Annotated in this window: 56 protein-coding genes and 1 pseudogene (1 of these 57 only partly in view); 26 read left to right on the top strand and 31 right to left on the bottom strand. The window is 70.9% G+C overall.

Translation table 11 applies throughout. From position 1 onward, the window contains the following. The 3 genes from DI276_RS14760 to DI276_RS14750 form a co-directional block, all read right to left on the bottom strand. A protein-coding gene (locus DI276_RS14760) for an APC family permease (RefSeq protein ID WP_112263915.1) crosses the window boundary here: on the bottom strand, positions 1 to 455 show its start. 1,018 nt of this gene lie to the left of the window's left edge; the window shows 455 of its 1,473 coding nt (coding positions 1-455); the start codon lies at positions 453 to 455; its stop codon lies off the left edge, out of view. 167 nt (positions 456 to 622) lie between these two features. Further along, complete coding sequence (locus tag DI276_RS14755) at positions 623 to 1,300, bottom strand: response regulator (protein ID WP_112263914.1); 678 nt, start codon at positions 1,298 to 1,300, stop codon at positions 623 to 625. After that, entirely contained in the window at positions 1,297 to 2,472 is a 1,176-nt protein-coding gene (locus DI276_RS14750; RefSeq protein WP_157984712.1) for a sensor histidine kinase, read from the bottom strand. The genes DI276_RS14755 and DI276_RS14750 overlap by 4 nt, the downstream gene beginning before the upstream one ends. Before the next feature lie 164 nt (positions 2,473 to 2,636). On the opposite strand from DI276_RS14750, the gene DI276_RS14745 reads away from it, so the two are divergent. The 5 genes from DI276_RS14745 to DI276_RS14725 all read left to right on the top strand — a co-directional run bounded on the left by DI276_RS14745 (position 2,637) and on the right by DI276_RS14725 (position 10,338). Beyond that, positions 2,637 to 5,774: an efflux RND transporter permease subunit gene (locus DI276_RS14745; RefSeq protein ID WP_112263912.1), complete on the top strand. Its 3,138-nt coding sequence runs from the start codon at positions 2,637 to 2,639 to the stop codon at positions 5,772 to 5,774. 69 nt (positions 5,775 to 5,843) lie between these two features. Then, positions 5,844 to 6,782: an acyltransferase domain-containing protein gene (locus DI276_RS14740; RefSeq protein WP_112263911.1), complete on the top strand. Its 939-nt coding sequence runs from the start codon at positions 5,844 to 5,846 to the stop codon at positions 6,780 to 6,782. Between the two features lie 305 nt (positions 6,783 to 7,087). Then, the gene (locus DI276_RS14735) at positions 7,088 to 8,416 is read left to right on the top strand and encodes an AbfB domain-containing protein (protein ID WP_112263910.1); all 1,329 of its coding nucleotides are present in this window, start codon (positions 7,088 to 7,090) and stop codon (positions 8,414 to 8,416) included. 11 nt (positions 8,417 to 8,427) lie between these two features. Next, on the top strand, positions 8,428 to 9,867 hold the full coding sequence (locus DI276_RS14730; protein ID WP_112263909.1) for a family 43 glycosylhydrolase: 1,440 nt from the start codon (positions 8,428 to 8,430) through the stop codon (positions 9,865 to 9,867). Between the two features lie 93 nt (positions 9,868 to 9,960). Further along, a complete protein-coding gene (locus tag DI276_RS14725) occupies positions 9,961 to 10,338 on the top strand; it encodes an alpha/beta hydrolase (protein WP_198680640.1) in 378 nt (125 codons plus the stop codon). A gap of 118 nt (positions 10,339 to 10,456) precedes the next feature. Here DI276_RS14725 and DI276_RS14720 read toward each other — a convergent pair whose 3' ends face one another. Continuing rightward, complete coding sequence (locus tag DI276_RS14720; protein WP_112263908.1) at positions 10,457 to 10,765, bottom strand: MerR family transcriptional regulator; 309 nt, start codon at positions 10,763 to 10,765, stop codon at positions 10,457 to 10,459. Positions 10,766 to 10,890: 125 nt separating this feature from the next. Here DI276_RS14720 and DI276_RS14715 point away from each other — a divergent pair, with 125 nt between their 5' ends. From DI276_RS14715 to DI276_RS14700, 4 genes are all read left to right on the top strand, one after another. Further along, entirely contained in the window at positions 10,891 to 11,208 is a 318-nt protein-coding gene (locus tag DI276_RS14715) for a hypothetical protein (RefSeq protein WP_157984711.1), read from the top strand. Between the two features lie 109 nt (positions 11,209 to 11,317). Next, positions 11,318 to 11,707, top strand: a complete 390-nt coding sequence (locus DI276_RS14710) for a hypothetical protein (protein ID WP_112263906.1) — start codon at positions 11,318 to 11,320, stop codon at positions 11,705 to 11,707. A 7-nt stretch (positions 11,708 to 11,714) separates the two neighbouring features. Beyond that, positions 11,715 to 12,005, top strand: coding sequence for a DnaJ domain-containing protein (locus DI276_RS14705; protein WP_112263905.1), 291 nt, complete (start codon positions 11,715 to 11,717; stop codon positions 12,003 to 12,005). A gap of 76 nt (positions 12,006 to 12,081) precedes the next feature. After that, on the top strand, positions 12,082 to 12,642 hold the full coding sequence (locus DI276_RS14700; protein ID WP_112263904.1) for an AMIN-like domain-containing (lipo)protein: 561 nt from the start codon (positions 12,082 to 12,084) through the stop codon (positions 12,640 to 12,642). Between the two features lie 234 nt (positions 12,643 to 12,876). Here DI276_RS14700 and DI276_RS14695 read toward each other — a convergent pair whose 3' ends face one another. Then, complete coding sequence (locus DI276_RS14695; protein WP_112263903.1) at positions 12,877 to 15,189, bottom strand: ATP-binding protein; 2,313 nt, start codon at positions 15,187 to 15,189, stop codon at positions 12,877 to 12,879. 194 nt (positions 15,190 to 15,383) lie between these two features. Between DI276_RS14695 and DI276_RS50860 the strand changes: the two genes are divergently transcribed. The 5 genes from DI276_RS50860 (at position 15,384) to DI276_RS14680 (ending at position 17,271) form a co-directional block, all read left to right on the top strand. Next, complete coding sequence (locus DI276_RS50860; RefSeq protein WP_198680639.1) at positions 15,384 to 15,557, top strand: DUF5999 family protein; 174 nt, start codon at positions 15,384 to 15,386, stop codon at positions 15,555 to 15,557. A gap of 195 nt (positions 15,558 to 15,752) precedes the next feature. Then, positions 15,753 to 15,890, top strand: coding sequence for a hypothetical protein (locus tag DI276_RS49925; protein WP_157984710.1), 138 nt, complete (start codon positions 15,753 to 15,755; stop codon positions 15,888 to 15,890). Positions 15,891 to 15,962: 72 nt separating this feature from the next. Continuing rightward, entirely contained in the window at positions 15,963 to 16,676 is a 714-nt protein-coding gene (locus DI276_RS14690) for an SDR family oxidoreductase (RefSeq protein WP_112263902.1), read from the top strand. Next, on the top strand, positions 16,658 to 17,080 hold the full coding sequence (locus DI276_RS14685; protein ID WP_198680638.1) for a hypothetical protein: 423 nt from the start codon (positions 16,658 to 16,660) through the stop codon (positions 17,078 to 17,080). The genes DI276_RS14690 and DI276_RS14685 overlap by 19 nt, the downstream gene beginning before the upstream one ends. Continuing rightward, complete coding sequence (locus DI276_RS14680) at positions 17,077 to 17,271, top strand: hypothetical protein (RefSeq protein ID WP_112263901.1); 195 nt, start codon at positions 17,077 to 17,079, stop codon at positions 17,269 to 17,271. The genes DI276_RS14685 and DI276_RS14680 overlap by 4 nt, the downstream gene beginning before the upstream one ends. 3 nt (positions 17,272 to 17,274) lie before the next feature. On the opposite strand, the gene DI276_RS14675 is transcribed toward DI276_RS14680, so the two are convergent. Next, positions 17,275 to 20,022, bottom strand: coding sequence for an ATP-binding protein (locus DI276_RS14675; protein ID WP_232836662.1), 2,748 nt, complete (start codon positions 20,020 to 20,022; stop codon positions 17,275 to 17,277). A gap of 115 nt (positions 20,023 to 20,137) precedes the next feature. Here DI276_RS14675 and DI276_RS53255 point away from each other — a divergent pair. Beyond that, positions 20,138 to 20,683, top strand: a pseudogene (locus tag DI276_RS53255) (CBS domain-containing protein); the annotation flags it as partial. 24 nt (positions 20,684 to 20,707) lie between these two features. Here DI276_RS53255 and DI276_RS52005 read toward each other — a convergent pair. Further along, a complete protein-coding gene (locus DI276_RS52005) occupies positions 20,708 to 21,334 on the bottom strand; it encodes a sigma-70 family RNA polymerase sigma factor (RefSeq protein WP_112263900.1) in 627 nt (208 codons plus the stop codon). 185 nt (positions 21,335 to 21,519) lie between these two features. Between DI276_RS52005 and DI276_RS14660 the strand changes: the two genes are divergently transcribed. The 4 genes from DI276_RS14660 to DI276_RS14645 all read left to right on the top strand — a co-directional run bounded on the left by DI276_RS14660 (position 21,520) and on the right by DI276_RS14645 (position 26,187). Then, positions 21,520 to 24,255, top strand: coding sequence for an ATP-binding protein (locus tag DI276_RS14660; protein WP_112263899.1), 2,736 nt, complete (start codon positions 21,520 to 21,522; stop codon positions 24,253 to 24,255). Positions 24,256 to 24,433: 178 nt separating this feature from the next. Beyond that, entirely contained in the window at positions 24,434 to 25,327 is an 894-nt protein-coding gene (locus tag DI276_RS14655; protein ID WP_112263898.1) for a universal stress protein, read from the top strand. Further along, entirely contained in the window at positions 25,324 to 25,572 is a 249-nt protein-coding gene (locus tag DI276_RS49915; protein WP_157984708.1) for a DUF3040 domain-containing protein, read from the top strand. Before DI276_RS14655 ends, DI276_RS49915 begins: the two co-directional genes overlap by 4 nt. Before the next feature lie 24 nt (positions 25,573 to 25,596). Beyond that, positions 25,597 to 26,187, top strand: a complete 591-nt coding sequence (locus DI276_RS14645) for a YceI family protein (protein WP_112263896.1) — start codon at positions 25,597 to 25,599, stop codon at positions 26,185 to 26,187. On the opposite strand, the gene DI276_RS14640 is transcribed toward DI276_RS14645, so the two are convergent. The 13 genes from DI276_RS14640 to DI276_RS14580 all read right to left on the bottom strand — a co-directional run bounded on the left by DI276_RS14640 (position 26,123) and on the right by DI276_RS14580 (position 40,229). Continuing rightward, a complete protein-coding gene (locus tag DI276_RS14640; RefSeq protein ID WP_232836661.1) occupies positions 26,123 to 28,861 on the bottom strand; it encodes an ATP-binding protein in 2,739 nt (912 codons plus the stop codon). The two genes, DI276_RS14645 and DI276_RS14640, sit on opposite strands and share 65 nt — an antisense overlap. 39 nt (positions 28,862 to 28,900) lie before the next feature. Further along, entirely contained in the window at positions 28,901 to 29,818 is a 918-nt protein-coding gene (locus tag DI276_RS14635; RefSeq protein ID WP_112263894.1) for a hypothetical protein, read from the bottom strand. Then, on the bottom strand, positions 29,815 to 30,297 hold the full coding sequence (locus tag DI276_RS14630; protein WP_112263893.1) for a hypothetical protein: 483 nt from the start codon (positions 30,295 to 30,297) through the stop codon (positions 29,815 to 29,817). The genes DI276_RS14635 and DI276_RS14630 overlap by 4 nt, the downstream gene beginning before the upstream one ends. Next, complete coding sequence (locus DI276_RS14625; RefSeq protein ID WP_112263892.1) at positions 30,297 to 31,499, bottom strand: macrolide family glycosyltransferase; 1,203 nt, start codon at positions 31,497 to 31,499, stop codon at positions 30,297 to 30,299. Before DI276_RS14625 ends, DI276_RS14630 begins: the two co-directional genes overlap by 1 nt. Continuing rightward, positions 31,496 to 32,398 carry a patatin-like phospholipase family protein gene (locus tag DI276_RS14620; protein WP_112263891.1) on the bottom strand — a complete coding sequence of 301 codons (903 nt, stop codon included), beginning with the start codon at positions 32,396 to 32,398 and terminating at the stop codon, positions 31,496 to 31,498. Before DI276_RS14620 ends, DI276_RS14625 begins: the two co-directional genes overlap by 4 nt. An 89-nt stretch (positions 32,399 to 32,487) precedes the next feature. Beyond that, positions 32,488 to 32,754 (bottom strand): LuxR C-terminal-related transcriptional regulator, encoded by a 267-nt coding sequence (locus DI276_RS14615; RefSeq protein WP_112263890.1) that lies wholly within the window; start codon positions 32,752 to 32,754, stop codon positions 32,488 to 32,490. Between the two features lie 126 nt (positions 32,755 to 32,880). Continuing rightward, positions 32,881 to 33,180: a hypothetical protein gene (locus DI276_RS14610; protein ID WP_112263889.1), complete on the bottom strand. Its 300-nt coding sequence runs from the start codon at positions 33,178 to 33,180 to the stop codon at positions 32,881 to 32,883. 3 nt (positions 33,181 to 33,183) lie between these two features. Continuing rightward, on the bottom strand, positions 33,184 to 34,407 hold the full coding sequence (locus tag DI276_RS14605) for an ROK family transcriptional regulator (RefSeq protein ID WP_112263888.1): 1,224 nt from the start codon (positions 34,405 to 34,407) through the stop codon (positions 33,184 to 33,186). 44 nt (positions 34,408 to 34,451) lie between these two features. After that, entirely contained in the window at positions 34,452 to 35,459 is a 1,008-nt protein-coding gene (locus tag DI276_RS14600) for a sugar phosphate isomerase/epimerase family protein (protein WP_112263887.1), read from the bottom strand. A gap of 13 nt (positions 35,460 to 35,472) precedes the next feature. Beyond that, on the bottom strand, positions 35,473 to 36,612 hold the full coding sequence (locus DI276_RS14595) for a Gfo/Idh/MocA family protein (protein WP_112263886.1): 1,140 nt from the start codon (positions 36,610 to 36,612) through the stop codon (positions 35,473 to 35,475). A 41-nt stretch (positions 36,613 to 36,653) separates the two neighbouring features. Continuing rightward, positions 36,654 to 37,679, bottom strand: coding sequence for a substrate-binding domain-containing protein (locus tag DI276_RS14590; protein ID WP_112263885.1), 1,026 nt, complete (start codon positions 37,677 to 37,679; stop codon positions 36,654 to 36,656). A 25-nt stretch (positions 37,680 to 37,704) separates the two neighbouring features. After that, positions 37,705 to 38,730, bottom strand: a complete 1,026-nt coding sequence (locus DI276_RS14585) for an ABC transporter permease (protein WP_112263884.1) — start codon at positions 38,728 to 38,730, stop codon at positions 37,705 to 37,707. Beyond that, positions 38,727 to 40,229 carry a sugar ABC transporter ATP-binding protein gene (locus tag DI276_RS14580; RefSeq protein WP_112264234.1) on the bottom strand — a complete coding sequence of 501 codons (1,503 nt, stop codon included), beginning with the start codon at positions 40,227 to 40,229 and terminating at the stop codon, positions 38,727 to 38,729. Before DI276_RS14580 ends, DI276_RS14585 begins: the two co-directional genes overlap by 4 nt. A gap of 251 nt (positions 40,230 to 40,480) precedes the next feature. Between DI276_RS14580 and DI276_RS14575 the strand changes: the two genes are divergently transcribed. Then, complete coding sequence (locus DI276_RS14575; protein WP_112263883.1) at positions 40,481 to 41,197, top strand: spermine/spermidine synthase domain-containing protein; 717 nt, start codon at positions 40,481 to 40,483, stop codon at positions 41,195 to 41,197. Positions 41,198 to 41,207: 10 nt separating this feature from the next. Here the strand turns inward: DI276_RS14575 and DI276_RS14570 are convergent, their stop codons facing one another. From DI276_RS14570 to DI276_RS14550, 5 genes are all read right to left on the bottom strand, one after another. After that, complete coding sequence (locus DI276_RS14570) at positions 41,208 to 41,393, bottom strand: hypothetical protein (protein ID WP_112263882.1); 186 nt, start codon at positions 41,391 to 41,393, stop codon at positions 41,208 to 41,210. Positions 41,394 to 41,740: 347 nt separating this feature from the next. Then, positions 41,741 to 42,139 (bottom strand): nuclear transport factor 2 family protein, encoded by a 399-nt coding sequence (locus DI276_RS14565; protein WP_112263881.1) that lies wholly within the window; start codon positions 42,137 to 42,139, stop codon positions 41,741 to 41,743. Between the two features lie 5 nt (positions 42,140 to 42,144). After that, positions 42,145 to 42,951, bottom strand: coding sequence for an MBL fold metallo-hydrolase (locus DI276_RS14560; protein WP_112263880.1), 807 nt, complete (start codon positions 42,949 to 42,951; stop codon positions 42,145 to 42,147). Positions 42,952 to 43,017: 66 nt separating this feature from the next. Further along, positions 43,018 to 43,617 (bottom strand): DsbA family protein, encoded by a 600-nt coding sequence (locus tag DI276_RS14555; RefSeq protein ID WP_112263879.1) that lies wholly within the window; start codon positions 43,615 to 43,617, stop codon positions 43,018 to 43,020. A 100-nt stretch (positions 43,618 to 43,717) separates the two neighbouring features. After that, complete coding sequence (locus DI276_RS14550) at positions 43,718 to 44,218, bottom strand: MarR family winged helix-turn-helix transcriptional regulator (RefSeq protein ID WP_112263878.1); 501 nt, start codon at positions 44,216 to 44,218, stop codon at positions 43,718 to 43,720. Positions 44,219 to 44,440: 222 nt separating this feature from the next. Between DI276_RS14550 and DI276_RS52000 the strand changes: the two genes are divergently transcribed. Next, a complete protein-coding gene (locus DI276_RS52000; RefSeq protein ID WP_232836660.1) occupies positions 44,441 to 44,623 on the top strand; it encodes a hypothetical protein in 183 nt (60 codons plus the stop codon). 16 nt (positions 44,624 to 44,639) lie between these two features. Here the strand turns inward: DI276_RS52000 and DI276_RS14540 are convergent, their stop codons facing one another. Genes DI276_RS14540 through DI276_RS14530 form a run of 3 tightly spaced genes read right to left on the bottom strand, consistent with a single transcriptional unit; the run spans position 44,640 to position 47,144 of the window. Next, positions 44,640 to 45,764, bottom strand: a complete 1,125-nt coding sequence (locus tag DI276_RS14540; RefSeq protein ID WP_112263877.1) for a CBS domain-containing protein — start codon at positions 45,762 to 45,764, stop codon at positions 44,640 to 44,642. Then, positions 45,724 to 46,734 (bottom strand): AI-2E family transporter, encoded by a 1,011-nt coding sequence (locus DI276_RS14535; protein ID WP_112263876.1) that lies wholly within the window; start codon positions 46,732 to 46,734, stop codon positions 45,724 to 45,726. Before DI276_RS14535 ends, DI276_RS14540 begins: the two co-directional genes overlap by 41 nt. Continuing rightward, complete coding sequence (locus tag DI276_RS14530) at positions 46,734 to 47,144, bottom strand: DUF7144 family membrane protein (protein ID WP_112263875.1); 411 nt, start codon at positions 47,142 to 47,144, stop codon at positions 46,734 to 46,736. The genes DI276_RS14535 and DI276_RS14530 overlap by 1 nt, the downstream gene beginning before the upstream one ends. 150 nt (positions 47,145 to 47,294) lie before the next feature. Between DI276_RS14530 and DI276_RS14525 the strand changes: the two genes are divergently transcribed. From DI276_RS14525 to DI276_RS14515, 3 genes are read left to right on the top strand one after another with little or no spacing between them, the layout of a single operon-like run. Further along, on the top strand, positions 47,295 to 49,121 hold the full coding sequence (locus tag DI276_RS14525; RefSeq protein ID WP_112263874.1) for a glycoside hydrolase family 15 protein: 1,827 nt from the start codon (positions 47,295 to 47,297) through the stop codon (positions 49,119 to 49,121). 36 nt (positions 49,122 to 49,157) lie between these two features. After that, positions 49,158 to 49,643 (top strand): DUF1269 domain-containing protein, encoded by a 486-nt coding sequence (locus tag DI276_RS14520; protein ID WP_112263873.1) that lies wholly within the window; start codon positions 49,158 to 49,160, stop codon positions 49,641 to 49,643. Further along, entirely contained in the window at positions 49,640 to 50,113 is a 474-nt protein-coding gene (locus tag DI276_RS14515; protein ID WP_112263872.1) for a potassium channel family protein, read from the top strand. Before DI276_RS14520 ends, DI276_RS14515 begins: the two co-directional genes overlap by 4 nt. Here the strand turns inward: DI276_RS14515 and DI276_RS14510 are convergent. The 3 genes from DI276_RS14510 to DI276_RS14500 are packed head-to-tail and all read right to left on the bottom strand — an operon-like array spanning position 50,079 to position 53,067. After that, positions 50,079 to 51,368, bottom strand: coding sequence for an MFS transporter (locus DI276_RS14510; RefSeq protein WP_112263871.1), 1,290 nt, complete (start codon positions 51,366 to 51,368; stop codon positions 50,079 to 50,081). The genes DI276_RS14515 and DI276_RS14510 overlap by 35 nt on opposite strands. Continuing rightward, on the bottom strand, positions 51,365 to 52,069 hold the full coding sequence (locus tag DI276_RS14505) for a hypothetical protein (protein ID WP_112263870.1): 705 nt from the start codon (positions 52,067 to 52,069) through the stop codon (positions 51,365 to 51,367). The genes DI276_RS14510 and DI276_RS14505 overlap by 4 nt, the downstream gene beginning before the upstream one ends. Next, positions 52,066 to 53,067, bottom strand: a complete 1,002-nt coding sequence (locus DI276_RS14500) for a hypothetical protein (RefSeq protein ID WP_157984706.1) — start codon at positions 53,065 to 53,067, stop codon at positions 52,066 to 52,068. The genes DI276_RS14505 and DI276_RS14500 overlap by 4 nt, the downstream gene beginning before the upstream one ends. Positions 53,068 to 53,213: 146 nt before the next feature. Between DI276_RS14500 and DI276_RS49905 the strand changes: the two genes are divergently transcribed. Both DI276_RS49905 and DI276_RS14495 read left to right on the top strand, forming a co-directional pair. Beyond that, complete coding sequence (locus tag DI276_RS49905; RefSeq protein WP_157984705.1) at positions 53,214 to 53,429, top strand: hypothetical protein; 216 nt, start codon at positions 53,214 to 53,216, stop codon at positions 53,427 to 53,429. A 60-nt stretch (positions 53,430 to 53,489) separates the two neighbouring features. Continuing rightward, positions 53,490 to 56,081, top strand: a complete 2,592-nt coding sequence (locus tag DI276_RS14495) for a LuxR C-terminal-related transcriptional regulator (protein WP_112263868.1) — start codon at positions 53,490 to 53,492, stop codon at positions 56,079 to 56,081. Positions 56,082 to 56,280 lie beyond the last annotated feature (199 nt).

The following is a 56,280-nucleotide window of genomic DNA, read 5'->3' as shown; positions in this document are numbered from 1 at the left end:
AGGGCGATGGCGACGACTGCGATCACCGGCCACGGGACGTCGATCCCGAAGAGATCGGCCAGTGTCGCCCTCGTCTGCGCGGCGAACAGGCCGTAGACGCCGATCTGCAGCGTGTTGTAGGAGACCAGCGCCAGCAGCGCGGCAGCGAGCCCCCAGCCGCTGCCCAGGCCTTTGGCGATGTAGGCGTAGAACGCGCCGCCGCCGCTGACGAACCTCGTCATGCGGGTGAACGCGACCGCGAAGATCACCAGCACCGCCCCGGCGGCCAGGTAGGCGAGCGGAGCGCCGACGCCACCGATCATGAGTCCCAGCGGCGCGACACCGGCCATGACGGTGAGCGGGGCGGCGGCCGCCACGACCATGAAAACGAGGCCACCGGTGCCGAGCACACCGCGTTTGAGCTCTCCCGCCGGTGCGAGGGCGCTGTTGTCGTCCGGGGAGGCGGTATGGGTCATGGCGGCCTTCCGATGTGTCTGGGGTCACTCGGACCGTGATTGCCGAATCATTGGCCAACCACCTCTCTGAGTCAAGGTTTTCGTAGCAAAGTCGGCTATTCGACACTCAAATCGTAGATTGGCCGTCCATCAGCAACGGAAACAGTTGCACCCGTCGAGCGCCGGGGTCACGGCATCGGTTCACCCGCGCGGACCAGGCCGCACTGGTAGGCGATGACGACGAGCTGCGCCCGATCGCGGGCACCGAGCTTCGCCATCGCCCGGTTCGCGTGGGTCTTGACCGTCAGCGGGGACAAGAACAGCCGCTCGCCGATGTCGTCGTTGGTCAGGCCGTGGGCGACGAGCACCAGCACCTCGCGTTCGCGGTCGGTCAGCGTGTCCAGCCCCACCGGCGGCGGCAGCGGGTCTGGCTGCGCCTGGCTCAGGAACTGGCCGACCAGACCGCGCGTGGCGGCCGGGGACAGCAGAGCCTCGCCCGCGGCGACGACCCGGATGGCGCGCAGCAGTTCGGCCGGCTCGACGTTCTTGCCCAGGAACCCGCTGGCGCCGGCCCGCAGTGCGCGCACGACGTTCTCGTCGTTCTCGAACGTGGTGAGCACGAGGATCCGGACGCCCGCGAGGTCGTCGGAGGCGGCGATCTCGCGGGTCGCCTCGATGCCGTCGAGCTCGGGCATCCGGATGTCCATCAGCACCACGTCGGCGCGGCACGTTCCGGCCAGCCGCACGGCCTCCCGCCCGTTGCCCGCCTCCCCCACGATCTCGATGTCGGGCTCGGCGGCGAGGAACATCCGGAAGCCCGCGCGGATCAGCGGCTGGTCGTCGACGAGCAGCACCCGGATGATCATGCGGTCACCGCGTGCACGTCCGTGGGCAGGGACGCGTGCACCGCGAACCGGCCGGAGCCGTCCACCCCGGCGGTGACGCTGCCGCCGAGCGCCGCGGCGCGCTCGCACATGCCGAGAATGCCGTAGCCGGACCCACGACCCTGCGCCTTGCCGATGGGGTTGGTGATGTCCAGCGTGACGGCTTGCGGTGTGTAGGCGACGGTCAGGTCAGCCGTCCCGTTCCCGTACTTCCTCGCGTTGGTGAGCGCTTCCAGTGCGATCCGGTAGGCCGCGGCGTCGACGGCGGCGGGCAGCTGCCGTGCCTCGCCGGACCGGTGGAGGTCGACGGTGAGGTGGTCGGCGACGTCCTCGAGCAGGTTCGTCAGCTGCGCGAGGCCACGGGGCGGCGTGGTGGGTGCCGCCGGATCGCGGGCGTCCCGCAGGAGGCCGACGACGTAGGCCGTCTCCTTCAGCGCGGCGTCGGCGGACCGGCTGATGGCGTCCAGCGCCGCCGCTACCTGTTTCGGCCGGCTCGGCCCGATGTGCCTGGCGCCGGTGGCCTGCACCTTGACGACGGCGATGTGGTGGGCGACGACGTCGTGCAGTTCCCTGGCGATGCGGAGCCGTTCCTCGGCGACCCGGCGGCGGGCCTCCTCCTCGCGGGTCTGCTCGGCGCGCGTCGCGCGGTCTTCGACGGCGGCGATGTAGGCCCGCCGGCTGCGGGTCGCGTCGCCGTAGGCTGCGGCCAGCCCGAGGAACGCGAGATCCACGCTGTTGCCCGGATCCCACCAGGGTTCCGGGCCGCCGGCGAGGTGGGCGAGCCAGCCGACCGCGAACACGCCGAGCGTCGCGAGCCAGACGGTGCGGCGGTCGGTCGCCAGCGCCACGGTGTAGATGGCGGCCATGAGCGCAATGGTCACCGCCAGCGGCTGGCTGCCGAGCACGACCGTGAGCGGGACCGCCGCGACGGTCGTGCCGGCCAGCACAAGCCACGGTGCGAGGCGACGGCACGCGACTGCGGCGAACACCAGAACCGCCGCGACGACGTGGAGTCCGGTGAACTCCTGCTGGGGCTCTCCGAGCGGGGAGAACTGCGCAGTGACGATCGACAGCGCGCCCAGGACGAGCCCCACCGCGGCATCCGTCCACTGTGGATGAAGTCCGGCCGCCCGCCGCAAACCGGCAAGTTCCATGGCTTTCATCGTAAGGAGCGCGGCTGGCTCGCGCGTCATCCTCACGCAGTACCCGGGACGCTCCGGGCGCGGTATGCGCTGACCGCGCCGGGACGACGCGCCCGGACGACCGGTCCGGCGATGGTGAACGCCCAAGATCCGACCGACTCGAGGGAATCGCCATCATGTCTGCACTGGCTCGGTTGAGCCTCGCCAACCGGGGGCTGGTCGCGCTCAGCACGCTGATCGTGCTGGGCTTCGGGGCCTACGCCATCCCCCAGCTCAAACAGCAGCTGCTGCCACCGCTCTCGCTGCCGGTGGCGGTCGTCACGGCCCAACTTCCCAGCGCACCACCGGACATCGTCGCGCAGCAGCTCACGACCCCGATCGAGACCGCGGTGAAGTCGGTCAACGGCGCCACCTCGGTCACCTCGGTCTCCCGCGAGGGGCAGGCGACGGTCGAGGTCTCGTTCGACTACAGCACTCCGTCCGACGACATGGTCAGCCGGCTGCAGTCCGCGGTCGCCCGCATCACCGGGCAGCTCCCCCAGGGCAGCGACCCGCAGGTGAGCGCCGGCTCCTTCGAGAGCGTTCCGATCATCCAGGTGTCGGCGGCGAGCAACGGCGACGCGCGGGCGTTCACCGAACGGCTCCAGCGCGCAGTCGTGCCGAAGCTGCAGGGCGTCAAGGGAGTGCGCGGTGTGCAGCTCAACGGCGGCACCACCGACCAGGTCCGGATCACCCTCGACCCCGCGAAGGCCGCCGCGGCGGGAGTGACCACCGCAGCCGTCTCCGAAGTGTTGCGCTCCAACGGTTCCGCGTCCCCGGCCGGCACGCTGACGCAGCAGAAGGAGTCGCTCTCGATCCAGGTCGGCGCCGCCCTGCGCACCGTCGACGACGTCCGCAACCTGTTCGTGGCACCGCAGGCGCAGTCCGACGGACCACCACCCGCTCCCGTGCGGCTGAGCTCCGTCGCGACCATCGAGTTGGCGCCCAACGAGGTCACGTCGGTCGCCCGCGTCGACGGCAAGCCGAGCATCGGCCTGTCGGTGACGATGCGCCCGGACGGCAACGCGGTGTCGATCTCGCACGACGTCCGCGCGTTGCTGCCCGATCTCCAGCGCGACCTCGGCGGGGACGCGAAGCTCACCATCACCTCCGACACCGCGCCGGCCATCGAGAAGGCCGTCGAGGGGCTCACCATCGAGGGGATGCTCGGCCTGGGGTTCGCCGTCCTGGTGATCCTGGTCTTCCTGATGTCGCTGCGCTCGACGCTGGTGACCGCGCTGTCCATCCCGGTGTCGCTGGTGATCGCCCTGCTCGCGCTGTGGTCACGCGGCTACACGCTCAACCTGCTCACGTTGGGGGCGTTGACCATCGCCGTCGGCCGGGTCGTCGACGACTCGATCGTGGTGCTGGAGAACATCAAACGCCACCTCAGCTACGGCGAACCCAAACGTGCGGCGGTCCTCACCGGCGTCCGGGAGGTCACCGGTGCGGTCGTCGCCTCGACGCTCACCACGGTCGCGGTGTTCCTGCCGATCGCGTTCATCGGCGGCTTCATCGGACAGGTCTTCGGGCCGTTCGCGATCACCATCACGGTGGCGCTGCTGGCCTCCCTGCTGGTCTCGCTCACCATCGTGCCCGCGTTCGCGTACTGGTTCCTCCGCTCGCCCTCCAGCGCCGACTCTCCGGAGGAACGCGAACGGATCCACCAGGAGGCGTCCGCGAAGGAACGCCGCAGCCTGTTGCAGCGGAGCTACGTACCGGTGATCGAGTTCGCCACCCGGCGCCGGGTCACGACGCTGGTGCTCGGCGCGCTGGTGTTCGTCGGCACCGCCGGTCTCGCCACCCAGCTGCAGACGACCTACCTCGACCAGAGCGACACCACCACGGTCACCGTGGCACAGCAGCTGCCCGTCGGCACCAGTCTCGCGGCCACCGACGCCGCGGCGGCCAAGGTCGAGAAGATCCTCACCGAGTTCCCCGAGATCGCGATCTCCCAGGTGACGATCGGCTCCTCCGGCAGCTCCGGCGCGTTCGGCGAGGAGAGCAACGGCGGCGGCGAGGCCTCGTTCACCATCACCGCGAAGGAGGGCACCGATCTCACGGCGTTCTCGCGGAAGCTGCGGGACCGGCTCGCGACGCTGACCGACGCCGGGAAGACCACGGTCGGGGTCGGTGACGACGTGGGCAGCTCCAGCGGACTCGAAGTCGTCGTCCGCTCCTCCGACCCGGCGACCCTCGCCGAGGCGGCCGACCAGGTCCGCGCGGCCATGGCCGCCACGCCGAACGTCCTCAACGTGGCCAGCAACCTCACGGCCAGCGCCCCGCGGGTCGACATCACCGTCAACCGCGAGGCCGCCGCCCGCCACGGCCTCAGCGACACCGCGATCGCCGAGCACGTCTCCACCGTGTACCGCGGGGTGACCCTCACCTCGGCCACCGTCGAGGGCAGGCAACGCGACATCGTGCTGCGCAACGGCACCGCGCCGGCCGACCTGGAGGCCATGAAGGCACTGCCGGTGCCGACCTCCTCCGGCTCCGTGCGCCTCGACGCGCTCGCCACCGTGCAGCGGGTCGCGGGCCCGGTGCAGATCACGCACGCCGACGGGGTGCGCTTCGCGTCGATCACCGGCACCCCCGACACCTCCGACACCGGCGCCGTCACCGACGAGCTGGCGACCAGGCTGGCGGCGCTGAAGCTCCCGGTCGGTGCCTCCTACACGATCGGCGGGGTCAGCGCCGACCTGACGCTCGCGTTCACCGACCTGGGCCTGGCACTGGCCGCCGCGATCCTGCTGGTGTTCCTGATCATGGTGGCCACGTTCCGCAGCCTCGTGCAGCCGCTCATCCTGCTGGTCTCGATCCCGTTCGCGGCCACCGGCGCGGTGCTCCTGCTGCTGCTCACCGGCACCGCGCTCGGCCTGGCGGGCCTGATCGGCCTGCTGATGCTGATCGGCATCGTGGTGACCAACGCGATCGTGCTGATGGACCTGATCAACCAGTACCGCGCCCAGGGCATGGGCATCCACGAGGCGGTCGTCGAGGGCGGCCGGCGGCGGCTGCGCCCGATCCTCATGACCGCCGTCGCCACGATCTGCGCCCTGAGCCCGATGGCGCTCGGCATCACCAACAGCGGCGAGTTCATCTCGCGGCCGCTGGCGATCGTGGTCATCGGCGGGCTCATCAGCTCGACGCTGCTGACGCTGGTGCTGGTACCGACGCTGTACACCATGGTCGAGGGGGCGAAGGAACGGCGGAAAGCCCGGCGGCAGGCCAGGAAGGCGCCTGCCGAGCCCGCGCTGACCGTGGCCGGCTGAGCCTCTCCCGGCGGCTCGTGGTGTCCACAATGGACACCACGAGCCGGCGGGCCAGGTAGTGTCGTCCGGGTGGACCTGGAGAAGACCGCCGCCCGCCTGGGAGTTCCCGTGGAGGAGGTGGACCGCGTGCACCGGCTCGCCGGCCACCTGCCGTCCGCTCCGCTGCCCGCGAAGGCCGACGCACCCGCGCTCCTCGACCGGCTCGCGGTGCCGCCGGACGACGCCGCCGAGATCATGGCCGGCTGGCCGGACTCTCCACTGTGGACTCCAGAGCTGCGCTGGCTGCTGGACCGCTCGATCGCGTTGGTGCAGGCCGACCTGGGCGGTCACGACTGGCTGCCACCCGGTCCGGAGCTGCCGCGCGATCGCGGCCCGGCCTGGCGGCACCTCTACGTGTACGCGTACCTGGCCCTGGTCGACGTCGTCACTCAGTACCACCGCGACCACGGCATCACCGAGGCCGTGTCCTGGACGACCCTCGCGGACCTCGGCCGCAACCTCGCGATCGACCGGCGGATGCACGGCGAGGGCTGGCCGACCATGCAGAGCTGGCTGACGCTGCACCCGCGCGGCGCCGTCTACGAGCTGGGCCGCCTGCAGCACCACCGCGGCGACACCGCCATCAGCCTGCACATCCCCGACTCGGGACCGCTGACCCCGGACGCGGTCGCCGCGTCGCTCGACGAAGCCCGCGCGTTCTTCCCGCGTCACTTCCCCGACGAGCACTACACCGCGTTCTCCTGCGGCTCGTGGCTGCTCGATCCACAACTGCAGGAGTACCTGCCCGCCGACTCCAACATCATCCGGTTCCAGCAACGGTTCGAGCTGGAGCCGTACGAAGAGGTGGAAGGCGTCGACGCCGACGTCGAGGTGCTGCGGTTCGTGTTCCGCACCCTGACGACGCCGCTCGACCAGCTACCCCGCCGCACCGTGCTCCAGCGGGCGATCGTCGACCACCTGCTGGCCGGCCACCACTGGCAGTGGCGGCGCGGCACCTTCCCGATCTGACCGCTGCCTGCGGTAGGCGGACCGAGGCCACCCGCCGGCCAGGACTTCCTTCTCGAGGCCCTTGACCGCTACCACGTCCACGTGCACCAGGGAATGTCCACAGTGGCCGGACCGTTCGACGGCGTTCGACGGCGTCGTCGAACGAGATCGCGGGACGCTCAGGTCTTGATTGTTATCGCTAACAGTGCTTGCTACCACCTCCAGGCCAGTCCAGCCAACACTTGCCCATTGCCATGCGTCCGCACGGACCACAGAATGTTAACGCTCACCATCCGGTGCCTCCCACTGTCGCAAGGAGCCGGTTCATGCGTTCATCCCTGCTGATCGCTGTCACGACCGCGCTGGTCGCCATGACCGGCGCCGCCGCCACCTCACCGGTCGCGTCGGCCGCAGGCCCAGTACCGCACTACCTGATGACCGCGTTCACCAACAGCAGCGAGTCGAACATGTACGTCTACGACTCGCCGAACGCGACCGGCTTCACCCAGGTCAGGGCCAACGCCTACACGCCGCCGTCGGGCCTGATCCGCGATCCCAGCGTCATCAGGCACACCGACGGCTACTACTACATCGTCTACACGACGAACTGGACGGGCGACACGATCGGATTCGCCCGCAGCGCGGACTACGTGAACTGGACGTTCCTGCGCAACGTCCGCGTCGGCCTCAACGGCGCCACCGGCAGCACCTGGGCGCCGGAGTGGTTCAAGGACTCCGACGGCAGCGTGCACGTGATCTTCTCCGCGTCCACGTCCGGGACGGCCGGGCAGTTCCGCCCGTACCGGATCACCGCGACGAACGCGGACCTGTCCGCGTGGACCAGCCCGGTCGCGCTCGGCATCCCTGCCAACTACATCGACAGCTTCGTGGTCAAGACCGGCGGGACGTACCACAACTTCCTCAAGAACGAGACCACCAAGTACATCGAGCACGCCACCGCCACGTCGCTGAACGGGCCGTGGACGTTCGTGGGCACCGGCAACTGGGCGGGCTGGGGATCCGGGCTGGAGGGTCCCGCGCTCGTGCAGCTGCCCGACGGCCGGTGGCGGATCTACTTCGACCAGTACGGCCAGAAGCGCTACTTCTACGCCGACAGCGCGAACCTGACCACCTTCACCGCCAAGACCGAACTGCCCGGCCTGTCCGGCACCGCCCGGCACTTCACGGTGCTGCGCGAGGACTCCGGTGACGGCACGGCGGTGGCCACGGGCAACCGGTCGTTCCGCTCGGTCAACTACCCCGACCGCTACGTCCGGCACCGCGACAACCTGGCCTACGTGGAGCCGGCGAGCACTGCTTCGGCCCGTCAGGACGCGACTTTCACGGTCGTGACCGGCCTCGCGAACGCCGGCTGCTACTCGTTCCGGTCGGTGAACTTCCCCGACCGGTACCTGCGCCACTACGACTTCCGCGTCCGGCTGGACACCAACACCGGTGACGCCGTGTTCGCCCGCGACGCCACGTTCTGCGGCCGCACCGGTCTCGCGGGCGGCGGCAGCACGTCGTTCGAGTCCTACTCCCACCCCGGACGTTTCCTGCGCAACTACGGCTTCGCGCTGCGCGTCGACTGGCGCACGTCCGACGCGGCGTTCGCCAACGACGCCTCGTTCACCGTGTCCTCGCCACTGGCCTGAAAGGACAGACGATGAAGAAGATCTTCCTGCGGTTCACCGTGCTGGTCCTGGCCGCCGTCACGTGCGTGGCCGGCCCGCCCGTGCCCCTGGCGAGCGCCACACCCGCCGTGCGGTACACGAACCCGATCGCGGAACGGCGCGCCGACCCGCACATCTTCAAGCACACCGACGGTTTCTACTACTTCACCGCGACCGTCCCGGAGTACGACCGGATCGTCCTGCGCCGCGCCACCACGATCCAGGGCCTCGCCTCGGCGCCGGAGACGGTGATCTGGCGCAAGCACTCGAGCGGTGACATGGCCGCGCACATCTGGGCGCCGGAGATCCACTTCATCAACGGCAAGTGGTACGTGTACTTCGCCGCGGGCCGCAGCGACGACGTCTGGCGCATCCGGATGTGGGTGCTGGAGAGCTCGAGCGCCAACCCGCTGACCGGGACGTGGACCGAACGCGGCCGCATCACGACCCCGTGGGACACCTTCTCGCTGGACGCCTCCACGTTCGTGCACAACGGCGTGCGCTACCTGATCTGGGCGCAGCAGGAACCGGGCATCTCCACCAACTCCAACCTCTACATCGCCCGCACGGGCGCGAATCCGTGGACCATCACCGGCACGGTCACCAGGCTGACGGTCCCGACACTGGCCTGGGAGACCCGCGGGTTCAAGGTGGCGGAAGGGCCGACAGTCCTGCAGCGCAACGGAAGGATCTTCCTCACCTATTCGGCCAGCGCCACCGACGCGAACTACTGCCTCGGCCTGCTGACGGCGTCCGCGTCGGCGGACCTGCTCAACGCCGCCTCGTGGACCAAGAGCCCCGACCCCGTGTTCGCCACCAACAGCGCGACCGGCCAGTACGGTCCCGGCCACAACTCGTTCACGGTGTCCGAGGACGGCCGCAGCGACGTGATGGTCTACCACGACCGCAACTACCGCGACATCAACGGTGACCCGCTCAACGACCCGAACCGCCGCACCCGCGTGCAGAAGGTCTACTACCGGGCCGACGGCACCCCGGACTTCGGCGTGCCGGTGCCCGACGGCCCCACTCCGGTCCGGCTCAAGTCGTACAACCTGCCCGACCGGTTCGTGCGGCACTGGGAGTACCGCGCGAAACTGGAGGCCAACGTGTCCCCGCTGGCCGACTCGCAGTTCAAGGTGGTGACCGGCCTGACCGGCTCCGGCACGGTGTCGCTGGAGTCGACCAACTTCCCCGGCTACTACCTGCGGCACCGCAACAACGAACTGTGGGTGGAGCGCACCGACAACAGCACCCTGTTCCGCAACGACGCCAGCTTCTCGCAACGCGCGGGCCTCGCCGACGGCGCCGCGGTGTCGTTCGAGTCCGTGAACTTCCCCGGCCGCTTCCTCAGGCACAGCAACGGATTGCTCTACCTGCAGGCCGTGAGCGACGCACCGGGGCGGGCGGACGCCACGTTCGTGCTGGAGTGACGGCGGTGCCCGCCGCGAGCGCGATGTTCGCGAGCTCGCGGCGGGTCCAGCCGCTCGACGCCGGAATGTTCAGCGTGGCTGTAGTCGATCTCAGTGCCCGCGAGCGGGCTTCGTCGTCCCGCCCCGCACTTCAACCACAACTTCGGCGACGTCAACAACGGCAACACCTCCAAGGACGTCTCCCAGATCCTCACCAACACACTCGCCCTCAACACCAGCGGACCGCTGGCCGGACGCGTCAACACCGGCATCGGCGTCGGCGTCTCCGGCCACTCCCTCGGCGGCATGGTCACCCACGGCCTGCTCACCTCGTGGCCCGACCAGCGGATCGTCTCCGCCAACCCGCAGTCCTGTGTGGACATGGGCAACCCGTCGAGCTCCGTCACCGCCGAGGTCCTGTTCGTCCACGGCGACCGCGACTCGACCACGAGCTACTCCTCGGCGCGGCAGGCCTACAGCGAGATCAGGTGACCCAAGGTGTTCCTCACCTTCCTGGGCGGCAGACACCGCCACGCGTGACCGGCTCCCCTCCGACGCGGCCGGGTCCAGGACCAGGTGGGAAGCCCAGCTGGGCAGCTGAGCCGGGCGCTCAGGCCTGGCCCAGTCGCCTGCGCAGCTCGGTGATCTTGTCCTGGGCGGCGGCGAGCTCGTCCTGCAGCCCGATGATGCGGGCCGTCGCGGCGAGGGTGTGGCCCTCGTCGAACAGGACGCGGATCCGGCCGGCCAGTTCGAGCTGGCGGCGGCTGTAGCGGCGGTGGCCGCCGTCGGAGCGGTGCGGGCGCAGCAGGTCCGCGGTGTCCAGGCTGCGCAGGAACGCCTGCTGCACGCCGAGCAGGTCGGCGGCCTGCCCGGTCGTGTAGGCCGGGTAGTCCGCGTCGTCGAGGTCGTCGAGGGGCACGGTGGGCGGCTCCTTGCTCAGGTGCTCAAGGCTATCTTCCGCAGATGCTTGACACAATCTGCAGTGCGCGCTATAAGAAAAGTGTCGGTCAGAGACCAGGTGACAGTTGCCCGGGAGTGATCGAGATGGTCGCCGAGAGCGTGGTCCCCCACGTCGAGCGTGGCAGCGCGCAGGCCTTCACGGACGTGGTCGCCGCTGATCTCGACTGGGTGCGGGCGGAGTTCGACGAGATCGTGGCCGCGAACTTCCTGGAGCCCGCCCCGCCGCTTCGACGACGTCCGCGCAAGCGTCCGAGCCACCCGGCGCCGCCGACGAGGACGGCACCACCGTCCGAACAGGAGTCCGGCGATCTCGCCCGGACGGCGCGCCGAGCGAGCGCGCGGGAGCGTTCTCCTCCGCGCCGGGGATGCACCGCTGTCGCGAAAGCCTCGAACGTCAGGTAGGAGGTGAGCGCTGAACTTCCGCAGACCTTCGAGTTGAGTCCGAGCACGCCCGCCACGGAAACCCGTGGCGGGCATTGGATTGTGCCGGGGAAAGGAGGTACGCACACCGATGGACGAGCCGCGGAACGACGGGACCGGCTTGGGCGCGGTCCTGGAGCAGGCCACCCTCGCCGCACACCACGCCGCCTTCGAGTACGCCGACCAGTCCTGCGCACCCGAGCTCGCGACAGCGCGTGCCGAGTCCTGGCGGCTGATCCACCTGCTGGGCGCCCTCAGCGATCTCGCCACCGCGTTGGCGGCCTACACCGGCGACTGTCCACAACGGCACGAGCTGCGCTCCGACGACGACGTCGAACCCTCCCGGCACCTGGCCCACGCCAGCCGCGGCTGGGCCGGTCTGCGCCACGCATTGGAGGACGCTCAGCGCGCCTGCCGTGAGGCGTACACGGCCCTGAGCCACGTCCAGCTCCTTCCGGGCAGCAGCTCTCTCCGGAAGTGAGAGAACCATGCCGGCGCACGGAAACGCGGCAACTCCGGACCCGTACCGGGTGCTGGGCGTAGCGCGCGACGCCTCCCCCGCCCAGATCCGCGCTGCCTACCGGGCCCTCCTGCTCGCGCTCCACCCGGACACCCGTGCCGAGCCCGCCGACCCGGCGCGGCTGGCCCAGGTGGTGGCCGCGCACGCCCAACTGCGCGATGCCGGCCGCACCGCGACCGGAGTCTCCATTCCCGTCCGGGTGCGCGCTCCCCGTCATGAGCGCCGGGACATCCGCGTGGGCCCCGTCCGACGCTCGTAGCTCGTACTCAGCAACCTCGACCTGTGATGCGCGTCACCAGATGTGAGGGGGTGCAGCTCGAAGGGAGCCGAGAGACATGAGAAAGATCCTGAGACGCATGGCCGCGCTGACGGCCCTGCTGACGATGGCCGGACTGCTGCTCGTGCCGTCCGCGTCCGCCGCACCGTACTGCGGCATCACCTGGGGCTCGCTGGCAAAGGCGGGTCCGGGCTACGCACACACGACGGCAACCATCAACAACGTGCGCGCCGGACGGCACGACTGCTACGACCGGCTCGTGGTCGACATGGCCGGCGGTCCGGCCCCGGACTGGTACCACGTCCAGTACGTGACGACCGTGCACCAGCAGGGCAGCGGCTTCCCCGTTCCGTTGGCGGGCGGCGCCTTCCTCAACGTCATCGTCGGCTCGGCCGCGCACGACGCGGACTACAACCCGACCTACTCGCCGGCCAACCCGATGCAGGCCGTCGACGTCACCGGGTTCTCGACCTTCCGCCAGGTCGCGTTCCTCGGCACGTTCGAGGGGCAGACGCAGTTCGGCATGGGCGTCCGCGCCCGCCTGCCGTTCCGGGTGTTCACCCTCGCCGGGCCCGGTTCCGGCGCGCGCCTGGTGATCGACGTCGCGCACCGCTGGTAGAGCCGCGCAACTCCTCGCCCCGGCCACCAGACCGGGGCAAGGACTGGTTTCGAGACCCAGGGACGTGCGGAGCGGGCGCAAATCCGCGCTGATCGCCTCGGCCGTGTTGTCCACTGTGGACTCCTTGTGGACTTCTTCCCTGCGGTCGAGCGGATGTCAGTCCGACGACCGCAGGAACCACGTGCATCGGCCCGGTACGACGCGGACCGTGACACCTCAACCTCGTTGTGCGGACTAGGAACCCTGCTGCGACACCCACATCGCGACCTGCACCCTGGACTTGAACCCGAGCTTGGCCAGGATGTGCTCCGTGTGGGTCTCCGCGGTCCGCACCGAGATCACCAGCCGGTCCGCGATCTCCCTGCTGGTCAGTCCCTCGGCGATGAGGTCGGCGATCTCCCGCTCGCGCCGGGTCAGCACGCTCGGCGCGACTTCCGGCACCACCTCCGGCGGCTGCTCGTTCAGGGAGAACGCGATGGCCTCGTCGACGCTCATCGCCCGCCCGCGCCCGAACGCCTCCTCGAATCCCTTGTCGCCCAGCCGTTCCCGCCCGGCCCGCTCGGTTTCCTCGTGGTAGGGGTAAAGGTGCTGGTAGGTGCGCAGCGGCCGGCCCATGATCTCCCAGACCCGGTCCGCCACGCCGAGCAGCGTCACCGCCGGCACCACGTGCCCCAGCGCGGACTCGACCCACGACAGCGACTCCACCGACCAGCCGATCCCGGTGAGGTCGCGGATGTCGCGGCGCAGCCGGATGCTCTCGCGTAGCAGCTCGGCAGCGCGGTCGTGGTCGCCCTGCGCCATCGCGAACAGGCCCATGGCCCAGAGCGCGTACGAGCGGTGGAAGCACTCGCCGGCCGGCTCGGTGATCCGCAGCCACTCCTCGTGACAGGCGGTGGCGCGGGCGACGTCACCGACCAGTCCCACCGCGCTCGAGTAGCTCAGCATCAGGTCGAGGCGCAACTGCGTGTCCACTCCGGGTGGGAGCGCCGCGAGGCCCTGCTCGAAGACCGCGATCGCGGCCGGCAGGTTCCCGCTGTACAGGTCGACACTGCCTTCCACCCAGCAGCAGAAGGCCGTGATGCGCGGATCGTCCGCCATGGTCGCCGCGATGGCTCTGGCCTCGGCCAGGCGGGCCAGGCTGACGTCGAACTCCCCGTCCGCGGACGCCAGGCTGCCGTCGGTGAGCAGGGCCATGGCACGCAGCTCGGACGGCGTGCTCGCCCGGTCGAGCGCACGGGCGAGCCACAGGCGGCCCTCCCTGGCCCAGCCGCGGCCCCACCAGTAGAAGTGGAACAACCCGGCCAGCATCCGGAACGCGGCGTCCAGCTCGCCCGGTTCGGTGAGGCAGTAGTTCACGGCCGCCTGGACGTTCGCGTGTTCGCGGTCCAGCCGGGCGAACCAGAACGCCTGCCGGGAGCTCACCCAGTCGTCGTTGGCCCGCTCGATCAGCCCGAGGTGGAAGTCGCGGTGCGCGCGCAGCAGGCCGGCGAGCTCACCGGTGTCCTTGAGCTGCTCCACGCCGAACTCGCGGATGGTCTCCAGCATCCGGTACCGCATCATGTCGCCGTCCTGCTCGGCGACCAGGATCGACTTGTCCACCAGCGAGGTCACCGTGCTCAGCACGTCCTCGACGGGGAGCCCGGCACCGGAGCAGACCGCCTCCACCGCGTCGAGCTCGAACCCGCCGGCGAACACCGACAGCCGCGCCCAGAGCACCTTCTCCTGGTCGGAGCACAGGCCGTGGCTCCACTCGATGCACGACCGCAGCGTCTGCTGCCGGGCGGGGAGGTGGCGCAGCCTGGTGGTGAGCAGCTGGGGCTGGTCCCGCAGCCGCGCGAGGATGTCCTTCTCCGACAGCGCCCGCACCCGTGCCGCCGCCAGCTCGATCGCCAGCGGAAGGCCGTCCAGGCGATGGCAGATCTCGGCCACCACCTCGCCGTTGACGGAGTTCACGGTGAAGCCGCGGCGCACGGACGACGCCCGCTCCGCGAACAGCAGCACCGCCTCGGACCTGCTCAGCTCCTGCTCGGTCACCGGCTGCTCCGGCATCGGGAGGCTGAGCGGTGGCACGGGCATGACGGCCTCGCCGGGGACACCCAGCCACTCCCGGCTCGTGGCCAGGATCCGCAGCTCGTGGCAGTTCTGCAGCAGCACGCGGGACAGCTCGGCGACCGCTTCGACCAGGTGCTCGGAGTTGTCCAGCACCAGCAGCAGCCGCCGGGACGCCAGGTAGTCGACCAGCATCTCGAGCGAGGTCCGGCCCGCCTGACGCATGCCGACCGCCTGCGCCACCGCGTTCGCCACGAGCTCCGCGTCGCGCAGCTCGTCCAGCTCGACCAGCACCACCCCGTCCGGGAACGCCCGGTGCACGGCGCGGCTCACCTCCAGGGCGAGCCTCGTCTTGCCGACTCCGCCCGGTCCCGTTAGCGTCACTACGCGTGACATAGACAGCAGGCGCTTGGCCTCGTTCACCTCCTGGCGCCGGCCCACGAAGCTGCTCAGTTCGAGCGGCAGACCCGACGTCCCCCTCCGGACGATCGTGCTCATGACAACGCACGGTAGTGCGGTGTCCTCCGCGGCGCAGGAGCAGGCCCGCAACGGTTCGGCCACGTCGTATCCGTAGCGTTCTACGTACTTCTCCCGATGTGTGGGCGGCGCGGCCCGAGCACCCTTCTTACATGTGGCCCGGAACACACAGGCCGGCGCGGAACCGGCCACCGGGGTCACCAGGAGTGCAAGCCATGTGCCAGCACGAACCACAGTGCCCAGCAGCGGCGGACCCGCGCGGCCCGTGGGCAGAAATCGTCGTCGCCCACCCGGAGCAGGGCTGGTACCTGCTGTGCAACGGGATCGTGCTGTTCGACGACGGCGGCATGATGTTGCCCGACCACCGCGTGGTCGCTCCTGCCGCCTGATCTCGTTCGGGGGTGGTCTGAGTCCGTCGACCGCTCTCAAACGTGCCCGGTGGTCCCCCGATGACGGTGTCGCCTCCCCCCTCCGGCACCGACGCGCACCGGGTTGGCGGGGTGGACGGTCTGCTCGCCGCAGCGCGCCTCTGCGGTCGGACCGTCCGCCCCGCAGTCCACCTCACGCCTCTCGGGAGAACTGCCATGACCATCGACTCGGCGCCGCAGCCCTGCCCGCACTGCCTCCGGCCGACGGTGCTGGTCACCCACCGCCGCGGGCGTGAATGGCTGCACGTCGGCACCTGGCTCGCCCGGTGCGGCCGGGTCGTGCACACCGTCTGAACCTCTCCGCTGTCACATTCCACCCCTCGTCCTTGTCTTCACTGTCGAGTCGACGTGGAGAGGACGAGCGCGATGAAGATGGCAGTGGCCGGGGGCACCGGCTGGGTCGGCAGGCTGGTGGTCCAGCAGGCCCGCGAGCGCGGCCACGAGGTCGTGGTGATCTCGCGGTCGGGCGGCGTGGACCTGATGACCGGAGCCGGTCTCGACGACGCGCTGCGCGGGGTGGACGTCGTGGTCGACGTGGCGAACGTGTCGACGCTCAGCCGCAAGGCATCGGTGGCGTTCTTCGAGACCGAGACGCGCAACCTGCTGGCGGCCGAGGAGCGCGCGGGGGTGGGCCACCACGTGGTCCTGTCGATCGTCGGCGTCGACCGGGTCGACTCCGGCTACTACTTCGGCAAGCGCCGCCAGGAGGAGCTCGCACTCGCCGGCCCGATCCCGGTGACGTTGCTGCGGGTGACGCAGTTCCACGAGTTCGCGGCGCAGATGCTCGACAAGGTGCCCGGCCCGGTGAAGGTCGCGCCGTTGATGCAGAGCCGGCCGGTCGCCGCCTCCGAGGTCGCCGCCGAGCTCGTCCGCCTGGCAGAAGGCCCCGCCCAGGGCAGGGCGACCGAACTCGCCGGCCCCGAGGTGCTGACGATGGCCTCGATGATGCGCCGGCTGGCCAAGGGCAAGCTGGTGCTGACGGTGCCGGTCGGCAAGGCGATGGCGAACGGCGGCGTGCTGCCGACCGGCGACTTCCACCGCGGCAAGATCACCTTCGAGCAGTGGGCGCGGTCGCGGTGACGATCGCGGGCAAGCGCTGGATGGCCGGGGTGCTGGCCTTCGCAGCGGCTTACCAGGGCGTGTGGGCCGCAGCTTTCCCGTTGTCGTTCTACAACGACTTCCCAGGGCCAGGACTGCACTGGGTGGCGGCGCTCGGCCCGTACAACGAGCACCTGGCCCGCGACGTGGGAGCGCTCAACCTGGCGCTGATGGTGCTGAGCGTGTGGGCGGTGCGCCGCAAGACCCAGGACGCCATGGTGGTGACCGGGGCGGCCTGGTCGATCTACAACGCGATCCACTTCCTGTGGCACGTGGTGCACCTGGAGGCGTTCCGGACCGTCGACAAGATCAGCGTGGCGACGATCCTGGCCGGCCTCCTGATCCTCTCCGTCCTGCTGATGCTGCCCGTGAAGGAGCGACTGTGATCGGCGACGAGTACGACCTGGAACACGCGGTGCAGGACGAGCTGAGGCTGGCGGAGGCGGGCCGTCCCGAGGAGGAGCTGGGCCTGCCGATCGCGGACTGGCAGTTCGACCCGACCGACGTCCAGCGCTACGAGGTAGGGCTGCACACCCTGCTCGACGCGGTGGAGGCCGAGCACGAACAGGGGCCGTGACCGTCAGGCCGAGTCCGCGGCGTCCTGGGGCAGGATGTCGCGGATCTCCCGGCGGGAGGCGCTGCCGAGCTTCGAGAACACCTTGCGCAGGTGCCATTCGACCGTGTGCGAGCTGATGAACAACCGGGTGCCGATCTCCGCGTTCGTGAGACCGTCCGCGGCGAGCCGGGCGATCTGGGTCTCCTGCGGGGTGAGGAGGTCTTTCGTCGTGACAGAGGCGCGTTTGCGCACCGTCACGCCGGTGGCCTGCAACTCGCGGCGCGCACGGTCGGCGAACGCCTCGGCGCCGATCTTGCCGAACAGGTCGTGCGCGATCCCCAGCTGGGCACGGGCGTCGACGCGGCGGTTCTCGCGGCGCAGCCACTCGCCGTACAACAGGTGCACGCGGGCCAGCTCCACGCGAACCCTGGTCCTGGACAGTCGGTCGATCGCCTCGCGGTAGCAGCGCTCTGCCGCGTCGCCCTCGCTCAGCAACGCCCGTGAGCGCGCTTCCACGCCCAGTGCCCAGTCCGTGCCACTCGCCCGTGCCGCCGCCGACAGTTGTTCGAGCGCAACGGTGGCCTGCTCGGGTGCGTCGGTCCGCGCGGCGGCCTCGACCAGCTCGGCCAGGCCCCAGCGCGGCGAGGCGAACTCCTCGGGGTGCGCGGCCGCCTGCTGGGCGGCGGTCAGCGCGTCCGCGTAGTGGCCCAAGCTGTTGCAGAGCAGCGCGTGGTAACAGAGCGTGACGGTGACGACGGCTCCCTGGCCGCTCGGCACCGCGTCGCTCATCAGCGCCTCGATCAACGTCCTGGCCTCGCGCTCGCGACCGCGCCAGACGGCCAGGCCGAGCGGCCCGACGCGCGCCGGGGTGCTCCCGATCGCCGTGCAGACCGTGCTGCCCTCCTCGATCAGCGCCGCGGCGGCCGCCAGTTCCCCGGTGAGGAGGTGCATGTGGGCGCAGGAGTCGATGGCGTCGGGAAGCTCGCTGAGCGCACCGGACTCGCGGATGAGTTTCAGCTGACGGTGCACGACGACGTGCCAGCGCTCGTCGTCCCACAGATCCGCGGCGACCACGGACGCGAGCCAGAACCAGCGCAACGTCTCGTGCGCCGGGATCTCCTGGTCGCAGCACGATTCGAGGACGTCCCGCATCATCGGCGCCGAAGCGGCGTAACCGTCAGTCAGCCGTACGGCGACGGCGTCCAGCAGCAGGTCGGGCATCCGGGGCACCGCCGGCGACGCCGCGCCGCGGGCGGCCTCTCCGACCTCCCGCAGTCCGGTGCCGTTCGCGAGCCGACCGGCGTAGATCGCCGCCGCCACCGCGTCCAAATAGGTGTCCCTGGCGAGCGGAACGTCGTGCTGCTCGATCCGGCGCGCTGCGGCGAGCAACAGCGGAGGAGCTTCGGCGCCGCGGTTGTGCACGAACGCGATCTGGGCCTGCAGCACGTCGATCCGCGCCCGCGTGAAGTCGTCGCCCCCTCCGCTGTCCGCCGTCGTGAGGACGGCGGCCGCCGATTCGAACGCGCCGGCCTGGAGGTTCGCCTGGGCGGCGTCGACGGCGCGCTGCACCCGTCGCGCGGGATCCGGGGTGAGCGCGACCGCGCGCTCCAGGAACGCAGCCGCCGCAGCGACCCCGCCGCGGGCCTGCGCGCGATCCGCGGACCGCACCAGGTCGGCCGCCACCGCCTCGTCAGGTCCCGCCGTCGCGCGGGCCAGGTGCCACGCCCGGCGGTCGGGGTCGAGCTCGGCATCGGTCTCGTGCGCCAACGCCAGGTGGATCTCGCGCAGCTCGTCCTGGCGCGCCGCGCGATAAGCCGCCGACCGCACGAGCGGGTGCCGGAACCGCACGGTGGTGCCGAGCGTGATCATCGTCGGCACCTCGGCGTGCGACACGGCGGCGTCGATGTCGATCCCCAGCCGCATGGCCGCCCGCTGCAACAACGCCACGTCGCCCACGGGTTCGGCGGCCGCGGTGCTCAGCAGCCGCCGGGACTCGGCGGGAAGGGCCTCGACGCGGCGGAGGAACTCCTGCTCGATCCGGCTCGGCGACTGCCGCGCACCCGGCCGCCCGAAGCCGGCCAGCTCCGCCGTCGTCAACCCGCGGGGGAACTCCAGCAGCGCCAACGGATTGCCACGGGTCTCGGCCACGATCCGGTCGCGCACCCGTTCGTCGAGCGGGCCGGTGACGACGGAGGTGAGCAGCGTTCGCGAGTCGTGCTCGGTCAACCCGGTGACGCGCAGCTCGGGAAGACCGGCGAACGTCTCCCCCTGGCTCGGCTCACGAATGGAGAAGACCAGCACGATCGGCTCGGCCTGCAGCCGCCGGGCGACGAACTCGAAGGTCTGCGCCGACACGCGATCGAGCCACTGCGCGTCGTCCACGAGGCAGACGAGCGGCCGGTCCGCCGCGGCGTCGGCGAGCAGGCTCAGCGTGGCCAGGCCGACGAGAAACCGGTTCGGCACCGTGCCACGACTGAGGCCGAACGCCGTGCTCAAGGCGTCGCGCTGCGGCTCCGGGAGCTGGTCCAAGCCGCCGAGCAGCGGCGCGCAGAGCTGGTGCAGGCCGGCGTGCGAAAGCTCCATTTCGGACTGAACGCCGGCGGCGCGCACGACGCGGCACGACGTGGAACGCTCGCGGAGGTGCTGCAGCAGTGCGGTCTTGCCGATTCCCGGCTCTCCGCGCAGGACCAGGGCCGCACTCCGCCCCGCCCTGGCGCCGGCCAGCAGGTCGTCGAGGGCCTGACACTCGTCACGCCGCCCGAGGAGTCCCACCGCAGCGAGATTACGGCAACCGGTACACGTCCCGGTACATCGACCGGAACTGTCACACCGCGCCTCCGCGTCCGGTCTCAACTGGTGACCCGACCGCGGATGGGAAGGCGTGCCGATGGACCTGACCCTTTGTCCAAAATGTTCCGAAGTGAGCGAAATCCAGTGGCTCACGGTCATCGACAGCACCGACGGGCCGGTCGACCACGCGAAGATCTTCTGCGTCAACCGGCACTGGTTCTTCCTGCCGGTCAGCTCGCTCGGCGAGAACTCCGTGCGACTGGAGGAAGTCGTGCCGCCGGGGCGGCATCAGACCGTGCGCCAGGTGATGACGCCGCCGATGATCACGATCGAGGCGGGCGCACATCTGGCCGCAGCCGCGTTTCTCATGAGGCACGCTCACATCTCGTCGCTCGTGGTGGTGGCCGACAACACCCGCGAGCCGATCGCGATGATCGCCGAGGCCGACGTCGCCAACGCGGTGGCGCGGGGTCAGGACACCGAGAACACGCGCATCCACGAGGTCATCCGGGCCAACCTCGTGGCGGTCAGGGCCGATGCCCTCATCGCCGACGCCATCCGGTTGATGCTGCCGGAAGGCACGTGGTTCCTGCCGGTGGTCGAGGACCGGCTGCTCGTCGGCATGGTCAAGCTCGCCGACCTGGTGCGCGCGTACCTGCTGGCCGGCTCACTCCCGGCAGGACAGGGCGTCCTCGACGAGCAGACGTTCGAGCCGGGCCAGGGCACCGGTCCGGCCCGCGTCGCGCACGGCGCTCAGCAACCGGTCGGAGGCCGCCCGTGGCACGGGCAGGTGCCGTGACCCGGTGAGGTGCTCGGCCGATCTCCGCCGGATCTGACGCGCGTTGGCCTCGCTCAGCTGGAGTGCCCTGGCGATGTCCCGGAACGGGTAGCCGCACGCCTCTCGCAGCACGAAGACCGCGCGTTCAGTCGGGGACAACCGCTGAAGCAGCAGGAGCACGCCCTGCTCCAGTTCGGCTGACCGTTCCACGGCCAGCGTCGGGTCCTCGGAGACGGGCACCTGGCCCGGCAGCCAGCGGCCGACCGGAACCTCCCGGCGGACGCGGGCCGAGGCGAGGAAGTTGAGCGTGACCCGCGTCGTGATCGTCGCGAGGAACGCGACCCGGTCGCGCACCTGGGCCCGGTCCGCGCTCTGCCACCGGAGCCACACGTCCTGCACGACGTCCTCGGCGTCGGCCACCCGGCCCAGCATTCGGTACGCGATTCCGAACAGACGCGGGCGAACGCTCTGGAACTCCGCGGTGTCCGCTGCTTCTTCGGCGGTCGTGGACGGCATGTCAGCCACCGTCGTCCGGCGCACGTGGTGATCGCGCCCTTGACCGCCCCTGGTGCACCCCTGGCCGCACGCGACCAGGGACACGTGACCGGAGTGGGTCCTCCCGGCCGGTCGACCGGCGGTGCATCATGAGACGGCCCGTCGTTGATCAACGCCGGGCACGTCGACGTGCGCGGTGGTGGTGGATGGCGGGCAACGGTCCTCAGCGCGGCTTGCGGGGCAGACGCACCGAGTGCGAGACGCTGGATCGGTTGCTCACGCAGGCGAGATCCGGCCGGAGCCAGGTGCTCGTGCTGCGCGGCGAGGCGGGCATCGGCAAGTCCGCGCTCGTGGACCACCTGGTGGACGGCGCGGCGGGGTTCCGGATCGCGCGCGCTGTCGGCGTCGAGTCCGAGATGGAGTTGGCGTTCGCCGCGTTGCACCAGCTGTGCGCGCCGATGATGACGCACCTCGGCCGCCTCCCGGATCCGCAGCGGGACGCGTTGATGATCGCGTTCGGGCTGCGCGGCGGCAGTGCGCCGGACCGCTTCCTGGTCGGGCTGGCGGTGCTCAGCCTGCTGGCCGAGGTGGCGGAGGACCAGCCGCTGCTCTGCGTCGTGGACGACGCCCAGTGGCTCGACCGCGTGTCCGCCCAGACCTTGGCCTTCGCCGCCCGGCGGCTGCTCGCCGAGCGGGTGGTGTTCCTGTTCGCGGTGCGGTCCGCGACAGGCGACGACCAGCTGGAGGGGTTGCCGGAACTCGCGGTGCGGGGTCTGCCCGAACACGATGCGCGCGCACTGCTGGACTCCGTCGTGCTCGGACGGGTCGACGAGCACGTCAAGGACCGGATCGTCGCCGAAGCCCGCGGCAACCCGTTGGCGCTGCTGGAGTTGCCGCGCGACCTGACCGGCGCCGAGCTGGCCGGCGGGTTCGCCCGTCCGGACGCGCGGCCGCTCGCGAGCCAGATCGAGCAGAGCTTCCTGCGGCGCATCGGGTCGTTGCCCGGCGAGACCCAGAGGCTGCTGCTGGTGGCGGCCGCAGAACCGGTGGGCGACGTGGCGTTGCTGCGGCGCGTGGCCGAGCGACTCGACATCGGCGCGGAGGCAGCGGCGGCCGCCGAGGCGGCCGGACTCATCAAGTTCGGCGCACGCGTGCGGTTTCACCATCCACTGGTGCGCTCAGCGGCTTATCGCGCGGCCGACACGGCAGAACGCCGGGACGTGCACCGCGCGTTGGCGGCGGCGACCGATCCCGAGTCCGACCCCGATCGCCGGGCCTGGCACCGCGCGCACGCGGCGGTCGAACCCGATGAGGCGGTGGCAGTGGAGCTGGAGCTCTCCGCCGGCCGGGCTCAGGCTCGTGGCGGTGTCGCGGCGGCGGCCGCGTTCCTCACGCGTGCGGCCGGACTGACACCGGACCCGGCCGCACGCGGAACGAGAGCGCTGGCCGCGGCGCACGCCACGTTCGAGGCGGGAGCCCCCGACGCGGCGCTGGAACTTCTCGCCGCCGCGGAGATGAGCCCGTTGGACGCGCTCCAACGCGGACGGCTGACCCGGCTGCGCGCGCAGATCGCCTTTGCCCGCAGACGCGGCGGTGATGCGCTGCCGTTGCTGCTGGACGCGGCCGACCGGCTGGAACGGCTCGACGGCGGCCAAGCCCGTGAGGTCTACCTCGAGGCCATCGGGTCGGCGGTGTTCGCGGGCCGGCTGAACGGGAACGGCGCACTCGCGGAGGTGGCCGAGGCCGCCCGCACCGCGCCACCGGGTCCGCAGCCGCCACGGCCGGTGGACGCCCTGCTCGACGGGCTGACCGCGCGGTTCGCCGACGGCTACGTCGCGGGCGCTCCCCTGCTGAACCACGCCCTGCGGGCGTTCCGGCAGGAGACGCCGGACGACATCATGCGCTGGCTGTGGCTGGCGTGGCTGACCGCCGCGGACATGTGGAACGACGAGACCTGGCACGACCTGGTCACGCACGCGGTCCGGACGGCTCGCGACACCGGCGCGCTCAACTTCCTGCCGCTGGCCCTGTCCTACCGGGCTCTCGTGCACCTGCACGCCGGTGAGTTCGACCTCGCCTCGACGTTGATCGAGGAGTCCGACGCGATCCTGAAGGTGACCGGCAACTCGCACCTCGGCTACCCGAGGCTGGCACTGCTGGCCTGGCGTGGCGACCCCGGGGCGGCCTCGGCGCTCAAGGCCGGTGCCCGGTGGGCGAGCACCTGGGGTGAGGGACGAGCCATCGGTGGCGGCTCCTTCTTGAACGCCGTGCTGTACAACGGACTTGGCCGGTACGAGGACGCCTTTTCGAGCGCCCGGCGCGCGTGCGAGCACGACGATCTGGGGATCTTCGGTCTCGCACTGCTGGAACTGGTCGAGGCCGCGGCCGGGGCCGGCACACCCGAAGATGCCGCCGACGCCCTGCGGCAGATCGAGGAGCGCGCCACCGCCAGCGGCACGGAGTGGGCGCTCGGTGTGCTTGCGTGGTCGACCGCGCTGCTGACCGACGGCCCGGACGCCGATCGGTTGTACCGCAAGGCGATCGAACACCTCCAGCGCACGCGCGTCGCCGTCTATCTCGCGCGCGCCCACCTCGGGTACGGCGAGTGGCTCAGTCGCGCGAACCGCCGCGACGAAGCTCGCACCCAGCTGCGCACCGCGCACGAGATGCTGGACCGGTTCGGCGCCAACGCCTTCGCTGAGCGCGCCCGACGCTCGTTGCTGACCATCGGCGAGGCCGTGCACCACCGCGCGGACGCGACGCGGGAACCCCTCACCGCGCAGGAAGCCCAGATCGCCAGGCTCGCCGGTGCCGGCAGGACGAACTCCGAGATCGGCGCCGAGCTGTTCCTCAGCCCGCGCACCGTGGAATGGCACCTGCGCAAGGTGTTCGCCAAGCTCGACGTCGCCTCGCGCAAGGAGCTCCCCGCGGCGCTGGCCTGACACGTGTCACAAAGCCGTGGTGCGACCTGTCCTAGTGGTGTGGCCTGGAACGTTGCCGGGGTAGTTCGCGGTCAGACGGGTGCATCGTGGTGCCGCGAGGCGCCCTGCTGAGCGTGAACTACCTCGCCAACGTTCCGGGACGCGCCACCAGGCAAAGGACTCGGGACAGGAGCATCACATGGGACAGTGGCGAGACAAGGGCCTGCCGATCGTCGTCGGCATCGACGGGTCGTCCTCAGCCCTCGATGCCGCCCGCTGGGCCGCCCAGGAGGCCGCGCGCCACAGCGCACCTCTGTACCTGGTCAGCGCCTTCGGCTGGTCGGGGCACCGGCACCTCGGCGACCCCGGCCTCGGCAACTACCGGGAGTCGTTGTTGCAGGACACCTGGAAAACGGTCGCGGTAGCTGCCGACGCGGCCAGGCACGTCGCCGAGGGTGTCGAGATCTCCGAGCTGACCCTCGACGGATATCCGGTGCCGCTGCTGGTCACCGAGTCGCGCACCGCCGGTCTCCTGGTGATCGGCGACCGCGGCCTCGGCGGGTTCACCTCGCTGCTGATCGGTTCGGTCGCGATCAGGCTGGCCGCCCAGGCGGAATGTCCGGTCGTCGTCGTGCGCGGCGAAGAGTCCGACTCCGGGCCGGTCGTCGTCGGCGTCGACGGCTCACCGATCAGCGAGGCAGCACTGGAGTTCGCGTTCGACGCGGCGGACGCGCGCGGAGTGCCGTTGATCGCGGTGCACGTGTGGAACGACTACGCGGTCGCCCCAGCCGTGACGGAGCCGGTGGAGTGGGACGCCGTCGAAACCGAGGAGCACCGGGCCCTCGCCGAGCGGCTGGCGGGGTGGAGCGAGAAGTACCCCGACGTCGAGGTCCGGCGCGTGGTCGTGAGCGACGGCCCCGCGCACGCCCTGATCGCGCAGGCCACCGCGAACAAGGCACAGCTGGTGGTCGTCGGCTCGCACGGCCGGGGCAGCGCGGCCGGCCTCGTGCTCGGCTCCGTCAGCCACGCGCTGCTGCACCACTCCCCCTGCCCGGTCGCCGTCGTGCGGCCGGAGCCGAGCCCCGTGCCGTGAACCGCCGCGAGCAACGCGCACTGCGCGCCATCGAGAAGAACATCAGGATCGACGACCCGGCGCTGGCCGAGCAGCTCCGCTCGTTCGGAGATGGCGGAGGCGCGCGCCGGAAGTGGTACGCCGGGGCGTTCGCGCTGGCGCTGATGCTGATCGGCACGAACACCGGCTCCTCGGTGCTCCTGCTGGCGGGCCTCCTCCTCGCGCTGGCGCTCGGTCTCAAGTGGACGTTCCAAGCCACGCACTAACCGTCTTCTCGTCAGGAGATCCACATGACCACCGCAACCACGACCACGATCCCCGGTTACGTCGCAGGCACCTGGGACATCGACCCGGCCCACTCCGACATCTCGTTCAGCGTCCGGCACATGATGGTGGGCAAGGTCCGGGGCCGGTTCGCGACGTTCTCCGGGCAGATCGTCACGGGCGACGACGTGACCGGCTCGGCCGTCACCGCAGTGATCGAGCCGGCGTCCATCGACACGGGCAACGCGCAGCGCGACGCGCACGTGCGCTCGGCCGACTTCTTCGACGTCGAGAACCATCCACTGTGGACGTTCAGCTCCACCGGCGTCCGCCACGGCCGTCGCGGCCTCGTGGTCGACGGCGAGTTGACGATCAAGGGCGTCACGCGTTCGGTGCAGCTCGCGTTGGACGTGAACGGCATCGGGCCGGACGACGGCGGCGGCACGCGCCTCGGTGTGTCTGCCTCGACGGTCATCGACCGCAACGACTTCGGCGTCGACATCAAGCTGCCGCTCGACGGCGGCGGCGTCGTGGTCGGCGACAAGGTGCAGATCAGCCTGGAGATCGAGGCGGTGCTGCACCCGGCAACGCGTCCCGCAGCTGTCGCCGGGACGTGATCGACAGTTTGGCGAAGACCTTGCGCAGGTGCCATTCGACCGTGCGCGCGCTGATGAAGAGCTGCGCACCGACTTCCGAGTTGGACAGGCCGTCCCGCACCAGCAGCGCGATCTGTCTTTCCTGGGGTGTCAGCTTCGTGCTCGGCGACGCGTCGTCGGTGCGCTCGCGGGCCATGTCCCCGTTGGCGAGCAGCTCGCGGCGGGCACGTTCGGCGAACGCCGCCATGCCGATCGACACGAACATCTCGTGTGCGGTGGTGAGCTGATGCCGTGCGTCGGCCTGCCGTGACTGCCGGCGCAACCACTCGCCGTACAGCAGGTGCGCACGCGCGATGTCGGGGCGCAACAACGTCCGGCCCAACCGGTCGATCGCCTCGCGGTAGAGGTCCTCCGCGGCTTCGCCGGCAAGCAGCGCACGGCACCGGGCCAGGATCCCCTGCGCCCAGTTCGTGTCGCACGCTTCCGCCGCGTTCCCCAGCCGTGCCAACGCATCGAGCGCGATCTCGTCCGCACCGAGGCGCGCGGCTGCCTCGACGAGTTCGGGCAGCACCCACACCGAGACGACCAGCTGTGCGGTCGCCGCGCTCGCCTGAGCCGCCGCCAGCGCTTGCTGGTAGCGGCCCAGGCCGTTGTGCAGCACCGCGTTCGCCCACTGAGCGGTCGGCACGCCGGCCGACCGGCGATCCGCGACGGGGTGCTCGATCGTGGCGGCGATCAGTTGCGCGGCCTCGGCCTCGCCCTGCAGCGCCGTCAGGATGAGCGTCGCGTACGGCGCGAACTGGCTGCCCGTGGTGGCGGCGACGGCCTCGGCCTCGGCGATCAGCGAGGCGGCGGCCGCGAAGTCCCCGATCAGCGAGTTCGCCGACCCCAGGCACACGAGGTAGATCGGCAGCTCGGTCAGGATCCCGGCGGTCCTCGCCACCTCGACGGCTCTGGCGTACGTCTCGCACATGACCTGCTCGTCCCAGACGGCCGGGCTGACCCCGCAGGCCGCCCAGCCCCACTTGAGCAGGTCCGGCACGGGGAGGTCGGACAGTGCGGCCATCGCCTGGCGCAAGGTGCTGATCGCGGCGCCGCGTCCGTCGGTGACGAGCAGCGCGCATCCGGTCAGCACCAGGTCGATCGGACGTGAGTCTCCTTCCGGCGGAGGCAGTGCCCTGATCGACTGGGAGATCGCCACGAGACGCTCGCCGTCCGCGGCGGTGCCCCAGGCCAGGAGGTAGGTCTCCCGAGCGAGGTCCAGGTCGAAGCGTTCCAGCTGCTGCGCGGCCGCCAGCAACATGCCCTGCGCCTCGACGTACGAGCCGGTCGCGTACGCGATGCGAGCGCGGACCAGTTGGGCTCGGACGCGGAGGAATTCGCTCTGCGCCTCGAGCTCCACGATGCCGGCGAGCTCCCGTGCGGCAGCCAGGTCGCCTGCCCGGACGCTGGCGTCCGCGGCCTGCATTGCACGTTCGACGCGGCGCACCGGATCGACGGTGAGCGTCACGGACCGCTGCAGGAAAGCCGCGGCCGCGGCCAGTCCACCACGGGCCTGCGCACGGCCGGCGGACCGTTCGAGCTCCACGGCGACGGCCTCGTCCGGTTCGGCGGCGGCGGCGGACGCCAGGTGCCAGGCACGGCGGTCCGGGTCCAGGTGCCGGTCGGTGACCTCCGCCAGCGCGAGGTGCGCGGCGCGGCGGTCCTCCTCCTTGGCGGCCCGGTAGACGGCCGAGCGCACGAGCGGATGCCGGAAGATCACGCGCACGTCGAACGACAGCAGCTCGTCCAGCTCGTCGGCGAGCGCCGTCGTGGAGGCGACCCCGAGCCGTTCGGCGGCGCGCCACACCGCGGTGGGATCACCGACCGGCTCGGCGGCGGCCACCAGCAGGAGCAGCCGGCTGTGCTCGGACAACCCCTCGATCCGCGTCAGGAAGCTCTCTTCGATCCGGTGGGGCAACGCCTCGGTGCGCAGCAGGCCGAACCCGCCCGCCATCTGGGTCACCGTCAGCTCGCGCGGCAGTTCCATCAGGGCGAGCGGGTTGCCCCTGGCCTCGGCGAGGATCCGGTCGCGGATCCGGTGGTCGAGCCGGGCGTGCGTCGCGGAGTCGAGCAGGGCCAGTGCGTCGGCCTGGCCCAGCCCGGTGATCTCCAGCTCCGGCAGGCCGAACAGGTCCCGCGCCCGGTGGCGCGCGGCGAAGACGAGGGCGATCGGCTCGGCCAGCAGGCGGCGGGCCACGAAACCGAGGACCTGAGCCGACGCCTGGTCCATCCACTGCGCGTCGTCCACCAGGCACAGCACCGGGCTGCTCCCCGATGCGTCCGACAGCAGGCTCAGCACCGCCAGCCCGACCAGCAAGCGTTCGGGCTGCGCGCTGCCCGAACGCATCCCGAACGCCGTCTCGAGCGCATCACGTTGCGGCGCGGGCAGGTCCTGCACCCGGTCCAGCAGCGGAACGCAGAACTGGTGCAGCGTGGCGAACGCCAGCTCCATCTCGGACTCGACGCCGGCCGCGCGCAGCACCCGCAGGCCCGTCGCCGAGGTCTCCAGGTGTGCGAGCAGTGCCGACTTCCCCACCCCTGGCTCGCCGTGCAGCAGGAGCACGCGGCTCTCCCCCGCGCGGGCGGCCCTGATCAGCTGATCGAGGACAGCGCACTCCGGTGCCCGCCCGATGAGTTCCGCACGCCTTCGCACCGGGCTCATCTTGTACCGGGAATTCCCGGTACGAAAGGTCTACGTGATCACGCCGTGGCGACTGCGGATCAGCGCGATCACGGTTTCGGCGGTGCGGTCGAGGTGGGTTCGTCCGTCGGGCAGCACCGCGGTCGGGCTGATGTAGCTCTGCGGCCCGACGTGCGTGGCCGGGTCGAGCAACCGCGTGGTCACCTTCCCTGCGCGGCGGGCGCGGTTCCACCCGCTGGTGCGCCACAGCCGCCAGCGTTGGGGGAACAGCCACGTGCCGACCCGTTCGATCCGGTCGGCGGCACTCGTGAGCTGGTACAGGTGCTCCGCTCGGCTGATGTCGTTCGCGCCGTTGTGAAATCCGCCGAGCGTGATCAGCACCAGCGGGCAGCGCAACCGCGTGTGCAGCACGTCGACCGCGCCGGTGGCGACCTGGGCGCCGCCGCTGTAGCTCAGCAGCACCACCGGGATCGCGCTGCCGGGCAGGTAACCGGCGAGCTCGAGCTGGGTGGCGATCTGGGTGCCGACGGCCCGGTTGTAGAGGGGGCGGTACCGATGATCGGCGGCGACGAAGATCTGCATCACGTTGTGCAGGAACAACAACAGCCCGGCCCGGCGGCGCAACCACACCCACACCGGCCGGTCAGCAAGCGGTTCGGCCAGCGGCGAGTATGGCTGAACCTGGCCCAGCACCCGCAGTTCCGGTGCGCCGGCCAGGAGCGCCTCGACCAGCTGGCCACCGTCGCGGCTGTCGCGGGCCCGCCGCTTGCCGATCCCGTCCAGGTAGACCAGATAGGCGTCCGGGGGCCGCTCGGCGTCCGCACCGCGCGCACGGGGCACGCCCGCCGGGAGCTCGCTGCCAGGAGCCCGCCACCCGGCGCCGTAGATCAGCAGCTCGTACCGGGCCAGCAGGCCTTCCGCCAGCAGCACCGGCCCGAACACGATCGCCCAGAGCAGGAAGCCGTTCACGCGACCACCGCCCGCACCTCGGCCGCCGTCAGCCGCCCGACCAGCCGGCGAACGGCCTCCACCGCGACACCGAGCCCGGCCCCGGCGATCGCCACGCACCCGGCGGCGGCCCACCAGTCCAGTCCGGTCGTCGCGGCCAGCGAGCTCACCAGGCCTGCTCCGACGCCGGCCAACAGCAGCAGGTGCAGCAGGGGCCCGAGCAGCGGGAACGCGAGCACGGCCGACAACAGCAGCGGGGCGACCAAGCCCGGCGTCCACACCAGCAAGTCGCCCGGCGTGGACGTCGACAGGCCGGCCAGCGTCCACGCGGTCAACGGCCACAGCGCGAACACGGCGGCCTCGATCAGGCCACCGGTCGTCAGCAAGCTGACCACTACCCGCCACGACGTGCCGGGCCGGCGCGCGAGGAACGGCAGGACGCGGCCGACGGCCTCCGAAAGCCCGGCCGCCAGCAGCAGGACCACGACGACGGGCGACATCACTCGGCCCCGCTGCGTTGCGCGACCGGGCGTGCGTTGCGCAGGTAGTCCTCGAGTTCGTCGGCGGCCCGCCGGTAGCCACCCGCCTCGCGCTGGGCGGTCTGCAGTTCGCTCGCACCGGCGCGGAACCGCGGGTCTTCGAGCAGACTCCTGGCTCGCGCACGCACCGCGTCCTCCGCGACGTCCTGAGGCCGGAGCGACAGACCCGCGCCCAGCTCGACGATCCGCCTGGCCACCAGCGGCTGGTCGGCACCCTGCGGAACCACGAGCAACGGGACACCGGCGTACAGGGCCTCGTTGGCGCTGTTCATCCCGCCGTGAGTGACGAACAACGCGGCGCGGGCCAGCACCTCCGGCTGCGGCACGAAGCGGCGGGCGATCACGTTGGCGGGCAACGTTCCCAGCGCGCAGGGGTCGGTCTGTCCAGTTGAGACGATCACGGTGCCGCCCAGCGGAGCCAGCGCGGTGGCGAAGGTGCGCAGCAGCTTCGGGTCCGCGTTGAACACCGTGCCCAGCGACGCGTACAGCACCGGTCCGCGCAGCACGTCGACCGGGAACGACGGGTCGGCCGGGCGGGCGCCGATGCTCGGGCCGACGAACCGGTAGGACTGGTCGAAGTCCTCTGCGCCGGGCTGGAACGCGCGCGACGTGAACACCAGGTTGAGCGGCTGGCGGATGTTGCCCAGGTCGACCACGGGTAGCCCGCGCGCGTCGAACCGGCGGCTGAGCTGCCGGCGCGACCGCAGGAAGCTCGCGAAGTACCCAGGTTTGGCTCCCTGCAACAGGTCCAGCGACGCGCGGGTCGGGCTGGGCACCTGCCGGTTGAAGGCGAACGTCGTGTACGACGAAGCCGCCGGTACGCCGAGCTCGCGCGCGGCGACCGCACCCCACACACAGGCGTTGTCGTGGACGATCAGGTCCGGCCGGACTCGGCTCAGGTCGCCGCGCACGGCGGGCACCAGCTCGATCGCGCCACGCACGAGTCCGTCCACCAGCGTGATCGGCAACGGCGGATTCGGCAACGGCTGGTCGCCTCCCGGGTAGAGGTGCACCGTCGCGCCGGCCGCCTCGATCTCGTCCCGGAACGCGGGCGACGTGTGGTACGTGACGGTGTGGCCGCGCCGGACGAGCTCGGCGACGACCGGCAGCGTCGGGTTGACCCGGCCGTGCATGCCGATGTTGAGGAACGCGATGGTGCTCATCGGCCGACCCCCGCCGGTTGCGCGGCACCTTCCCGGTACAGGCCAGGCCCTTCTGCGTTCAGTCCGTCGAGAAAGCGCCCCGCCGTGCGCGACGCCGTGCTGATCAGCCGCCCGGAATGGCGGAAGTCCCACGGCCCGGGCCAGTCCTTGACGCCGGTCGGCAGCACGACGACGGGAATCTGGTCGGACACCTCGCGCAGATCGCGTTCGATCTGATGACGCAGCAGGAGCAGCCCGGCGCGAGCGGCGATCGCTCCAGCACGCCGGCGCAGCACGGTCGGGAACAGGGGCGAGCTCTCCGGCCCGGCCGCGAGCACCACCACGCTGGCGGCCCCGGCTTTGTGAGCCGCTCGCACCGGGACGTAAGCGACGACTCCCCCGTCGACAAGCGTGCGACCGTCGCGATCGACCGGGGGCAGCACGCCGGGAATGGCCGCGCTGGCGAGCAACGCGGACTCGAGGTCGCCGTGGTCGAGCAGCACCTCGGCACCGGTGTCCAAGTCCATGGCAACCGCGGTGAACGGGATCGCCAGCTGCTCGATCCGCGCCGGCAGTCCCGCACGAGCGATCAACCGGCGCAGCCCGCGGTCAGTGAAGAGGCTGGCTCGCGAGGACAACCAGCCGAGCGGAAACACTTCCCTGCGCCGCAACCGGATCCACACGTCGTCCAGCCACGGCGCGGCCGTTCCGGGGTGCGCGGCCGCGATCGCCCCGGTGAGGGCACCCACCGAGGTGCCGACGACCAGGTCCGGCACGAACCCGCGCTGCTCCAACGCATGCCCGACGCCGACGTGCGCGGCTCCCACCACCCCGCCGCCACCCACGGCCACCGCCACCGGACGAGGAAGGGCGCGCAGACCCGCCGACGACGAAGGCGCTTCCTGGTGTCTACCCCTCATGACGTCCTGCCTTCCTCGCCGCTGCGCCGAATCGGACCCGTTCAGCAGCTAGGACAAGGCAGCCACGCGAAGTTGTGACAGCAGGGGCGTCAGCGGGAACCCGACGGTCGCTCGCCGACCGGCTGCGCCAGCCACCTCAGCTCCGCCGCGAGCACACCGAGCTGGAACCGGGACTGCACGCCCAGCAACGACTGCAGGCGCGCGATGCGCCGGTTCAGGGTGCGGAGGCTGACGTCGAGTTCACGGGCGATCGCGCGGTCGGTCGCGCCGGTGCGCATGAGCCGCAGCAGCCGCCGGGTCGCCACCGTGGGCTCCTTGCCGACGGTCACCCCCGGTGTTGCGTGGGCCACAGTCATGAGGCGACGGTAGGCCCGACTATTGGCGACTGTCAATCAAAAGTCGGCACTTCACCGTCGAAGCTCACGTGCCTTAAGGATGAGAGCCGCCATTACTAGGCCGTCTGGACCCAGTGGAGGTCTTCGTCAGACGGGATCGGTGAACGAGATCGGCTTGCCGTTGGCGCGGGCATAGGCGATCTCCCTGCACGTGGACTCGCCGATGTACCCGCCGGGGTTGACGACCAGAACCCGGTCGGCCAGGTCGATCTTGCGCAGGTGGAGGGCGTCCAGCGCGGTCTTCTGCTCGTCGGTGATCGGCTCGTCCGTTTCGCCCGGCGCGACGACGATGACACCTGCGAAGGTCAGATCCCGGTTCGCCGCACGCATCTCGTCCACGAACCGGGCGGAGCCGCAGATGCAGACGATCTCAGGCCGGTCGGGCACGGCTCAGGTGGCGTGCGAAGACAGCCGCACCTCACCGGCGGCACCACCAGCGGCGACCTCGCCCAGCCGCGCGTCCAGCACCTCCGGCGACAACACGTGCCGCACCACCATCGCCGCCGCACCCAACGCCCCTGCCGTCTCACCGGCGCCCGACGCGACGATCCGCAGGTTCTCCGTGGCCAGCGGCAGCGAGCGCCGGTAGATCGACTCGCGCACGCCGGCCAGCAGCATCTCGCCCGCCTCCGCCAGCAGGCCGCCGATGACCACCAGCGACGGGTTGAACATGCTGACGCAGCCGGCGAGCACCTCGCCGATGTCCCTGCCCGCCTGGCGCACGACCCGGCCTGCCTCGAGGTTGCCGGCCCGGACCAGGTTCACCACGTCGGCCGTAGACGCGGCGGGATGTCCCAGGTTCCGCAGCTTCGCCGCCAGCGCGGGACCGGCGGCGACCGCCTCCAGGCAGTCGGTGTTGCCGCACCGGCACAGCGCCCCGCCGCCCTCCGGCACCCTGATGTGTCCCAGGTCCCCCGCCGCGCCCGCCGCGCCGCGGTGCAGCACGCCGTTGCTGATCAGCCCGGCGCCGATGCCGGTCGCCGCCTTCACCACGATCATGTGTGCCACGTCCGGGTGCGAGGCGGTGTGCTCGCCCAGTGCCTCCAGGTTGACCTCGTTGTCGACCAGCACCGGCACGTCGAACTCCGCCGTGATCGCCGCCGGCACGTCGAACCCGTCCCAGCCCGGCATGATCGGCGGGTTGTTCGGGCGGCCGGTGGAGTGCTCGACCGGGCCGGGCAGGCCGATGCCGACGCCCGCGATCTCGGCGGCGTCCACGTCCGAGAGCAACGAGCGCCAGGTCGTGACCAGGAGCGGCAGGATCGCCGCCGGTCCGTCCGCCACGTCGAGGTCCACCTGTTCGACGGCGAGCAACCGGCAGCCCAGGTCGGAGACGGCGACGGTGGCGTGGGTGGCTCCCACCTCGGCCGCCAGCACGTGCTGGGCGCCGGGGTTGAACCCGAACCGGCCGGCCGGGCGGCCGCCGGTGGACTCCCCCGTGCCGCTGCCCGTCACCAGCCCGGCGGCCACGAGCAGGTCCAGCCTCGCCCGCACGGTGGACCGGGCGAGACCGGTCGCGGCCACGATCTCCGCTCGGGTGCGCGGGCTGCCGTCCATCAGCATGCGCAGCACAGCGGCCGGTGATCCAGCCTCGACACCCAAGGTGCTCTCCATCGAACGATTGTCCCATCGGCACGGAAAGTCAGCGGCCGGACGTGTCACCCGCCAGAGCTGAACGCGGCGTCGAACGACGCCGACGGCGGGTCGAAAGCGTTGCGGCGGATGAACTCCAGTGCCTCGGGCGCACCGAGGAGCCGGTCCATTCCCGCGTCCTCCCACTCGACGCTGATCGGCCCGGCGTAGCCGATGGTGTTGAGCATCCGGAACGACTGCTCCCACGGCACGTCGCCGCGCCCGGTGGAGACGAAGTCCCAGCCCCGCCGCGGGTCCGCCCACGGCAGGTGCGAGCCGAGCCGGCCGTTGCGGCCGTTGCCGACCTGGCGCCGGGCGTCCTTGCAGTCGACGTGGTAGATCCGGTCGCGGAAGTCCCACAGGAACCCGACCGGGTCGAGGTCCTGCCAGACGAAGTGCGACGGGTCCCAGTTCAGGCCGAACGCCGGCCGGTGCCCGATCGCCTCCAGCGCGCGGACGGTCGTCCAGTAGTCGTAGGCGATCTCGGACGGGTGGACCTCGTGCGCGAACCGGACGCCGACCTCGTCGAACACGTCCAGGATCGGGTTCCAGCGGTCGGCGAAGTCCTGGTAGCCCGCGTCGATCATCGAGGCGGGCGCCGGCGGGAACATGGCGACGGTCTTCCAGATCGACGAGCCGGTGAACCCCACGACGGTGTCGACGCCGAGCCTGGCCGCGGCCCGCGCGGTCGCCTTCATCTCCTCGGCCGCCCGCTGCCGCACGCCTTCGGGGTCGCCGTCACCCCAGTTGCGAGCGGACAGGATGCCCTGGTGCCGCTCGTCGATCGGGTCGTCGCAGACGGCCTGACCGGTGAGGTGGTTCGAGATCGCCCACACCTTCAGGTCGTGCTTGGCGAGGATCGCGAGCCGGTCCGCGACGTAGTCGTCGTCCTCCGCCGCCCGCCACGGCTCGAGGTGGTCGCCCCAGCAGGCGATCTCCAGGCCGTCGTAGCCCCAGCCGGAGGCCAGCCGGGCGACCTCCTCGAACGGCAGGTCGGCCCACTGACCGGTGAACAACGTGATCGGACGTGCCATCTCGGTTCCCTCCTCAGACCTGGTGCCACGTGCGGGACGCGGCGCTGTCCTCGACGGCGGCGAGGACGCGCTGCACCTGGAGCCCGTCGGCGAACGACGGTGCGGGGTCGGTTCCGGCTGCCACCGCGCGCACGAAGTCGACCGCCTGGTGGGTGAACGCGTGCTCGTAGCCCAGACCGTGCCCGGCAGGCCACCAGGCGCCGACGTACGGATGCGCCGGCTCGGTCACCATGATCCGGCGGAACCCCGCGACGGCCGAGTCCTCGGTGCCGTCGAAGAACTGCAGCACGTTCATGTCCTCCAGGTCGAACGCCAGGCTGCCCGCCGAGCCGTTGACCTCGATGCGCAGCGCGTTCTTGCGGCCGTTGGCGAACCGCGTGGCCTCGAACGAGCCGAGCGCGCCGCCCGAGAACCTGGCCAGGAACAACGCGGCGTCGTCCACGGTGACCTGCCCGGTCTGTCCGGCCGCAGCGGTACCGGACAGCCCGGAGTGAGCGGACGCCAGCGGGCGCTCGGACACGAACGTCTGCAGCGTCCCGGACACCTCGGCGATGGTGTCGCCGAGGATGAACTGCGCGGCGTCCACCACGTGCGCGCCGATGTCCCCGAGTGCGCCGGAACCGGCCTTCTCCTTGTCGAGCCGCCACGACAGCGGCGCGGCGGGGTCGACGATCCAGTCCTGCAGGTACTGGGCGCGCACGTGGTGGATCTTCCCCAGCCTGCCCTGGGCGACCAGCTCTCTGGCCAGACCCAGGGCAGGCACCCTCCGGTAGCTGAAGCCGACCATCGCGCGCACCCCACGCCGTGCGGCTCGTTCGGCGGCCTCGACCATGGCCACTGCTTCGGTAACGCTGTTGGCCATCGGCTTCTCGCACAGCACGTGCTTGCCCGCGTCCAGGGCGGCGACGGCGATCTCGGCGTGCGTGTCGCCCGGCGTGCAGATGTCCACCACGTGCACGTCGTCGCGGTCGAGCACGGACTTCCAGTCCGTCACGGCCTCGGCCCATCCCAGGCGTTCCGCGGCGGCCCGCGTCCGGTCGGCGTCCCTGCCGCACAGCACGGACATCACCGGCCGCACCGGCAGGTCGAAGAAGCGCGGCGCGACCCGCCACGCCTGGGAGTGCGCGGCTCCCATGAAGGCGTGGCCGACCATCGCGATGCCAAGATCAGTCACAGTGGACGGTCCTCTCTTTTTCAGGACTCGAAGGCGGTGGGCAGGTAGCGGTCGACGTTGTCCTTCGTGACGACCGGCGCGTACAGCTGGACCTGACGGGGGACCTCCACCTCTACCAGGTCGCCGAGGCTCTTGTTCTGCACCGCGAGCCGCGCGAGCCGGATGCCGTCCGCGCCCTGGGTGGACGGGTAGATGACGGTGGCCTTGTGCGGGCCGTTGTCCGCCTTGATCTCCCGCATCACGTTCGCCGATCCCGCGCCACCGACCATGAAGAACTCGCTGCGGCCGGAGTTCTTGATCGCGGCGGTGACGCCGACGCCCTGGTCGTCGTCGTGGTTCCAGATGGCGTCGATGCGGGGTGCGGCCTGCAGCAGGTTCGCGGCGGCTCGCTCGCCGCTCTCCACGGTGAACTCGGCCGCCACCCGGTTGCTGACCTTGAGGCCACAGCTCTGCAACGCCTCCGCGAAGCCCTTGCTGCGGTCCTGGGTCAGCGGCAACGAGTCGATGCCGGCGATCTCCGCGACCACCGCACCTGCCTTGCCCTTCAACCGTTCGCAGACGTACGTGCCCGCGGACACGCCCATGCCGTGGTTGTCGCCCAGCACGGTGGAGCGCGCGGCGAACGGGCTGTCGAACTCGCGGTCGACGTTGATCACGGTGATGCCGGCCTTCATGGCCTTGAGCGCGACCGGCGTGAGCGCGGCGCCGTCGAACGGCAGCAGGACGATCGCGTCCACCTTGTCGTTGATGAACGTCTCGACCTGGCTGATCTGCAGGTTGACGTCGTTGGTGCCCTCGACGACGCGCAGCTCCACGTCGGAGTACTTGCCGGCCTCCGCCTTCGCGGCGTTGGTGATCGCGGCCATCCAGCCGTGGTCGGCGGCCGGTGCGGAGAAGCCGATGACGACCTTCTTGCCCGGTTCGTCGTTGGCGACCCTCACCCCGCCCTGGTTTCCACCTCCCTGGTTCTGCGGCGTGTTGCCCGTGCACGCGGTGAGTGCGAGTGTCAACGCGGCGATCAGAACGACGATTCTCTTGTGCGGCATGGGTTCTGTCTCCTCTGTGGCAGCGTCAGGCGCCGCTGCGTCGGGCGAGCCGCTGCTGGAGAAGGACGGCGACCACGATGATCGCGCCCTTCGCGACGGCCTGGGCGGAGATGGAGAGGTTGTTGAGGGTGAAGACGTTCGACAGCGTCGTGAAGATCAGGACACCGAAGACGGTGCCCGCGATCGTGCCGCGGCCACCGGTCAGCAGCGTGCCGCCGATCACGACCGCGGCGATCGCGTCGAGCTCGTACAGGCCGCCGTGGGTCGCGCTGCCGGTCGTGGTGCGGGCGATGAGCATGACGGCCGCGAGCCCGCAGCACAGCCCGAGCAGCGTGTAGAGCCACACGGTGTGCCGCCGCACGTCGATGCCCGCCAGCCGCGCCGCCTCGGGGTTGCCGCCCACGGCGAACGTCCTGCGGCCGAACGTGGTGCGGTTGAGCAGCACCCATCCGCCTGCCGCGAGCACCGCGAAGATCACCACGAGAACCGGTACCCCCAGCACCGATGCGTCGAAGAACGCGGTGAAGCCCGGCACGTTCACGATCTGCGTCTTGCGGTTGGAGATGATCTCGGCCAAGCCCCTGGCGGCGGCCAGGCTCGCCAGTGTCGCGATGAACGCCACGACCCGTCCGTACGCGATGAGCACGCCGTTGATCAGTCCGCAGGCCCCGCCCACCAGCAACGCGGTGAACACGATGACGATCCAGTGCAGATCGTTGGCGATCCCTTGGGTCGCAAGGGTTGTCGCCCACACCGACGACAGCGCGACGATCGCGCCCACCGACAGGTCGATCCCGCCGCCGGTGATCACGAAGGTCATGCCGACGCTCACGACGCCGATCACCGCCGCGAGGCGCAGGATGGTGAGCAGGTTGTCGACGTCGGCGAACCGGTCGCCCGCGGTGACCACACCGCCGAGGCACAGCAGGACCAGTGCGACGACGAGTCCGGTGTTGCGCCCGGCCGGGGAGCCGAGCAACGCCGAGATGCTGGATTCTTTCGCGATGGGAGCACTTTTCTGCGCGGGCACGGCGGCGGTGTCCTCGCTCATGCGGCGTGTCCTTCCATGACCAGGTCGAGGACCCGGGACTCGTCGATCTCGTCGGCAGGACCGTCGTGCACCACGCGGCCCTCGCGCACCACCAGGACCCGGTCGGCCAGGCCGAGGACCTCCTCCACGTCGCTGGACACGACGACGACAGCCACGCCCGAGTCCGCCAGTTCGCGGATGAGCTCGTAGATCTCGCTGCGCGCGCCCACGTCCACACCGCGAGTGGGTTCGTCCAGCAGCAGCACCCGGCACTCGCGCAACAGCCACCGCGCGAGCACGACCTTCTGCTGGTTGCCTCCGGACAGGCCCCGCACGACGCGGCCGACGCCGGGAGGGCGGACGTCCAGTGCCTCGGTGAGTTTCATCGAGCGGGCGCGTTCGGCGCGGTCGTCCAGGAACCCGAAACTGGCGAACGACGACAGCGACGAGACGGTGATGTTGCGGTAGACGGCCTGGTCCAGCAGCAACCCCTGGCTCTTGCGCTCCTCCGGGCACAACCCCATCCCCGCGCGCACGGCCGCGCCGACACTCCCCCGCCGCAGTTTCCTGCCGTCGACCTCGACCGTGCCCTCGGCCGCTTTCCTCGCGCCGTAGACGGTTTCCAGGATCTCCGAGCGGCCCGACCCGACGAGACCCGCGAGCCCGACCACCTCACCGGCGTGGACGGTGAGGTCCACGCCGGCGAAGCGGTCGCCGTCGGCCAGTCCGCGCACCACCAGCACCTCGGGAGCGGCCGGGTCGACCGGTTTCCGTTGCGGGAACACGTTGTCCAGCACGCGCCCGGTCATCAACGCGATCAGTTCCGAGGTCTTCGTCTCGCGTGCGGACAGGCCCGTCGCGACCGTGCGGCCGTCCTTGAGGACGGTCACCCGGTCGCCGATCTCCCTGATCTCGGCCAGCCGGTGCGAGATGTAGATCACCGCCACCCCCTGGGCGGTGATCTCCCTGATGATCCCGAACAGGACCCGAACCTCGTCCGGGTCCAGCACGGCCGAGGGCTCGTCCATGATCAGCAGCTGGCCGTCCAGCGACAACGCCCGTGCCATGCTGACGACCTGCTGATGCGCCACGGACAACCGGCCGACGTCGCGGTCGGGCGAGATGTCCGGGTGTCCCAGCCGGTCGAGCAGCGCGCGGGTCCTGCGGCGTGCCTCCGACCGCCTGCTGAAGCCCATTGTGGACAGTTCGTGGCCGAGGAACACGTTGTCCGCCACCGACAAGCCCGCCACGAGGTCCAGCTCCTGGTAGATGGCGGCCACACCGCTGCGCATCGCGGCGGTCGGGTTGCCGAACGACACGACCTCGCCCCGCCAGCGGATCTCTCCCTCGTCCGGCCGGTGCGCGCCGGACAGCACCTTGATCAGCGTCGACTTGCCGGCGCCGTTCTGCCCGAGCAGGCAGTGCACCTCGCCCGCGCGCACCTCGAAGTCCACGCCCTGCAGTGCCGTCACCCCGGGGAAGCGCTTCACCAGCCCCCGGACCGACAGCAGCGCCGTCATCGGGTCACCTCTGTCCACGACCGGACAAGCGCGCGACAACGCGCGGGCGAGCTCGTCATTGAGTCCTCCGGGCCACGGAAAACGTTGTGCCAAAAGGGAAATCTGTCCTACGGAGGGTTAAACTAAATAGCCGCTCTTCCCCAGGTCAAGATTGTCGAAGTGGCACATATCGGCCAATTTTTCTCTTGACGGGATCCCGTCATGCCACTGCCAGTCCGGCGACGGTGGGCGGCGCACGGCAGGATGGGAGGATGAGTGCACGTTTCCAGGAACTCGACTGGCGCCAGACACCACTGGGTGAGCTCAGCCTGCGTCAACGGATCGATCCCGGCAGCGGCCAGGAGATCCACGAGATCAAGCTCAACGACGAGTTCCTGATGTCCAGCCTGTTCACCGTCGCCGAGGTCGAACTGGCCCGCCTGGCGCTCGCGGACCTGCCACGGGAGCCCCTGCACGTGGTCGTGGGCGGCCTCGGGCTCGGCTACACGGCACAAACCGTGCTGGAGCATCCGCACGTCGGCTCGCTGCTGGTGGTCGACGCCCTCAAGGAGGTGATCGAATGGCACCGGCAGGGGCTCATCCCCGCCGGGAAGGCGCTGACGGCCGACGAGCGTTGCCGTCTGGTCCACGGTGACTTCTTCGCCATGGTCCGCTCCGGTCACGGCTTCGACCCGGTGGCCCCCGGCAGGCTGTTCGACGCGATCATCGTCGACATCGACCACTCCCCGCGGCACCTGCTGCACCCCGGCAACGCCGACTTCTACCAGCCAGAGGGCCAGCGGCGGCTCGCCGAACTGCTGCGTCCCGGCGGAGTCTTCGCGCTGTGGTCCAACGACCCGCCCGACGAGGAGTACGCGGCCACGCTCGCCACGACCTTCACCGCGGTTCGGGCCGAGATCGTCAGCTTTCCCAACCCCTTGCAGGACAGGTGCTCCACCAACACCGTCTACCTCGCGAAGCGCGGTTGAGGCCGCGACGTCACCGCTTCTTCGGCCAAGGGATCAGCAGCACGAGGCCACCGAAGGCGCACAGCAGCCCGATCGTCGTCCACAGCTTCTGCCCCGTCATGAAGCTGCCCTCCAGATGCCCCAGACCCTGCGCCGTCCACACCCCGCCGAGCAGGAGCAGCACGATCCCGAGCCCGGTCGCCAGTTTTCTGCCCATCCTGGCAGCCTACCGGCCGTCGTCACCAGCGCGTCCACAGTGGACTGAACCGGGCGACCTGACCCAAGCCTCACGGGTCGGTGTGCCTTGCCGCTATTGGCGGTCACGCCACGTCGGAACCGCCACCGGACCGCACGAACGACACCGCAGCGCCGACCCGTGACGCGACACCGAGCTTGAGAATGATCCTGCTGACGTGGGCGCAACTCTCCTTCGCACGGCGAAGAAGGAGCGCCTGTACCCCCACGGCCAACCGGGAGGCGAACCTCGCCCGGTCACCGAAGCAGGAACAGACGACCCTCGTGGTCGGGTTCAGTGTGCCGGCTCGACACCGACCACGAGCAGGGTCAGGCTTGCATGGCCTCCCGCACCACCGCGGTGTCCACGAACTGTTCGAAGCGGACGATGAGCCCGCCCCGGACGACGAAGTGGTGCGCGACGCGAACGGCGAGCGGCTTGCCGGTGGCCTTGTTGACCGCCGTGTACCGGGCGAGCACGACGACGTTCTCGCCTTCGGCGACGTAGGTGTCGTCGTGCGCGGCCCAGTCGTCCCACTCCTCGGCCAGCTTCTCCATCACGTTCGACGTGACGCCGGAGGGTGTGCGGTAGGTGCCGGCCAGCGGGAAGCCCGCCATCTCGGTCCACTCGACGTCCGGTGCGAGGGTGGCGCGCAACGCGTTCAGGTCGCGGGTGGCCGAGGCCAGGTACTGGCGGCGGACCACATCGGCGGGCTCGGTGGAGGTCATGTCGGTCAGCCCCAGGTCATTTCGCCCTTGGCGACCTTCGCGCCGATGACGGCGGCGACGATCATGCCGTGGTCCGGGTAGCGCTCGGTGAGCGCCTCGGTCAGCGACGGGCCGTCCTCGGCGGCGGCGAGCTCTTCTTCGAAGGCGAGGAGGTACTCGCGCGTGTTGGCGATGGCGGTGGCGTCGGCCGGCGCGTCCGGCAGGCGGTGGCCCGGCACGACGAGCTCCGGGTTCAGCGCCTCCATCTCGTCGAGCAGGCCGCGCCACGCGGTGCGCTGCTCCGGCTTCGCGGTGTCGGCGACCCAGACGTGCTCGTGCTGGAACAGCAGGACGCCGCCGAGGAGGGCGCGCTGCTCGGCCTGCCACAGGTAGTGGCGGTCGGGGAGCTCGGCGGTGCCGCCCCTGAGCTCGAAGCGGTGGCCTTCGAGCGTGATGTCACCGGTGAGCGGCTGGAGGTCGACCAGCCGGGTGGGCAGGTTGACGCCGGACGACGCCCACGCCTTCAGCTTGCCCTCGTAGGAGTGCTGGATGTGCTCGATGACGTGCGAGGTGGCGACGAAGACGGCGTTCGGGAACGCGTCGGCGACCACCTCGGCGCCGAAGTAGAAGTCCGGGTCACCGTGGCTGATGAACACCGTGGTGAGCGTCTTGCCGGAGTCGAGCACGGCGGCGACCAGGCGGTGGCCGTCGGCCAGGGTGAAGCCGGCGTCGACCAGCAGCGCCTCGTTCTCGCCGGTGACGAGGGTGGCGGTCTTGTTCTTGCTGCCGACCGGGAAGTCCAGGTCGAGGACGGTGAAGTCGAGGGTGCTCACGGAAACTCCTTGGGCTCAGCGGAAGGACACAACCGGCAGGCGGCGATCAGCTCGGCAAGGCGGGACTCAGCGGGCGGACAGGACCGACAGGCGGCGGTCGACGTCGTCAGCGGTGGCGTGGCCGCGGGCCAGCACCGTGACACGGTCGCCGTCCACCGCGAGCAGCGTCGGATAGGCGTCGACACCGAGCTCGGCGGCACGGTCGAAGTCGTCGACGGGCGAGTCCAGCGCGGCGAGCACGGGACCCGGCTCGAGCCCGGCCTCCTCGGCGATGCGCGCGTACGTGGCCGGCTCGGACAGGCTGAGCCCGTCGACGTAGAAGGCGCGCTGGACGGCGACGGCGAACTCCGCGGCCCGGTCGGGAGCGGCCACGCGCAGTGCGGCGACACCGCGGGCGGCGGCCGCGGAGTCCATCACGAACTCCCCGTCCGCGATCAGCCGCTCGTAGGCGGCACCGAACTCGGCGCCGGTGAGCTCGGTGATCTTGGCGTTCGCGCCCTGGATGTAGCCGAACTGGCGGATCGGCACGCGCCGCGCACCGGTGAACAGGCCACCGGAGACGACCTCCACCGGCAGCTCCGGATGGCGGCGGGCCACCTCGGTCAGCACACCGGAGAAGCCGTGGGACCACCCGCAGTACGCGTCGAAGACGTAGACCAGCTGCACGGAAAGACCTCACTTCAGGTCACGCCCGCACGGCGCAGGCGAACTACCTGACACAACAGTATCTGACGTGTCAGATATTTCCCGCGCTAGGTGGTTTGGGTCACGCCCGCTCAGGACGGCGAGACAGCACGTCCCTCGCCGCGTGGCTGAGGATCCGCAGGTCCTCCGCGAACTGCTCGCGGTGCGCCTCGGGCAACGGCTCGACGAAGTAGCGCCGGATGTTCTCCAGGTGCACCCGCGACGCCCGCACGACGGTCTCCTCCCCCACCGCGGTCAGCCGGACCAGCCGGCCACGCCGGTCACCGGGGTCCGCGGCCCGTTCCACCAGCCCGGCCGCCTCCATCCGGTCCACGAGCCGCGTCACCCCGCCGCTGGTGAGCACCTGCTCCCTGGCGATCGCACCCATCGACAGGCCCGGCTCGCCGGCCCGGCCCAGGATCAGCAGCACCTCGTACACCAGGTGGCTGATCCCGCACTCCACCTCGAGCGCGCGGCCCAGGAGGTGCTCCAGCCGGCCGGCCGCGCCCTGCAGGCGACCGAAGGCGAGGATCAGCTCGTGCTGGGCCGCCTCGGCAGCCGTCGAGATCGGAGCTTCGTCCACCTCGCGATCATGCCACCAGGGTCAGGGCTCGATGAGGACCTTCAAGCTCTTGCGGTCGGCCATGTCTTGGTAGCCGGCCGCAATGCCGTCGAGGTCGGTGGTGGCGTCGAACACCTTGCCCCTACCTGTTCGACCTGGCCCGCGCCGGCCCGCCGCACGCCGTCACGCCGCAAGGACGTCGACGTCCCTCCCCGCATCGAGTGGCTGCTCGGCTCAATCACGATGTCCGGTGCCTTCGTGCGCACCGGCCGCCTTGACGTCCTCGCCCGCAACGCGCTCGGCCGGGCCCTGCACGCGCCGATGTTCGACAGCCCCACCACGGCGCAGTACGGCCGCGCCAATTTCGCCCGCTACTTCGTCCTCCTCGTCCGTGTCCGGCCATCGGCGTACCTGCTGTCCGAATGATCGGTCACATCCACCCTCAACTCCCCGCGTGCACCTGATCGGCGGTGAACCGGACGTCGGTCACGCCTGCGACCGCGCGCACCAGCACGTCGACCACGTGGCGCTCCGTGTCGGCACGGCCCGCCTTGTCCACAATGGACACCTTGCCGCCGGCCACCGCGATCTGCCACCGCTGCGCACCCCCGACCATGCCGAGCCGGTTGCGGATCTCGGCTTCGACGACCCAGTCCGCGCGGGAGATCGAGCGGAGCAGGTCGCGGCGGGTCACGATGCCGGCGAGGCGGCCCTCGTGCACGACCGGCAGGCTGCGCACACCGTGCTCCAGCATCAGGTCGGCGACGTCGGCCAGGTCGGTGTTCGGCCCGACCGTCACCGACGGCGTCGCCATCACCTGAGCCACCACGTCCGCCGGCACCTGCCTCACCTCGACGGGCTCGCCGTGGACGAGCCACCGGGAGTCCTGCGGCAGGCGGTTCCGCAACAACTCGGCCTCACCGACCACGCCGACCAGCGCGCCCCGTGCGTCCACCACCGGCAGTGCGGTGAAGCCGCGTTCGGAGAGCAGCCGTGCGGCGTCACGTGCCGGGGTGTCCGGTGCCGCGACGACCACGTCGGTCGTCATCACGTCTCGAGTCCTCACGACGCTCCTCGGTCGAAGATCACGGTTTGTGCGAAGTTCCTGCCTGCCGCAAGCCTTCTCGCCTCGGGAGCGGCCGCACACCGGCCAACGACGTGGTTCGGGCGTGCCTCGGGTTCCGGCCGAGCCAGGACGTTGGCCGGTGTGCGGCCGGATTTTCATGTGCGCGAACCTCACCAGACCGAACAACAAGGCCATCCCACCGACCACCACACCCCACAACAGCAGGGCGCTGAAGATCGCGCCGACCGCGGCGCCATGGTTGGTCAGCGGAGGCTCGGTCACCTCGCCGCGGGCTTCGCTCACCGACGGAGCGTCCTCCACCAGCACCGCGTTCACCTGCGTCCGGCTCTTCTGCTCCACCTCGACGCGCGCCTCGTGCGTCGCGTAGATCTCCGAGCCGACCGCGCCGGCCGCTGCACCAACCTGCTCGACGGCATGGTCTACGAACAGCCCGACGACCTCAGTCCGCTGTACGTGGCGCTGGAGCCGTGGGGGTGCCATCTGTTCGCGGGGGCCTGAGCAGGGCCGCCGCCCATCCCGCCGCCGGGTCGAGGTCGACCAGCAACACCTTCACCAGCACGGTGAGCGGCACCGCCAGCAACGCGCCGAGCGGGCCGAGCACCCAGGCCCAGAACACCAGGGCCAGGAACGTGACGGTGGTCGACAGCCCGGCGGCGTCGCCGGTGAACCGCGGCTGGATCAGCGACTGCACCACGAAGTTCAGCACCCCGTAGAACACCAGCACGGCCAGCGCCCGGCGCGGGCCGTGCTGCAGCAGCGCCAGCACGGCGGGCGGCGCCACCCCGAGCAGGAACCCGATGTTGGGGATGTAGTTGGTGACGAAGGACAACACGCCCCACAGCAGCGCGAGCGGAATGCCCAGCAAGGCGAGCGCCACCGTGTCCAGCACCGCCACGACGAACCCGAAGACCGTCGTGACGAGGACGTAGCGCCGGGTCCGGCGGACGAACTCGATCAGCGCCTCCCGCAGCTGTGGCCGGTCGACCGCGATCTCCGCCAGCCGCGCACCGGCCCAGCCCACCTCGACACCCAGGAACAGCAGCAGCGCCAACAGGAACACGAGACTGGTGGTGAGGCTCGTCAGCTCGGTGAGCAGTCCGCCGATCGCGCCCACCAACTGGCCGCGGTCGACACCGTTGATCGCCTCGGAGGCCCGCACGACCAGCTCGTCGCGCGCGAACTCCGGCAACATCGCGACCAGCCGCGCACCGGACACCACGACCGTCACCGCCACGATCGCCAGCACTCCGTAGACGAGCACGACCACGGTCAGCGTCGCCAGCCACGGCGGCGCGCCGCGGCCGCGCAGCCACCGGTGCACGGGACTGATCGCGATGACGACCAGCAACGCCAGCATCGCCGGCGCCACCAGCCACGCGACCGCCCGCACCCCGGCGACCACGACGACCGCGGCCGCGCCACCGAGCAGGATCGTGAGCGCGCGTGGCATCAATGGTGCGTGGACTCGAAGCTGGTCTTGATGTCCGCTTCGGGCCCGTGCACGACCACGGCCCAGATCACCGTGACGCACAGGGCGATGACGATCGTGGACCACAGCGGGTGCACCGACACGAACGCCAGCTGCGCCACCGCGTTGATGACCGCGAGCACCACCGCGACCACCCGCGCCCACGCGGCACCGGAGAGCAACGCGCCTCCCGCGAGCACCACCAGGATCCCGATCAGAAGGGTGATCCAGCCCCACGCGGTGATGTCGAAGACGAGCACCTGCTCCTCGGTCACGACGTAGTACTCACCGCGGAACAACGCCACCAGCCCCTCAATGGCGTTGAACGAGCCCATCACGATCATCATGATGCCCGCGAACCAGATCCAGCCGAGCCAGCCTGTCTCCCGCATCGTGCCTCCGTTGTCTCTTCGACGGGATTGCCCGGTCACCGTGACACCGGCGCGCGGGACGGATCTTCACCCCTTTCGCGCGAGAGGCTGCGCGGTGTTCCGTCCGCGAGGGTGAAGACCCCGGCCGGCCCCCCGGTGAGGCTCGCTGCCATGACGACACCACCCTCGTACCCGCTGATCGCCGACCACGGGCTGATCGGCGACCTGCAGACCGCCGCGCTCGTGTGCACCGACGGCACGGTGAACTGGTTCTGCAGCCCGCGCTTCGACTCGCCGTCCGTGTTCGCGTCGCTGCTCGACCGGCAGCGCGGCGGGTTCTGCCGCATCCGCCCCATCGGCCACACCGGCCCCGGACGGCAGCTCTACTTCCCGGAGACCGCCGTGCTGATCACCCGGTTCATGACCGAGGAGGGCACCGGTGAGGTCGTCGACTTCATGCCGCCGCTGCCCGACGAGGACGCGACCGAACGGCATCGGCTGGTGCGGATCGTGCGGTGCGTGCGCGGCCGCGTCACGTTCGAACTCGATGTGGCGCCACGGTTCGACTACGGCCGCCGCGCCCACCGCGCCAAGATCACCGACGACGGGGTGATCTTCGACTGCGGCCCGTTCGGCCTGGTGCTGCACGTGGTGCGCGAGCCCGGCGATCCCCGGCTCGGCACCGGGGAGATCACCGAAACGCAGGACCTGCACGCCACGCTCTCGTTGGTGGAAGGGCAGACGCGCGGCATCGTGCTGGAGTCCGGGGTCACGGGACCACCCCGTGCCGTCACGTCCGCCCAGGCACGGGAACTGTTCGAGGCCACGGTGCAGTTCTGGCACGGCTGGCTCGCCCAGTCGACCTACCGCGGCCGGTGGCGCGAGGCGGTCGACCGGTCGGCGATCACGTTGAAACTGCTGACCTACGCGCCGTCCGGTGCGCTGATCGCGGCGCCGACCGCGGGTCTGCCCGAGCAGCTCGGCGGTGAGCGGAACTGGGACTACCGGTACACGTGGGTCCGTGACGCGTCGTTCGCCGTGTCGTCGTTGCTGCGGCTGGGTTTCACCGAGGAGGCTCGCGCGTTCGGGGGCTGGCTCACCCAGCGGTGCCAGGAGGGCGGACCGCTGCAGGTGATGTACGCGGTCGACGGATCGGCCGACCTCACCGAGCACGTCCTTCCGCACTTCGAGGGCTACCGGGGCTCGGCGCCGGTGCGCTCGGGCAACGGCGCGGCCGGTCAGCTGCAGCTCGACATCCACGGCGAGTTCATGGACAGCGTGTACGCGGCGCACCTCGCCGGTCTGCGGATCTCGCACCGCGGCTGGCACGCGGTGCTGGAACAGCTGGAGTGGCTGGCGGACAACTGGGACCAGCCGGAGGAGGGGATCTGGGAGACGCGCTCCGGCCGGGCCGACTTCACCTACGGCCGGGTGATGAGCTGGGTCGCGTTCGACCGCGCCATCCGCGTCGCCACCGCGGAGGGGCGGCCGGGGCCGGTGGAGCGCTGGCGGTCGGTGCGCGACCGGATCCACGGCCAGGTGTGGGAGCGCGGCTGGAACCGCGTGAGCAGCGCCTTCGTGCAGCGGTACGGCTCGTCCGCGCTGGACTCGTCGTTGCTGCGGCTGCCGCAGGTCGGTTTCGTGGCGCCGCGCGACCCGCTGTGGCTGGACGCGTTGGCCGCCATGGAGTCGCTCGTGCACGACAGCCTGGTGCTGCGCTACGACACCGAGGCCGCGCCGGACGGGCTGCGCGGGTCGGAGGGCACCTTTTCGTTGTGCACCTTCAACTACGTGACCGCGCTGGCGTTGTCCGGCCGCGACCGCGAGGCACGGCTGGTGTTCGAGAAGATGCTGACCTACGGCAACCACCTCGGGCTCTTCGCCGAGGAGATCGACCTGACCGGCGAGCAGCTCGGCAACGTCCCGCAGGCGTTCACCCACCTGGCCCTCATCGACGCCGCCGTCACCCTCGACGACCGGCTCACCCGTCGCGGGTGAGGACCGGTGCCGCCCGTCTCTCGCACAGTTTCGGTCATGGCCACTTTGACCGTGTGGAAGTTCGACACCTCCGACGGGGCGCGCAACGCGCTCGACCTGTTGCAGAAGCTCCAGGAACAACAACTGATCACCATCCGCGACACGGCGTACGTCTACTGGGAGGCCGATGCGAAACGCCCCAAGACCAAGGAGCTCGGCAAGCTCACCGGTGCCGGCGCGCTCGGCGGGGCGTTCTGGGGCCTGCTGTTCGGGCTGATCTTCTTCATCCCCGTGCTGGGTGCGGCGATCGGCGCCGGTGTGGGCGCGCTGGCCGGGTCGTTGTCGCGCGCGGGCATTGACGACGACTTCGTCCAGGACGTCCGGGAGAGCGTCACGCCGGGCACGTCGGCGTTGTTCGTGATGTCCGAGCGCGCGGTCGTCGACCGGGTGGCCGACCAGTTCAAGCAGACCGGCGCGAAGCTGATCACGACGAACCTGTCGACGGAACAGGAGAAGCTGCTGAAGGAGACGTTCACCGCATGACCTGGGCGGTGGTACGGCCGGCAACGACTGTCGGGGTGCTGCTGCTGGTCTACTACCGCCTGCCGATGGACCAGCCGGAGGACGGATACACCGTGCTCCGGCTGGTCTCTGCGCTTGCGTTGGTGGGACTGGTCTTCTGGTGGCAGGTGCGGATGATCGGCCGGTCCGCGCACCCCGGCTGGCAGGGCGCGCAGGCGCTCGCGTTGGTCATCCCCTTGTTCCTGCTGGTGTTCGCGCAGGCGTGTGTCCTGCTGGCTCGGCATCAGCCCGGCAGCTTCACGATTCCGTTGAGCCGCACGGACGCGCTGTACTTCGTCGTCACGGTGTTCGCCACGGTCGGATTCGGTGACATCGCACCGGTTTCGCAAGCCGCGCGCGTGCTGGTGACCGTGCAGATGATCGGCAACCTGCTCGTGGCAGGCGTGGCGCTGAAGGTCATCCTCGCCGCGGTTCGCCGTCGCGCCGGATGAACAGCGCCAAGCCCAGCCCGACGACGGAGAACAACACCAGCAGCGTCAGCGCCGCGCGGTACGGGTGTCCCGCGCCGGTGAGCACCGAGCCGACCAGCGCGGTGCCGAACGACGACCCCAGGTTCGAGACGGCGCGCGACACCCCGGACACGTCCGCCTGGTCGGCGTCGGGCCAGCGCGACTGCACGACGTTGACCGAGGCCGTCAGCATGATCCCGATGCCGGCGCCGAGCAGGAACAACCCGACAGGCTGCTGCACGGTGCCGGCGATGGTCAGCAGGAAACCCACGCGGATCAACGTCCGTTGCGAGTGCCGCCGGGCGAACCTGCCCGCCAGCGCGGACGTGACGAGCATGCCGATCGTCGCGGGCAACAGGGCGAGGCCGGTGTCGATCGCGCTGAGGTGCTGTTCCTGCTGCAGGTGCACGGAAAGGACGAAGAACGTGCCCTGCAGCACCAGCCACTGGACCAGCTGGGTGCCCAGCCCGAGGTTCGACGTGCGGTCCCTGAACAGCTTCGGATCGCACAACGGGTTCTCGACCCGCCGGATGTGGACCGCGAACACGGCCAGCACCGCCGCTCCAGCGCCGATGAGCAGCCACGTGCTGAGCTGCCAGCCGTTCACGTTGGTGCGCAACACACCCAGCACCAGCAGGAACAGGCCCGCACCGGACAGGAACGCGCCCAGCAGGTCGAACCCGGTGCTCTTGCCACTGGTCCTGGGCAGGTTCCGCGCCAGCACGATGATCACCGCGACCACCAGCACCTGCAGCAGGAAGGAGGCGCGCCAGCTGAACGTGCTGGTGATCAGGCCGCCCAGCAACGGTCCCGCCGCCGCGCCCAGCCCGCCCGCGCCGGAGACCGCGCCGAATCCCTTGGCCCGCGCGGTTGCGTCTGCGGCGAGCGCGGTGACGAGGATGTAGATCGGCGGGATCATCAACGCCGACCCGACGCCTTCGAGGAGCGCGTAGCCGACCAGCAGCAGGCCGGGACCGGGGGCGAACGCGGCGAGCAGCGCGCCCGTGCCGTAGATCGCGAGGCCCAGCACGAAGCACCGGCGGCGGCCCCAGCGGTCGGTGAGCTTGCTGCCCGGCACCATGAGCGCGGCCATGACGAGCGTGAACAACGTGATCGTGGTCTGGACGCCGGTGATCGTGGTGTCGAGGTCGTCGGCGATCGTGCTGATGGCCACGTTCATGTTGGTGGCGGCGTAGCTCGCGATGAACTGGGCCAGCGCCAACGGGAGGACCTTCACCGGCCGTTCCCCACCTGCAGGTGCCCGGCCGCCCTCCCCAGCAGCGAGTGCACGACCCGCAGCACGTCCGCCACCCGGTCCCGGTGCTCCCGCAGCACCTCGGCTTCCCGCGCCGCCTCCCGCACCATCCGCTCGGCCCGCGACCGCGCGGTCTCCTCCAGGACGTGGAGATCCCGCAGGGCATCCTTGCGCCGCAACGTCATCGCCAGCTCGAAGTCCTCGGCGACCTGGGCCCGGTGCTGGGCCGCGGCCTCGTCCAGGGCCCGGCGGCGAGCCTCGCCCTCACGGACCAGCCTGCTCATCCGTTCGCGGGTGGTGGCCAGCAGGTCGAGATGTTCGGCGTGGGTCTGCCGCGCGGACGCCCACACGTGTTCTTCGACGGCGCTGGCGCGTTCGACGATCGCGGCGGCCTCCGCCAGCGCCGCGTCGACCGCGTGGCGGAGGCGTTCGCCCACCGAGTCCGGGGACAGCGGCTGCCGGCACAACCGGTCGATGCGGTCGCGCAGCGCGAAGTTCTCCTCTCTCACCGCGTCCAGCTTCTTGGCCAGCGAGAGCGCTCTCGCCTCCGCGGCGTCCCGATCGGCGGCCAGCAGTTCGAAGTCGCGTTCGGTCACGTCCACGTAGTGCCGGACCTGGTCGCGGCGGTAGCCGACCCACGCCACGTCGAAACCGGTGCGCAGCGGCACCAGCTCGGTGGTCATGAGCGCACCAGGGAGAGCTGCGCGCGGCAGAGCCCACCGATGCCCTCGAACGGCGCCGACGGAAGCGCTGCGGCCACCACGTGCACCCGCGTGCCGCTGAGCAGTGCGGCGCGGACCGCCACGTCCGCCAGCAGACCGCAGCGACGGACCGGGGACCAGCAGCGGGACACGTCGGTGGGCGCGGGCCCGTACCAGGCGGTGGCCGTGATGTCCTCCGGGTAGCTGACGAGCAGGTCGTCCAGGCGGCCCGTGGCGATCGCGGCCAGGGTGGCGTCGGCGCCCTCCACCGCGAGCTCGCGGGCACGGCCGCGGTCGTTGAAGTCGGCCAGCACACCGTCGGTCCACTCGCGTGCGGCGGCGCGGGTTTCGGTGGCGATGCGGCTCGGGCTGAGGTCGCGACCGGTCCAGCGGACCACGACATCGCGGCGGACGGGGGCGGGCAGCGCCTCCCACAACGCGCCCACCACCTCGTCCTCCCCCGCCACCACCAGCAGCCGGGCCTCCTGACGGCCGAGCATCTCCGCACACGCGGCCGCCGCCGACCGCACCCCGTCCGGCCACTGCGGTTCCGGGTAGTTCAACGAGATCCGTTCGCTGCCCGCCGCCAGGTCGGCGCTGCGGCGTCCGGCGGTCACGGCGACGCGCGGCGGACGGTCCTGCAGCCAGGCGAGCACCGGCAGGACGTGCGCTGGCGAGCTGAACCAGGCGAGGTCCAAGTGTCGCAGACCGGGCGTGTGGAAGACGCGTGGCGGCAACTCCTCGCCGGCGAACGCGACGAGCGTGTCCGCCTTCGGGTAGAGGGCACGGGCCCGCTGCAGCACCTCGCCGATCGCGGCAACCACGTCGGGGCCCGCGCCGTCGCAGTGCAGCTGGTCGGCGAGGCGGTGCCAGCGCGCCTCCCACGCCCGCAGCGGACTCGAACCCAGGTACACGGACGCGACGGGGCGGGCAGGGCGGACGACGTCGACGAGGTCGGCCAAGGCAAGTCGGTGGCTCATGTGGCCCAGGTTCTGCGGCCCGGGATGCCCGCTGCTTCACCCGCCGCAGGTGAACCCCCTCCCGCGCGGCCTGCCGCTACCGCCCGGTCCGGGGGAGGCCGCGCACGTGTCCGGGCGAGCAGCGTCGGCGGTGGAGGTGACCGATCTTGAGCCGTCGACCCGACCGTTCCCGTTCCCGGCGCATCGTGCTCGTCGTGGCGGTGTTCCTCGCTGTCGTCGTGAGCACCGGCAGTGAGGACTGCGTGCCGTCCGGCGAGACCGCGGCGCTGGCGTTGCTGCCCCGGTTCTTGGGGGTGCTGGGCCGGGGACTGTGGCTGATTTCCGTTTCCGGCAAGGCCAACGAGGGTGAATGTCCGCCCTGATTCGAATGCGGTTCGATCACGCGATCATGCCCTGACAAATTCATCGGGAGACAAAGCGCGATGTCCGACAGTTCGGAGTGTGAGCCTTCCAGCCCCGAGACCGGCCAGGCCAAGTTGCGCGTGCCGACGGCGGCGACACCGCTCGTGCCGCGCCGAGCACTACTATCCACATTGGACGCTCACGTGTCGTCGGTGCCGGTCACGGTGGTCACCGGTCCCGCAGGTTGCGGCAAGACCACGTTGCTGGCCGAGTGGGCGCGACGGCGCGACGACCGGGTGGCGTGGCTGACGCTCGACGAGCACGACAACCAACCGGCGCGGCTGCGGGCCGCCGTCCGTGACGCCCTCGCGTTGCCGGAGACGATCCCGCTGGCCGAGCCGGGATTCTCCTCGGCGATCATCGCCGCGTTCGACCAACTGCCCACCTCGGTGTGCCTCGTGCTGGACAACGTGCACGAGATCCGCGACGCAGACGCGCTCGCGAGCATCGACCTGCTCACCCGCCGGCCACCCGACCGGCTGCGGCTCGTGCTGCTGGGCCGCTTCCCGCCGCCGCTGCACCTCGGCCGCCTGCACCTGGAGGGACGGCTGCGCGAGGTGCTGCCGCACGAGTTCGCCTTCACCCGCGCCGAAACCGAGTCGCTGGTCGCCGCACACGGACTGCAGCTCTCACCCGGAGACATCGACCTGCTGCTGAGACGGACGGAGGGCTGGATCGGCGGGCTGCGCTTCGCGGTCATGCGCCTGGCCGCGACCTCCGGCGGGCCGCGCGACCTGCTGATGTTCGCCGGTCTGGACCAGGTCGTGAGCCGCTACCTCGGCGAGGAGGTGCTGGCGCGGCACCCGCAGCCGGTGCGGGACATGCTCGTCGCGACCAGCGTGTGCGACACCGTCAGCGCGGAATTGGCCGGTGAGCTGACGCAACACCCGAGCCCTGGGATCGTGCTCGACGCGCTGGAGCGCACCAACTCGTTCGTCAGCAGGCTCGAAGCAGCGCCCGAGTGGTACCGCTGCCATCCGGTGCTGCGCGCGCACCTGTCCGCGGAGTTGCGCAAGTCGCGGCCCGCCGACGAGATGTCGCTGCACCGGACGGCGGCCCACTGGTACCACCGCAACGACGAACCCGCAGTGGCGCTGCGACACGCGTTGCGCGCCGGTGACGACCAGCTGACCGCCGAGATCGTCGAGCACTCGGTGCTGCCCGAGGTGCTGCGGGAGGGCAGCGGGCGGCTGCGGGCCGTGTTCGACGCGGTGCCCGGCCATGTGCTCGCCCGTCCGCAGGTCGGGGTCGTCGCGGCACTGGTGGCGATGGACGCGGGCGATGTGGCGGCCGCGGACCGAGTGCTCACCGGGCTGGGCGGCGAACCGCTCGCGTTGCGGCAGGACCGGGTGCGGGTGCTGCACGCGACGGCGTTGTTGCGGCGCGGCCGGTTCGACGCGCGGCTCGGGGAGGCGTTGCGGGTGATGGCACGCACGGCGGCGGGGCGTGGCGGCACCGATGCGGAGGTGGCGGCGTTGCTGAACCGCGGGGTCGCGGCGATGCTGTCCGGTGATCACACGGGCGCGGAGCACGACCTGGTGCGCGCGGCGGCAATCGCACGGCAGGAGGGCTTCGACCACGCGGTGCTCGACTGCCAGGTGCAGCTGGCGACGCTGGCCAGCGTCGCCGGCGACCTCCGCGGCGCGGCTCGGCAGGCCGGCGAGGCGCTGGAGTTCGCCGAGGAGAAGGGCTGGCAGTCGCACTTCGTCTGCGCGCTCGCCTACACGCTGGTCGGGGTGCAGGCCTACCTGCGGCTGGACGACGCACGGGCGGTCGAACTGTCGGGCCGAGCCGTGCACGCGCTGGGCGACCGCCCCGATCCGGCGATCGGCCTTGCGGTGTCCACTTTGGACGCCGCAGTGTCGTTCCCCACGGCGGCCGACCCTCGCGCGGTCGTCGGCCGCGTTCGCGCGCAATGGCAGGACGTCGCAGGACGCCAGGTGATACCGCCGGTCATCGCACACATCGCCCCCGCCGTGCAGCGGATCGCGTTGCGCTCGGGCGACGAGCAGTGGGCGTCCGCCATGCCGGACCAGGTCGAGGCGATGTTCGGCCCGTGCGGCGAACAGGCGGTGCTGCGCGCCGTCGTGCACACCCACCACGCCCGCACGTCGCAGGCCCGCAAGCTCGTGGAACCGCTGCTGTCAGGCGAACTACCGGCCCTGGCGGCACCGACCGTCGTGGACGGCTGGCTGCTGGAGGCGGTGCTGGTCGATCGCGCCGGCGACCAGCGACGCGCGCACGAAGCCGTGAGCCGAGCACTGGCCGCCGCCGAACCGGTCGACGTGCTGCGACCGTTCCTCAACGCCGGCAAGCCCGTGCGCGACCTGCTGGCCCGTGGCGCGGGCCGGTTCGGCCGGCTGGAGTCGTTCGCCACCACCACGATGACCGCGCTGCCCGCCGCGTCGGTTGCCTCCACCGACGTGCTGACCAGCCGCGAACGCGACCTGCTGCTCGAACTGCCGTCGATGCGCACCACCGAGGAAATAGCCGACTCGCTGTTCGTGTCGGTCAACACGGTGAAGACACACCTGCGCGGCATCTACCGCAAGCTCGGCGTGAACCAGCGCCGCGACGCCGTGCTGGCAGCACGACGCCTGGGTCTGATCTGATTTTGGCCCCTTGGGCCTTTTCGGCGCCCGCGCCACACTTGATCCACGCGGGCCCACTCTTCGCCCGGCTCGTCGCACTCGCCACCAGCGAGCCAACTCCGTTTCACCGGCACCCCCGGCCGTGCGCTGTTCTTGTGCTGCGCGCGGCCGGGTGGGGTGCCGCCACGCGAGTTGGTGTCTGCAGGGTTTCCGGAGAGCG

This window comes from Lentzea terrae, assembly GCF_003265345.1.
GTDB lineage: Bacteria > Actinomycetota > Actinomycetes > Mycobacteriales > Pseudonocardiaceae > Lentzea > Lentzea terrae.
The sequence above is the reverse complement of the archived record's forward strand: the minus strand, read 5'-3'. Positions and strand labels throughout refer to the sequence as shown.

Coding starts and splice junctions, on each gene's coding strand:
- DI276_RS14755 (WP_112263914.1), bottom strand. CDS start 1,300: ATGATCATCCGGGTGCTGCTCGTCGACGACCAGCCGCTGATCCGCGCG.
- DI276_RS14750 (WP_157984712.1), bottom strand. CDS start 2,472: ATGGAACTTGCCGGTTTGCGGCGGGCGGCCGGACTTCATCCACAGTGG.
- DI276_RS14745 (WP_112263912.1), top strand. CDS start 2,637: ATGTCTGCACTGGCTCGGTTGAGCCTCGCCAACCGGGGGCTGGTCGCG.
- DI276_RS14735 (WP_112263910.1), top strand. CDS start 7,088: ATGCGTTCATCCCTGCTGATCGCTGTCACGACCGCGCTGGTCGCCATG.
- DI276_RS14730 (WP_112263909.1), top strand. CDS start 8,428: ATGAAGAAGATCTTCCTGCGGTTCACCGTGCTGGTCCTGGCCGCCGTC.
- DI276_RS14715 (WP_157984711.1), top strand. CDS start 10,891: ATGGTCGCCGAGAGCGTGGTCCCCCACGTCGAGCGTGGCAGCGCGCAG.
- DI276_RS14710 (WP_112263906.1), top strand. CDS start 11,318: ATGGACGAGCCGCGGAACGACGGGACCGGCTTGGGCGCGGTCCTGGAG.
- DI276_RS14705 (WP_112263905.1), top strand. CDS start 11,715: ATGCCGGCGCACGGAAACGCGGCAACTCCGGACCCGTACCGGGTGCTG.
- DI276_RS14700 (WP_112263904.1), top strand. CDS start 12,082: ATGAGAAAGATCCTGAGACGCATGGCCGCGCTGACGGCCCTGCTGACG.
- DI276_RS14695 (WP_112263903.1), bottom strand. CDS start 15,189: ATGAGCACGATCGTCCGGAGGGGGACGTCGGGTCTGCCGCTCGAACTG.
- DI276_RS50860 (WP_198680639.1), top strand. CDS start 15,384: ATGTGCCAGCACGAACCACAGTGCCCAGCAGCGGCGGACCCGCGCGGC.
- DI276_RS49925 (WP_157984710.1), top strand. CDS start 15,753: ATGACCATCGACTCGGCGCCGCAGCCCTGCCCGCACTGCCTCCGGCCG.
- DI276_RS14690 (WP_112263902.1), top strand. CDS start 15,963: ATGAAGATGGCAGTGGCCGGGGGCACCGGCTGGGTCGGCAGGCTGGTG.
- DI276_RS52005 (WP_112263900.1), bottom strand. CDS start 21,334: ATGCCGTCCACGACCGCCGAAGAAGCAGCGGACACCGCGGAGTTCCAG.
- DI276_RS14660 (WP_112263899.1), top strand. CDS start 21,520: ATGGCGGGCAACGGTCCTCAGCGCGGCTTGCGGGGCAGACGCACCGAG.
- DI276_RS14655 (WP_112263898.1), top strand. CDS start 24,434: ATGGGACAGTGGCGAGACAAGGGCCTGCCGATCGTCGTCGGCATCGAC.
- DI276_RS14645 (WP_112263896.1), top strand. CDS start 25,597: ATGACCACCGCAACCACGACCACGATCCCCGGTTACGTCGCAGGCACC.
- DI276_RS14630 (WP_112263893.1), bottom strand. CDS start 30,297: ATGTCGCCCGTCGTCGTGGTCCTGCTGCTGGCGGCCGGGCTTTCGGAG.
- DI276_RS14625 (WP_112263892.1), bottom strand. CDS start 31,499: ATGAGCACCATCGCGTTCCTCAACATCGGCATGCACGGCCGGGTCAAC.
- DI276_RS14620 (WP_112263891.1), bottom strand. CDS start 32,398: ATGAGGGGTAGACACCAGGAAGCGCCTTCGTCGTCGGCGGGTCTGCGC.
- DI276_RS14615 (WP_112263890.1), bottom strand. CDS start 32,754: ATGACTGTGGCCCACGCAACACCGGGGGTGACCGTCGGCAAGGAGCCC.
- DI276_RS14605 (WP_112263888.1), bottom strand. CDS start 34,407: ATGGAGAGCACCTTGGGTGTCGAGGCTGGATCACCGGCCGCTGTGCTG.
- DI276_RS14600 (WP_112263887.1), bottom strand. CDS start 35,459: ATGGCACGTCCGATCACGTTGTTCACCGGTCAGTGGGCCGACCTGCCG.
- DI276_RS14595 (WP_112263886.1), bottom strand. CDS start 36,612: ATGGTCGGCCACGCCTTCATGGGAGCCGCGCACTCCCAGGCGTGGCGG.
- DI276_RS14590 (WP_112263885.1), bottom strand. CDS start 37,679: ATGCCGCACAAGAGAATCGTCGTTCTGATCGCCGCGTTGACACTCGCA.
- DI276_RS14585 (WP_112263884.1), bottom strand. CDS start 38,730: ATGAGCGAGGACACCGCCGCCGTGCCCGCGCAGAAAAGTGCTCCCATC.
- DI276_RS14580 (WP_112264234.1), bottom strand. CDS start 40,229: ATGACGGCGCTGCTGTCGGTCCGGGGGCTGGTGAAGCGCTTCCCCGGG.
- DI276_RS14575 (WP_112263883.1), top strand. CDS start 40,481: ATGAGTGCACGTTTCCAGGAACTCGACTGGCGCCAGACACCACTGGGT.
- DI276_RS14570 (WP_112263882.1), bottom strand. CDS start 41,393: ATGGGCAGAAAACTGGCGACCGGGCTCGGGATCGTGCTGCTCCTGCTC.
- DI276_RS14565 (WP_112263881.1), bottom strand. CDS start 42,139: ATGACCTCCACCGAGCCCGCCGATGTGGTCCGCCGCCAGTACCTGGCC.
- DI276_RS52000 (WP_232836660.1), top strand. CDS start 44,441: ATGTCCGGTGCCTTCGTGCGCACCGGCCGCCTTGACGTCCTCGCCCGC.
- DI276_RS14540 (WP_112263877.1), bottom strand. CDS start 45,764: ATGGCACCCCCACGGCTCCAGCGCCACGTACAGCGGACTGAGGTCGTC.
- DI276_RS14535 (WP_112263876.1), bottom strand. CDS start 46,734: ATGCCACGCGCGCTCACGATCCTGCTCGGTGGCGCGGCCGCGGTCGTC.
- DI276_RS14530 (WP_112263875.1), bottom strand. CDS start 47,144: ATGCGGGAGACAGGCTGGCTCGGCTGGATCTGGTTCGCGGGCATCATG.
- DI276_RS14525 (WP_112263874.1), top strand. CDS start 47,295: ATGACGACACCACCCTCGTACCCGCTGATCGCCGACCACGGGCTGATC.
- DI276_RS14520 (WP_112263873.1), top strand. CDS start 49,158: ATGGCCACTTTGACCGTGTGGAAGTTCGACACCTCCGACGGGGCGCGC.
- DI276_RS14515 (WP_112263872.1), top strand. CDS start 49,640: ATGACCTGGGCGGTGGTACGGCCGGCAACGACTGTCGGGGTGCTGCTG.
- DI276_RS14505 (WP_112263870.1), bottom strand. CDS start 52,069: ATGACCACCGAGCTGGTGCCGCTGCGCACCGGTTTCGACGTGGCGTGG.
- DI276_RS14500 (WP_157984706.1), bottom strand. CDS start 53,067: ATGAGCCACCGACTTGCCTTGGCCGACCTCGTCGACGTCGTCCGCCCT.
- DI276_RS14495 (WP_112263868.1), top strand. CDS start 53,490: ATGTCCGACAGTTCGGAGTGTGAGCCTTCCAGCCCCGAGACCGGCCAG.